Raw genomic sequence first — 57,671 nt, 5'->3', positions numbered from 1 at the left:
TAAGTAAACATTGGAATAGGGGTATAGTGAACATTAGTAGGAACTCCTATTTCAGCAAGCATTTCTATTACTTTATTACGCTTTTCTTCTGTAAAATCTTTTATTCTAAGTAAATACAAATGATAAGAGGTTTCACACGCAGCGTCTTTTTTAAATGGAACAATAGCCCAAGGCTTAGCACTTAAAGCTTTATCATATAAATCAACTAAAGCTGCCCTATGCTTTAACATTTCTTCATAACGTGTAAGTTGAACAAGACCTATAGCAGCCTGAATATCGGTCATATTGCATTTCATGCCGTCAGTTAAAATGTCATATTGCCAAGCACCAAGCTTAGTTTTTGCAAGAGCATCCTTTGTTTGACCATTTAAAGCAGTGTATTTAAATACCTTGTAAAGGTCATCAAAGCCGTGGAAATGATTATTATTAAATGTTACAGCACCACCTTCAGCAGTGGTCAAATTTTTTACTGCATGGAAAGAAAAAATGTGAAAATCAGCCTGACTTCCAACTTTTCTTCCCTTATATTTTGCACCAAAGGCATGAGCGGAATCAGATATTAAAATAATATCCTCTCTATTAATTTTTTTTAGCAAAGCTCTTATTGCGTCATAGTCTACAGGAAGACCAGCTATATCAACTGATAATATGGCTTTTGTTTTTGGAGTTATAGCTGCTTCTATTTTATTTATATCAATTAAAAAACTGTCCTTTGCAACATCGACATATGTAGGTTTTATTCCTCTATGACATATTACGTTTGAAGTTGAAGCATAAGTGTAAGGCGTTGTAATAACCTCATCACCTTCTTTTATATCCATTACTTTTAGTACAAGTTCCATTCCAGCAGTATCACTTGCAACTGCAACTGCTTTTTCTGTTTCACAGTACTCTGCAATCTTTTTTTCGAATTCTGCGACTCTTGGCCCAGATGTAATCCAACCTGATTCAAGTACTTTTACAACCTCTGCTATTTCTTTATCTGTTATATCCGGTGGTGAAAATGGAATGTTATTACTCTTCATATTGATTATCTTCCTTTCAAATTAAGATTTTTTTATTGTTTTAAAGAATCCTGTATCTTTTGTGATATGAATTCCATTGGTACTAGCTATTTCGTTTTTTAAAAAGTTTAAGAAATTAATTATTTTTCTTTTATCTGTAAGTAAGCTTTTAATTTCAGGCAAGGAAAAAATATATTCTGCGAGAGGTTCTGCCTTAGTTACAACTAAACTATCTTTATAACGTTTAATTTGTGCTTCTTTAAACCAATTTTTTATAAGTTCATTACCATTTTCTAGTTGAAAGCTTTGAGTAGCATCCCAGCTTTTGCAGTATAAAAGTGAAGGATCAAATTTTGCAGCAATTTCTCTCATTTCATGCAAATGTCTTTTGCCAACTGTGGAAGCATAAAATTGACCGCCAGTTTTTAGAACTCTAAATATTTCAGAAAGAGCTTTTTCTTTATCAGGAACGTGATACAGCATGTGATTTGCAATTACTATATCAAAGGTAGCGTTGTCAAAAGGAATGTTTTGAACATCTACCACCTTAAATTTAATCTTTCCCTTAAAAGCTTTAAGGTTATTTTTAGCATCTTTAATCATTCCGCTTGAAAAGTCTGTTAAAGTCAATTCTAAATCACCTGGAACTTTTTCTATGTTTTTTAGCCATAAAGAACCATCTCCACAGCCGACCTCAAGTATTTTTGATTTCGGTTTTATTGTAAGCTCATCAAAAAACCAGCTCATCCATCCATACTTGTTTGTACTGTAAAGCTCATGTATTTTTATTCTTGCTCTAAGATTTGAGGCATTTTCATATTGAAGAAGCCATTTTTTATCTTCATTAACTACATTAATTATGTTTATAAATTTATCCCAGTTAAAGTCATTTTCATTGTCCAGCATATCTAAGGTTTCATCTATAGAACTTATAACAGTATTTATGTGGTGAACCTTTCTTTTCATTATCTCTTTTTGAATTTCAAGAGATCGTCTTAAGTTTTCATCGTAGACATCGGAAGTCATTATATTTTTTATTTCATCAAGAGATAATCCTATAAATTTTAATGTCAATATCTTTTGAAGTTTAGGAAAATCATGTTTTGAATATAATCTGTGACCAGAAGAATTATGCGATGATGGCTTAAGTAAGTTTATTTTATCATAGTATCTAAGTGTTCTCAAAGTAATACCTGATTTTTTTGCAAATTCACCTGTAGTATAAAATACTTCTTTCAAGTTTTTCACCTCTATAAAGTATAATACCACATAACGTAACGTAATGTGCAAGGAAAAAATAAAATTAATTATTTTACCAATAATGGTTAAAAAGTGGTATATTATAAATATATGTTATATATTTGGTTAAACAAAATTTTATGTAAGATGTGTATAGGAGAAAATTATATGAAGGATAAGAAAAAAAGTTTTTTTAACAGGTTTACTGCTTTAACTTTTATTGTGTTTATTGTAGCTATTGCTATATGTGTAAAATTAGTAATACTTCAAGTTGTCCGAGCTGATGAATACAAATCTCAGGCTAATACAAAATCTCATAAATTTATAAAAGAAACTGCTGCAAGAGGAGAAATAACAGATTCAAAAGGTAGAAAGTTGGCAACAAACAATCAAAGCTATAATATAACCTACATGGAAACGGATACGAATGAAAAAAGCTTTTATACTACAATTGCAAAGGTATTTTATCTTTTAAATAGGTGTGGGGAAAATAAAAATGACGATTTCCCAATTAAAGTAACACCAGATTATTATTTTGATTTTAATACAACAGATGAAGATGAAGTAAAGGCAGATAAAATAAGTTTTTTAAGTAAAAGGGGAATTAAAGCAAACATAATAAAAAATTTATATGGTGATATAAAATGGAATAAACTTACTAAGGCTCAGCAAGCTAATGTAAATAAATATACTTTGAAAGTGTCAGCTAAATATGTTTTTGACAAACTTAAAAAAACGTATAAAATTCCTAACTCTTATAGTTTCACTATAGATGGAAAAACTGTAAATAAAAAATGTACTTTGGAAGATACAAGAAAATTTATGGTTGAAAAAGATGCCGTTCAAATGCAAAGTTATTCTGGATATAAACCTGTTGATATTGCAAGCAATATAAAAAAGGAAACAGCTATAACCTTCCTCCAGAAATTAAATGAACTTCCGGGAATAAATGTTGAGGAAAAACCTATAAGATATTACCCTTATGAAAAGCTTGCTTCAAATGCTATTGGGTACATTGGTAAAATATCTACATCGAGCGATGATGAAAGTGATTCGTACACAGAAAGGGGATATGATGTAAGTTCTGATCTTATAGGAATATCCGGGCTTGAATCAGCAGAAGAAGATAGATTAAAGGGAACTGCTGGAGGAAGGGTTGTAGAGGTGGATAAAAGTGGAAGAGTAATAAATGAGTTTGCAAGTAAAGATTCTTACGCAGGCCAAAATATAAAGACTACTTTAAATGCTGATGTTCAATATACTGCTGAGCAAGCACTTGAAAAATCAATGCAGAATTTGAGGGAAAGTCCGGGGAATGGTACAAATGGATCTTACACAGGAAATGCAACGAGGGGAGCAGCAGTAGCCATAGATGTTAATACTGGTGGTGTTATAGCACTCGCACAGTCACCAAACTTTAACCCAAATGATTTTGCTGATCCAAATGGAATTTCCGATGCTGTTAAGAAAAAAAATTTTCCAACCGTAGAAGATCAAATAAAGAATTTAAAGATTCCAAGCGATCTTATAGATACATTATTTCCAGTAGATAAGACTACAGGAAAAAGAACAGATCCTTATGATTATCTTCCAAAACCAATGTATGATTATCCTACTATGGGACTCACTCCTCCAGGGTCAACTTTTAAAATGCTTACTGCAATAGCTGGACTTGAAACTAAAACAATAGATCCTTCTTTTACAATTGAAGATAATGGACACTACGATGATGGAAATAATGATAAAAGAGACTTTACTAAATCTGATGGAGCTCTTGGAACACTTGATTTAGTTCATGCTATAGCAAAATCAAGTAATCCATATTTTATGACAGTATCAGAATTGCTTAGGAAAGCTTCTGGATATGATATACTAGCCAAGTATGCATGGGAATTTGGGCTTGGAGTACAGCCAAATTCTGAAGTCAATCCATCAACTGGAATTGAGATTAAAGAGAATTTTGGTCAGACTTTTAATACCTATAGTACAAGAAGTAACCTTGGTCAACAAGCAGCATGGGAAATAATGAATGATCTTAAGAATAAAGCCTATGATAAAAAAGCTCAATCAATAGATTTACATACTAATAGTTCTGATAATAGTTCTATTGGGAGTTTAAAATCAGAGATAAAGCAAAAAATAAGAGACTATGTTATAAATGCTAAATTTGATAAGAAAGAGTTTTCTGACGTTTTAAGTAAATTTGCACAAAGCAGTGGTATTACAATTTCAGATAGCAGTATGACGGCTATAGTGAGTGGAGCTAAATCTGTTGTAGAACATGCTATTAGTTCTGGAGCTACTCCATATAATATTCATAATGCAGCTATTGGGCAGGGATATGATAATTATACCATGGTACAGCTTGCAAATTACATTGCAACAATAGCTAATGGGGGTAAAAGGCTTAAAGTGCATTTGGTTGATGAAATAACAGATCCTATTACTAAAAGTGTAGTATTTAAATGTGATCCTCAAGTTATAAAAGATACTCATATTAGTAAGTACACTCTTGATAAGGTAAAAGAGGGGATGGCACTTGTTAATAGTGAAGGTACTGCTGCAGGCAAATTTGATGGATTACCATTTACTACAGCAGGCAAAACAGGTACTGCAGATGCTTTTGAACTTAATTTTCAAGAGAAGATAAGAAGATCATCCTACGCTGTTTATGTAGGTTTTGCACCCGTAGAAAATCCTAAAATAGCAGTTGCTACTGTAATATATGATGGAGGTTTTGGTAATCAAATAACCAATGTGGCTAGAGCAATATATGAATCGTATTTTAAAAATGTGGAGAAAATGACGGGTGTACCAGAGGACGTTATTGGAAGCACAACTGCAAAGCCAGAAGTAGACAGTATGCAAAGTAACAATGCTTCGTCGCGTTAAAAAAATTCTATAAATCTAAGTGGTGAATTTAAGCGAGTACCTGCTCAGGGTATAGAAGGATAACGATCATACACGAGGTTTGGGATATAATCCCATTATCCTTCTTTAACTTGTATTACGCATATATATATTAGCCCATGCCCCGTGCATGTTTACTCGCTGAAAGAATGCTCAGACAATTGAAATATCTAAGTATTTTACAATTTTAGCCTTTCAGGTATCATCTAAATAAGTTTTACCTTGTATTCTTTAAGCCAAATATTTAGCTGTATCAAATAGGCAATGAGTTGAGGACCTTTCATAAGCTGACCAAACCATGGAGTTTTGTATGAAGTTCCTCCAGTTTCAACAAGTTCTTTAACATTTTTTAAATCTATTATATCTAAAATAGGTGAGGTTTTATCATTTATGATTTCTTTAAGCCAGTTTTGAACTATAGAAGTATATCCAGGATCAAAGGTCTTTGGATATGGACTCTTTTTTCTTTCAATTACATCTTGAGGGAGTATACCTTCAGCCGCTTTTCTCAATATGCCCTTTTCCCTATTACCATAAAATCTCATCTCGGGTGGAATATTATAAGCATATTCAACTAGTCTATAGTCTGCAAAAGGAACTCTAACTTCAAGACTATTAGCCATACTCATTCTATCTTTTCTTGTAAGTAGCGTTATCATAAACCATTTTATATTTAAATATACAAGTTCCCTCATTTTTCGTGCATAAGGGGTATCGGTGTCAAGATAAGGCACATTTTTTAAATTTTCTTTATACTTTTTATCTACGAATTCTTGAAGATTTATTGATTTAAATTCAGGAGAAAGTAGACTGCTTCTTTCTTTTACAAACCTTGACCAAGGAAAAGTTTTAGCTTCCAACATTTCTTTTCTTACAAACCAAGGGTATCCTCCAAATATTTCATCGGCACATTCACCGGATAGCGCAACTATATTGTCTTTTCTGACACCTTTGCAGAATAAATATAGAGAAGAATCTATATCCGCCATTCCTGGAATATCATTTGCTTCAACTGCTTCCTTTAAAGCGTGAGCTAAATCAGCATTGTTGTTTATTATCTTGTGATGATTACTTCCAATAAACTGATGAACTTTTTCAGCCCATACACTATCAGGGGTTATTACAAAATTATCATTTTTAAAATACAAATCATTATCTTTATAATCTATGGAATAGGTGTTTAAAGTTTTGCCTTGCTTTTTAAATTCTTTTGCTGCCACGGCAGATATTATACTGGAATCAAGACCACCTGATAAAAAAGTGCAAACTGGCACATCAGCGTAAAGTTGTCTTTTTATCGCATCAACTAATATACTTCTAATGTGATCAGCCGTTTCCTCAACATTTTCCGTATGATCATAGCAAGTAAGTTCCCAGTATTCATGAAGCTCTAAGGAATGGGGGGTAAATTCAAGATAGTTAGCAGGTGGAACGTCATATATATCCTTTAAAACTCCACTGCCAAGGTTTCTTGCAGGTCCTAAAGCAAAAATTTCAGTAAGTCCTTCCTCTGTAAGTACTGGTTCAACCAAAGGATTTGCAAGAAGGGTTTTTATTTCTGAACCAAATATAAGATTGTGATCTTTTAAGGTATAAAATAAAGGTTTTACACCAAGTGGGTCTCTGGCAAGAAAAAGTTTTTCATCATTTTCCGAGTAAACTCCAAATGCAAAAATTCCATTTATGTGTTTTAAACAATCTTTTCCCCAATGTATATAAGCAGTTAATAAAACCTCAGTATCTGAATAAGAGTCAAAAGTATAGCCTGCTTTTATTAGAAGTTTTCTTACGTCCTCTGTGTTATAAAGTTCACCATTATAGACTATAATGTACTTTTTACCATTGTGCAATTTTATCATAGGTTGGTTTCCGCCTTTAGGGTCTACTACTATAAGACGTCTATGTCCAAGAAGTGCGTTTTTAGATATATAATAACCATGAGAATCTGGTCCTCTTTTTTTTAAAGTGTCAGTCATAAGTTCTATTACTTTATTATATCCAGTTAGATTTTTTTGAAAGTTGACAAATCCTGCAATACCACACATAACTTATATCACCATTCTTTTATAATATAGTTTATAAATTATATTATGTTTTTTTTCTCAAAATTGATACAAAAACATAATTTTATATTGTTTTTTAATGACAAAGGTGATATATTATATATGAACACATGAATAAATGTTCATATGTTCATTAGAATGATTATTTCACCAATAAGGAGTTGTTAGCATATGAGTGAAGAAGAAAATGCACTTAAATGTGAAAATAATGTTATTCACGTTGATGTTATAAAAAAAGTAAAAGAGATTATGCCAGAAGACGAAGAGCTTAGTGATTTATCAGATTTATTTAAAATTTTTGGAGATAGTACAAGAATAAAAATAATATGTGCATTATTTAATTCTGAAATGTGTGTGTGCGACATAACTTGTCTTTTAAACATGAAGCAGTCTGCTATATCACATCAATTAAAGATATTAAGGCAAGCTAAGCTGGTTAAGTATAGGAGAGAGGGAAAGGTCGTATATTATTCACTAGATGATGAGCATATAAAAGGTATATTTAACATGGGAATTATGCATATAAGAGAAAAATAACAAAGCTAGGAGTGGTAAAGATGGAAAGTGGTAGTGCGCTAAAAAAGCAATTTTATCTCGAAGGGCTTTGCTGTGCTAATTGTGCAGCTAAAATAGAAAACAAAGTAAATGAACTTGAAGAAATAGAGACTGTAAATTTAGATTTTGTTACAAAAAAGCTTACAATACAGATGTATAAGAAAAGTGACGCTGAGGTAACAGAAAATAAAATAATAGGAATAGTAAAAAGTATCGAAGACGAAGTAAAGGTTATTAATTTGAATGATATGTCAAAGGATGACCATGAGGAAGAAGAGACAAGTAAGGCTGACATCATAAGGTTTGCAGTAGGAGTTGTAATCTTTATAGCAGCGTATATTTTTAAATTTCCTAAAACCATAGATTTAATCCTTTATGTTATAAGCTATATTATTGTTGGAGGAGACGTTTTAATAAGGTCTATAAAAAATATAGGAAAAGGACAAATATTTGATGAGAATTTTTTAATGGTAGTTGCTACTATAGGAGCTTTTGCCATAAAAGAGTATCCAGAAGCAGTTTCTGTTATGATTTTTTATCAAATAGGAGAGTTTCTTCAAGATGCGGCAGTTGAAAAATCTAGAAAATCTATATCGGCACTTATGGACATAAAACCAGATTTTGCAAATCTTATAGAAGGTGAGAATGTTAATAGGGTCAATCCAGAGGAAGTTGCTGTTGGAAACACAATACTTGTAAAGCCTGGTGAGAAAGTTCCATTGGATGGAACTGTTATAGAAGGAGAGTCAATGCTTGATACATCGGCTGTAACTGGTGAATCTGTTCCTAGGAAGGCGAAAATCAACAGTGAAGTTTTTTCTGGTTCTATAAACAAAGAAGGACTTTTAAAAATAGAAGTTACTAAGGAATTTAAAGAGTCTACAGTATCAAAAATACTTGATTTAGTTGAGAATGCATCTTCTAAAAAGGCTGTTACTGAAAAATTTATAACAAAATTTGCAAGATATTATACACCAGCAGTAGTTTGTATTGCCTTATTTCTAGCAATTGTACCACCACTAGTTCTAAAAAATGCAGTATTTTCAAATTGGATTTATAGAGCACTTGTATTTCTTGTAGCATCATGTCCATGTGCAATCATATTATCTGTACCGTTAAGCTTTTTTGGAGGAATTGGAAGTGCTTCAAAGCAAGGTATTTTAGTTAAAGGCGGAAATTATATTGAAGCTTTAAAAAATATAAATACTGTAGTGTTTGATAAGACAGGAACGCTTACTGAAGGAAAATTTAATGTCAACAAAATTCAAGCTTATAATGGATTTTCTGATGAAGAAGTTTTAAAATATGCAGCGTATGCTGAAGTCTTTTCAAATCACCCTATAGCAATTTCAATACGTGGTGCATATAAGGATGATATTAAAAAAGATATTATTTCAAATTATAAAGAAGTATCTGGATTTGGAGTACAAGCTGAAATTTTTGGAAAAACTGCTTGTATTGGAAATGCTAATTTCATGGAACAGAATAAAGTAGAAGTTTCTAAAATTGATTTAAATGAAGTTTTTGGAACTATTGTGCATGCATCTGTTGATGGTGTATATGCAGGATATATTGTTATTTCAGATAATATAAAGAAAGACGCTGTACAGGCTGTTAAGGAATTAAAAGCTATTGGAGTTAAAACTGTAATGCTTACAGGAGATAATAAAAAACCGGCTTCTATAGTAGCAAATAAGATAGGTATAGACGAAGTTTTTGCTGAACTTTTACCTCAGGATAAAGTTCAAAAGATAGAAGATATGTACAGTAAAAAAACTGATTCTAGAATTGCTTTTGTAGGAGATGGTATAAACGATGCGCCAGTTCTTGCAAGGGCAGATGTTGGAATATCAATGGGGAGCGTTGGTTCAGATGCAGCAGTAGAGGCTTCAGATGTTGTAATAATGAATGATGAACTTCATAAAATATATACTGCTATAAAGATAGCTAAAAAGACAAACAAAGTTGTATGGCAAAATATTATATTTGCAATAGGAATAAAACTTGTAGTTCTTACTTTGGGAGCACTTGGATATGCCAATATATGGGAAGCTGTATTTGCTGATACAGGAGTAGCACTCATAGCAGTAGTTAATTCACTTAGAGTACTGAGAATAGACTGATTATATCTGTTGAGCAAGGTAATTTTTTTGAAAGCACGATTTAAATAGAAGCTAATAAATTTTAGTTGAAAATCTAAAAAAGACTTAGAACTTTCAATCTGTTTGAGCAAAGCGAGTTATTAAAAGTTCTTAGTCTTTTTTAGATTTTTAACTTTAGATTTATAGCCTTTATTTAATGTGCCGAAAAAATATTACTTTGCTCCATTCCAGTCACTTTCGTATTTATCAGAGTCTTTTGTTATAGTAGCAGCTCTATTTTCTCCGTTTTCCCAAATTATGTTTTCATTTGTTCCATCATTTCCTACAGATACAAATTTAAATTCAATATAAGTATCTATAGGTAGTGCAATAGTTCCTTTCCAGCTTGGATATAAATTTTCATCAGTAGTCAGATTAAAGGCATTTTTGATATCCCAATTTCCAAGTTCCTTAATATTTCCACATACATATAATTCTTCACCGAAGTATGATGTTTTGTTGTTTACTTTAAAAGTAAAATCAACTGTGGACTCTTCAACTTTCTTGTCTTCGGATTTTTTATTTGTTTCACATTGTTCTTTTGTTTCGCAGTTAATATCCTTAGGAGTTTCGGTTGAAGGTTTAGTCAATGTTATTGTGCTTGTTTCCTTAGCTTCTAAAATATTTTTAGTTCCAGTAGAAGAAGATTTAACAATAGAAGTTTCAGTAGCTTTTTTTATGCTAGTATTTATATGGTCAGTAGAACTAGTTTTTGTTGAAGTCGACTTTTTTACATTACTTTTTTTCATATCCTCAATCTCCTTACAATATAATTTATATAAAAATTTTATGAATATCCTTTTGAAACATAGTATTATTTTAATAAAGTACTGAATTATATAGATTTATATAAGTTTTAGCCGAATTATCCCAACTGTTATTTTCACTCATTGCTCTTTTAACAAGTTTTGTCCAATTATCCTTTTCGTTATAATAAAAATATTCAGCATTTCTAATTACATGAAGCATATCATAAGCATTGTAATTAGTAAATGAAAAGCCATTACCTTCTCCATTGCAAGGATTAAATGGTTGAACAGTATCTTTTAGACCACCAGTTTCACGAACAATAGGGAGGCTGCCATATCTTAAAGCTATAAGCTGTCCTATTCCACAGGGCTCAAATAATGATGGCATAAGGAACATATCAGAAGCTGCATATATTTTTTGAGCAAGACTGCTGTCAAAATATATATTTGCAGATAGTTTATTTGGATATTTCCATGCGAAGTATTTAAACATATCCTCATATTTTCTTTCACCTGTACCGAGTACTACAAGCTGTATTCCATCTTGAAGTAATTCTTCAAGGACGCAAGCAATTAAATCAAATCCTTTTTGGTCTACAAGCCTAGACACAATTCCTATTAAAGGAGTTCCTTCGCTAGGTGTGAGATTAAGCATTTTTTGGAGTTCAGTTTTGTTTTTTGTTTTATTATAAAGGCTGTTTGAATCAAAATTAAAAAACAAATTTCTATCTGTGCTAGGGTTCATTAAATCATAGTCTATTCCATTTACTATTCCCCATAAATCGTTAGATCTTGATTGCATTATACCATGAAGATGTTCACCGTAATATGGAGTTTTTATTTCCTGAGCATAAGTATTGCTTACAGTTGAAATTTTATCGGCAAATAGCAAACCACCTTTCATATATGAAACGCCATCATAAAACTTTAAGCAATTTTCATTAAAATATCCTTCATTTAAGCATAAAAGCTCATTTAGAACGCTTTTATCAAAAACTCCTTGATACTTTAAATTGTGTATAGTATAAATTGTTTTTATGTGATTGTAGTTTGAATAATCTCTGTAGTGCTCCTTTAATAAAACTGGTATCATTGATGTTTGCCAATCGTTGCAGTGGATTACGTCAGGATTGAAATCTCCCATATAAGTTATAGCTTGTAAAATTGCTCTGGAGAAATAAGCAAATCTTTCACCATCATCATAATACCCATAGCATCCAGCTCTTTTAAAGTAGTAATCATTATCTATGAAATAAAATGGTATACCATCATATTCATAGTACTCTAGTCCACCATATTGACTTCTCCATCCAACAGGAACGTTAAAACTTGCAATATGATGAGTGTTATATTTGAAATTTTCTGGAATGTCTGAATATTTAGGAATTATAACCCTTGCATCTATACCTAACTTTCTAAGAGCCTTTGGAAGAGCATAGGCGACATCACCAAGTCCTCCAGTTTTCAAAAAAGGAAAACTTTCTGAAGCAGCAAATAGTACTTTCAAGTAATCATCTCCATTATAATATTTTTACATCATGTTTATAATTATTGGTAAAGAGAACGTTTTTCAATAACAACAGGGTATTCCTTATCACCTTTTAATTCTTTACCTTCTTCAATTAGAACATTTTTATCTATTATTACATTTGTAAGTTTAGCGTTTTCCTTTATCTCGCAATTCTGCATTATAATGCAGTTTCTAACTTTTGCACCTTTATGAATTATTACTCTTCTTGATATTATGCTATTTGTTACAAATCCTTGAATCAAGGAACCATTAGCTATAAGTGAATTACATACATATGAGCCGTTAAAGTATTTTGTAGGAGCTTCATCCATTACCTTAGTGTATATAAGACCATTACTAAAAAAAAGTTCTTTGTTTATATCAAGGCTCAGCATGTCCATATTAGCTTCATAGTAAGATTGAATTGAATCGATGCACTTTAAGTAACCTTTAAATTCATACCCATTGATATTTAGATTGTTGCAATTTCTATAAATCCACTCAGAAATTGTAGACCAGAAACCTGTTTTTATGCAAGAATTTAATATGTTTATTAACAAACTTTTATCCATTATAAACATTTCCATGGATATGTTTTGATTATTTTCTGTACCTATATTTTTACCTATACCTAAAACTTCAGAATTTTCATTCAAATTAAGAATGTTACGATTTAGAAAGTGCGTTTTACCGTCAGTGATTTTTTTGTATATTATAGTAATATCGCTGCCAGATTCTTCATGGAATTTTGCTGCTTTCTCATAGTTAATATTACATATCATAAAGGATGAAGAGATTATAATTTTTGATTGCTTACTTCTGTATATATACTCCATATTATTTTTTAGCATTTCAATATCACTGAGATATGAGTTTACTCCACCAAAACTAAATACAAAAAGACCATTTAATTTTCTATCAAGGTCCCAAGGCTTGCCAGAACCAAGGTGGTCAATAAGCGATCTTGAGTTCCCTTCAGTTAGTATTCCTACATTTCTTATTCCCGAGTTTACAAGATTTGAAAGAACAAAATCTATGATTCTGTATCTTCCAGCTACTGGAATTGAAGCCAAAGGTCTTTTTTTCGTAAGTACTTTTATAGATGCATCATCTTCACTTAAAGTTAAAATTGACATATAATCATTTAACATTTTTCCACCTCATTTATCAGATTAAGTCTTCTTTTATTTTCTTATCTTCGCCTATAACGGTAATTTTTTCCCCATCACCAATTTTGCAATTATCTGATACTTTAGAATTGCATCCGATAATAGCTTTTTTAATTATTACGTTATCGCCTATATTTACATTTGGCATAATAACTGAATCTTTAATAATAGAATTATTACCTACATGTACATTTGGAAATAGTACTGAATTATGAACAGCACCCAAGACTACACAGCCTTCAACTATTAAAGAACCTTTTACATCTGAATCGCAGCCAATATATTGAGGTGGACGTGTAGGATTAACAGAATATATTTTCCAGGCTGGATCATATATGTTTAGTTCATTATTATCATTTAATAAATCCATGTTTGCTTGCCACAAACTATCTATTGTTCCAACATCCTTCCAATAACCATCAAAATGATAAGCATATAATGACCTTTTATCATTTAACATGTTTGGAATTATATTTTTCCCAAAGTCGTTACTAGACTTTTCATCATCTTCATCTTGTTGCAAGTATTTTTCAAGAAGCTTCCAATTAAAAATATATATTCCCATTGAAGCTAGGTTACTTTTCGGTTTTTTTGGTTTTTCTTCAAATTCGTATATTTCATTATCTTCATTTGTATTCATAATGCCAAATCTGCTAGCTTCTTCTATAGGTACTTCAATTACTGCTATGGTTGCATCTGCTTTTTTTTCTTTATGGTAGTCCAGCATTTTAGAATAATCCATTTTGTAAATATGATCCCCTGATAATATTACTACATATTCAGGTGAAAAAGAGTTTACAAAGTGCCTGTTTTGATAAATTGCATTTGCTGTTCCTTTATACCAATTTCCACCAGTTTCTTTCATATAAGGAGGAAGAAGACTAACTCCCCCGTCGTTTCTATCAAGATCCCAAGGGCTTCCTATACCTATGTGAGCGTTTAGTTCTAAAGGTCTGTATTGAGTTAAAACGCCAACTGTATCAATTCCAGAATTTGAACAATTACTTAATGTAAAATCAATAATTTTATATTTTCCTCCAAATGGAACAGCTGGTTTAGCAGTTTTTCTGGTAAGTATGCCCAGACGACTACCTTGTCCACCAGCTAAAATCATTGCTATAACTTCCTTTTTTAACAAGAATATCCCCTCCCTACTTTTGTATAAAAAAATAAAATAAGAACTGAACTACATTTCTATTTTACAATATTTTCTTGAAAAAGAGAATGGCTAAATAGAAATATTAATGCAAAAGTTTTAAAATAAATCAATATTATGTGTGACGTGAATATTTATGGTAAATAAGTAAATAATACTATATATTGTTATTCAATTAAAGTATTTTTTTGTGATACTTGACAATTAGTAAATTAAGTTATATTATTAAAACATACTAAATATATAGAAAAACTAAAAAATGGGTGTGTTTATTATGAAAATATCAACAAAAGGAAGATACGGATTAAAGGCTATGGTAGATTTGGCTGTTAATTCAATAAATGATAGTGTTACACTTAAAAGTATATCACAAAGACAGAATATTTCAGAAGGTTATTTGGAACAAATTTTTTCCTCTCTTAGGAAAGAAGGACTTGTAAAGGGAAGAAAGGGTTCTCAGGGTGGTTATGTGCTTGCAAAAAGTATGAATGAAATAACTGTAGGTAATGTTTTAAGAGCACTTGAAGGAGATCTTGTTGTTGTTGAAAGAGATGATAATCAAGTTGTTAATGAAGATAAGCTTGATAGCTGTATAAGAAATAACATATGGGATCGTTTGAATAATGCTATAAGTGAAATAGTAGATTCTATCACACTTGAGGATTTGGTGATTAATTATAATAATCTAATAAATTCAAATTATATGTATTATATCTAGACTGAATAGTTTGATTTTTGCAATTAATAAATATTGCGAAGTAATTGGAGTTAAGGGTTTTAACTCGCTTTGCTCGTTAAAAGACTAACTTTTTCACTTGTGTGAAAAGTGAAGGGTTTGATGATGCTTTGCACGTCAAAGGTGAACTTTTCGGCTAAAGCCAAAAGTTAAGGTGATTTTTCTTCCGCTTCGCTGCTGAAAAATTATTAATTTAAATTAAAGATTTTCTGTAGAGAAACGGGTTATAGAAATCCCATAACACCTTGTTCAAGAAGGATAATTGGCAAAGCCCAAGCTTCGTATATGTTTATCATAATTAACTTTTTACTGAAGGTAAAAAAGTTAGTTATTACTTTGCAATATTTATATACTATAAATCCTAGTAAAAATGTATGTTTAATATTAGTTTATAAATAAAAAAAATAGTGGGGTGGCTTAAATGAGTAAAATTTATAATAACATTATTGAAACTATAGGAAAAACACCTTTAGTTCAATTGAAAAACTATAAAGAAAAAGAAGGATTTAATGGAAATATACTTGGAAAAGTTGAATATTTTAATCCATCTGGAAGCATAAAAGATAGAATTGCATATTCTATGATTAAAGATGCTGAAGATAGAGGTAAAATAAATAAAGATACGGTTATAATTGAACCTACAAGTGGAAACACAGGAGTTGGATTAGCTTTAATCTCTGCTGCTAAGGGATATAGACTTATACTTACAATGCCTGAGACTATGAGTATTGAAAGAAGAAAGCTTCTTAAAGCATACGGTGCTGAGCTAGTATTAACACCAGGAGTAGAAGGAATGAAGGGTGCTATTAAAAAGGCAGAGGAGTTAGCTAAGGAAAATTCAAATTCTTTTATACCTCAACAATTTGATAATCCTTCAAATCCAGCTATTCACAAGGTTACTACTGGAGAAGAAATATGGGAAGATACAGATGGAAAAGTTGATGCTGTAGTTGCAGGAGTAGGAACAGGTGGAACTATTACAGGAATTGCAAGAACTTTAAAAGAGAAAAATCCAAATATTAAAATTATTGCTGTGGAACCATTTGATTCACCTGTACTTTCAGGAGGAAAATCAGGTCCTCATAAAATACAAGGAATAGGCGCCGGATTTGTTCCAAAAGTTTTTGATAGAAGTCTTGTGGATGAAATAATTACAATAAAAAATGAAGAAGCATTTGCAGCAACTAAAGAATTAGTTGTTACAGAGGGAATACTTGCAGGTATATCAGCTGGTGCTGCTTTGTATGCAGGAAAAATTGTTGCAAGTAGACCTGAATTTTCAGATAAAAATATAGTTGTTATTCTTCCAGACAGCGGTCAAAGATATTTATCAATGCCTGTATTTGATTAATGTTTTGTAGTATAATTATATAAATGGTGTATTTTAAAGCGCAGTGCAAAAGTCACTGCGCTTTAATTAAATTAGTGAAAAGGGTGATAATGTGAAAAGGCATGTCTATATGGATTATTCAGCAACTACTATGGTTCTTGATGAGGTTGTTGAAGAGATGAAACCATATTTTAGCGAATTCTATGGTAATCCGTCTTCCGCTTATTCTTTTTCAATGAAAAGCAAAATTGCGTTAGATGAGGCTAAAAATACTATTGCAACAATTTTAAATTGTAAAAATGAAGAAGTATTTTTTACTAGTGGTGGTACAGAAAGCGATAATTGGGCACTGATTGGCACAGCTATGGCAAACAAAAATAAGGGGAAACATATAATAACAACTTCTATAGAACATCATGCTATACTTAGTGCTTGTAAGTTTTTAGAAAGCCAAGGGTTCGAAATTACATACCTTCCTGTAAATTCAGAAGGGCTAGTGTCTATAGATGATTTAAAAGGAAGTATAAAAGATGAAACTATATTAGTATCTATTATGGCAGCAAACAATGAGATAGGTACAATTGAACCTATTAATGAAATAGGAAAAATCCTTAAGGAAAAAAATATTATATTTCATACGGATGCAGTTCAAGCAGCAGGGCATATTAAGCTTGATGTAAACCAAATGAATGTAGATTTAATGTCAGTTTCAGGACATAAAATTTATGCACCAAAAGGAATAGGAATACTTTATATTAAAAGAGGAACCCAAATAAGTAATTTGATTTACGGTGGACAGCAGCAAAGAGGAAGAAGAAGTGGAACTGAAAATATACCATATATAGTTGGAATTGCTAAGGCGTTTGAAATAGTATATAGTGATCTTGAAAAAGAAGTTGAAAGGCAAAAAAGATTGAGAGATATTTTTATAAATGAAGCTCTTAAAATTCCAAATGTAAAATTAAATGGACCTAGGGATGAAAAAAGACTTTCAAATAATATAAATTTATGTTTTAATGGAAAAGATGGAGAGGGTATTTTAATAAACTTGGATATGGCAGGTATTTGTGCTTCACTTGGGAGTGCATGTTCTGCTGGGGCAATAGAACCTTCACATGTACTTACAGCCATTGGGCTTTCAAGAGATGATGCAAAAAGTTCAATAAGATTTACAATAGGAAAATTTACAACAGAAGAGGATATTAATTATACCCTAAATAAATTATGCGAAATTTTAAAGTAAATCAGCTATTTCTTTTTCACAAAATTCGTAGAAACATCGATATTTTATGAAAATAAATAGCGATTTACTAATTAAAATTATATAAAAAAGATAAGGTAATGGTGATAATGTATGAATAAAAAAGTTGTTATAGGAATGAGCGGAGGGGTTGATAGTTCTGTAGCGGCTTATTTGCTAAAAAAACAAGGATATGATGTTATAGGAATAACTATGAAGTTAACTCCAGACGATGCTTTTTATAATGAAAAAGAAGGAGGCTGCTGCTCAATTTCAGCTGTTGAAGACGCTAGAAGAGTAGCCTATAAACTTGAAATACCATTTTATGTAATGAATTTTACAGAAGTATTTAAAGATAAAGTAATTGATTATTTTGTAGATGATTATTTAAAGGGCAGAACTCCTAATCCTTGTATTGCATGTAATAAATATATAAAGTTTGATGCTCTTCTTAAAAAAGCTCAAAGTTTAGGTGCCGATTATGTTGCTACAGGTCATTACTGCAAAATTTCAAAAGAAAATGGAAGGTATGTAATAAGAAAATCTGTTGATGATAAAAAAGATCAAACTTATGTTATGTATAATATGACTCAATATCAACTTGAGCATACACTAATGCCATGTGGAGATTATGAAAAGGAGCATATAAGGGAGATTGCAAAGGAAATAGGACTTAATGTGTTTAATAAAAGGGACAGTGAAGAAATATGTTTTGTTCCAGATGATGACCATGGTGGTTTTATCAAAAGACAGTGTCCAAATGATATAAGAGAAGGAAATTTTGTAGATGAAAAAGGAAACTTTATAGGCAAACACAAAGGAATAGCTTATTATACTATAGGACAAAGAAAAGGACTTGGAATATCAGCGGGTAAGAGAATATTTGTAACAGATATAAAAGCAGACAAAAATGAAGTTGTTCTTGGTGATGAAAAGGATATTTTTAAGAATGAACTTATAACAAAGAATAATAATTTTATACCTTTTGATAAATTAGAAGAACCTATGGAAGTAGACGCTAAAATAAGGTATAATGCAAAAACATCAAAAGCCATAATAAGTCCTATAGAGAATGGAAGAGTAAAGATTAAATTTGAAATTCCTCAAAGAGCTATAACTAAAGGACAGTCTGCTGTATTTTATAAAGGAGATCTTTTAGTTGGTGGTGGAATTATAGATGAAATTGTTTAAGACCATAAGTGATTTAAGCAGGGTGTGTGATTTACTTGGAAAAGTGGCTTCTTAGAAATGTAAAAGCAAATATAAATAAATTATCAAAAGAATTTGGAATTAGTGAAGTATTAACAAGAATATTATTAAATAGAGGAATATATAATAAAAGCGATGAAAGGCGTTTTATAAATCCATCTTTAAACATGCTCTATAATGCTAAGTTGATGAAAGATATTGAAAAGGGAGCTTTTATAATAAAGGATGCAGTAGAAGATAGCCAAAGCATATTAATAGTAGGAGATTACGATGTTGATGGGATTATGAGCACATATATGCTTTATGAAGCTATATCTAAATTTACTAATAAAGTGAGCTACTATATTCCTGATAGAATTACAGAAGGATATGGAATTAATGAAAATATAATTTTATATGCTAAAGATAATAATTTTGATGTAATCATAACTTGTGATAATGGAATTGCAGCAATAAAGCAAATGGAAATGGCTAAAAAGTTTGGAATGAAGGTTGTTATAACCGATCATCATGATGTTCCGTTTGTAGAAGAAAATGGAAAAAAGAGTTTTGTGGTGCCCAATGCTGACGCAGTTGTAAATCCTAAACAGGAGGATTGTAAATACCCATTTAATAAGTTATGTGGCGCAGGAGTTATTTTTAAGTTTATACAGGTTCTATATGAAATCATGAATATTGACATATGCCAAAGCTATAGTTTTTTGGAATATGCAGCTATTGCTACAGTATGTGATGTTGTAGATATTATAGACGAAAATAGGATAATTGTAAAAAAGGGACTTGAGCTTATAAATAATACTAAAAACATAGGATTGAAGGCTCTTATTAATGAAGTTGGATTAGGCGATAAGGAAATAAATGTTTATTCACTTGGATTCGTCATAGGACCTACAATTAATGCTGTGGGAAGGCTTAAACACGCAAAAATAGCTTTAAAATTACTTTTATGTAAAGATGAAAAAGAGGCAGTCGAATTTGCAAAAGAGCTTCATGAATTTAATGTGGAAAGACAGGAAATAACAAACTTAGGAGTACAAAAAGCTGAAGAGGTCATAGAAAAGCTTCATTTTTCAATGAATAAAGTTCTTGTGATTCATTTAAACGATATACATGAAAGTGTTGCTGGAATAATTGCAGGAAGAATTAAAGAGAAATATAATGTTCCTACTATAATATTTACAGATGCAAATGAAGGTATTAAAGGCTCCGGTAGGTCAATTGAAGAATACAACATGTTTGAAGGGTTAGTTGAGTGTAGAGACTTAATTGAAAAATTTGGCGGACATCCAATGGCAGCAGGTCTTTCACTTAAAAGTTTAGATATGGTTGATAAGTTAAGAACTAAACTTAATGCAAATTGTACTTTAAGTGATGAAGATATAGTCCCTAAGGTTCATATAGATATGCAGCTTCATATTGATTATGTATCACTAGAACTTTCAGAGGAAATAAAGTCATTAGAACCATTTGGAAAAGGAAATCCCAAGCCTATTTTTGCAGATAAAGCTGTTAGTATAATAAATGCTAATGTAATAGGCAAGAATAAAAATGTGATTAAGTTAAAAATAAAGTCAAATTCAGGAAGAATACTTAATGCTATATATTTTAATGGTGTCTATGAATTTGAAAAAGTTATTATAGATGGATATGGAGAAAATGAACTTAAAAAGCTTTATTCGTCTTATTCCGGCAGCGTAAAGCTTGATATAACTTTCAATATAGAAACTAATGAGTTTATGAATAATAAAACTGTTCAATTAGTTATTAAAAATTTTAGAAATCATAGTGAGCGTACAGCTCGTAAATAAATTACTTGCTGTACGCTATTTATTATAATTTTGATTCATAATCTGCAACCATTTTTTTGACCATCTCTCCTCCAACAGAACCACACTGTCTAGAAGTAAGGTCGCCATTATATCCTTCACTTAGTGGAACATCTAATTCTTTAGCAACTTCCATTTTAAGGTAATCCAAGCCTTCTCTAGCCTCTGGAACTAAATGCTTGTTTGACATGCTTTTCGCCTCCTTTTTAATTTTGTACTAATATTTTAACCCATATTCAAAACAATATGATGGTGGGATTAAGACAAAAAAGGAAGCTTACATTAGTTAATGGACAATTAACTATTTAAAGTATAAAATAACTGCCTTATGTAATATTGTGGAATTTTAAATTTGATTTTAAGGCAATGTATCTATAATTGTGATAAAATGTTTTATGTAATTTATAAGGGAGGATTTTTTTATGAGTAAATTTAAAATTATAATGACAGGTGGAGGTTCGGCTGGCCATGTTACTCCAAATTTAGCTTTAGTTCCAGAACTAAAAAAGCTTGATTATGAAGTCCAGTATATAGGGACTAAAGATGGTATAGAGAGGGGAATTATTAAAAAAGAAAATATAAAATACCATACTATATCTAGCGGAAAACTAAGAAGATATTTTGATTTAAAAAACTTTACGGATCCTTTTAAGGTAATTAAAGGAGTTTTTCAGTCTATAACAATAATGAAAAAAGAAAAACCTAATATAGTATTTTCCAAGGGAGGATTTGTGTCCGTGCCAGTTGTTATGGCAGCTCATTTTTGCCATGTGCCAGTAGTTGCTCATGAATCTGATATCACTCCAGGGCTTGCAAATAAGATAGCTGCACCTTATTGCGACAAGGTATGTGTTACATTTCCAGAATCAATTAAAAATATAAAAGGAGATAAAGCCATTTTAACTGGTACTCCTATAAGACAAGAACTATTTAATGGGAATAAAGCTAATGGACTTCACATATGTGGATTTAAAGGTGACAAAGCCGTTATTTTAGTAATAGGAGGAAGCCTAGGATCAAAGGTAATCAATGATCAAGTTCGTGGAATTTTAAAGGAACTATTAAAAGTATATGATGTAATTCATATTTGTGGCAAGAATAATATTGATAACAATTTACTAAAATTAAATGGGTATAAGCAGTTTGATTACGTATCTGATGAATTACCACATCTTATGCAAGCAGCAGATATTGTTATATCAAGGGCAGGTGCCAATGTGATTTTTGAACTTTTAGCGCTTAAAAAACCTAATATATTGATACCATTATCTAAAAAATCAAGCAGGGGTGATCAAATATTAAATGCAGCTTCATTTAAAAAAGCTGGATATAGTATTGTAATACAAGAAGAAAATTTAAATGCAGAAACTCTTAAAAATAAAATAAGTGAATTGTATATAAATAGAAAAAATTATATAGATAAAATGAATTCAAGTACTGCAAGAGATGCAGTTGATAACATAATTGGACTAATAAATAAGTATAAAAGATAATATTATGTGTTGTATAACAGAAAACGTTATATGATGGAACTATATGAAATTTTTAAAATATACATTTTTAATGTTTTACAAGTAATTTAAAAAATTAAGGGAGCTGTCGCACTAATAATTATTTAATATGTAATTTAAAAATATTGCGAAGTAATAGTTAACTTTTTTCGCCTGAAAAGAAGGCGAAAAAGCTAAGGGTGAAGGGTTTTAACTTGCGCTGCTCGTTAAAAGGTGAACTTTTTTACCTTTAGTAAAAAGCTAATGATGATTTTCCTCCGCTTATCTACGGAAAATCTTTGATTTAAATTAATAATTTTTCCGCAGCAAAGCGGAAGAAAAATCACCTTAACTTTTGGCTTTAGCCAAAAAGTTCACCTTTAACGTGCAAAGCATCGTCAAACCCTTCACTTTTCACACAAGTGAAAAAGTTAGTCTTTTAACGAGCTAAGTGAGTTAAAACCCTTCACTTATTTTAGTTCGCAATATTTTTAGATTACGTTTGAATAATTTTTTAGTGCGACAGCTCCATGTACCTTAGTTAAATTGTATCCCAATATTTTGCTCAATCTAAAATTTCAAAGTGTTTTTATTTTTCATAATCATTGGCTATTTCAAAGTAACCTTGAGGATATTTGCAAACAGGACATATAGTTGGAGCAGTTGTTCCTAAATATATAAATCCGCAATTTTTACATTTCCAATAAGTCTGTTCCTTCCTATTATATATAGTTTTTTCTGAAAGTCTATTTTTGAAATCTAAAAACCTTTTTTCGTGGCTTTTCTCTATTGCAACTATATTATTAAAAGCAGCTTCTATTTCGGGATATCCTTCTTCATTAGCAATTTTTGCAAAGGAAGGATAAGCTGTGCCCCATTCCTCTTTTTCTCCTTCAGCAGCATATTGTAAATTTTGTTCTGTGTTTCCATATCCTATTGGATATTCCGTATCTACTTTTATTTGAGATTTTCCAAGACCTTGAACTAAAAAATCAAAGAAAACCTTGGCATGAGCTCTTTCGTTTTCTGCGGTTTCTATAAATATAGAATAAATTTGATTATAACCTTCTTTTTCAGCAGCCCTAGCATATATTGTATACCTATTTCTTGCCTGAGATTCTCCAGCAAAAGCTTTTGCAAGATTTTCAGCAGTTTTTGAATTTACTAAACTTTTCATTTTAAAGCCTCCAATTTTTTTATTTATAGATAGACAACTTAAAAGGTTAAAATGACTAATGCCAAATTAATCCTGTTGAACTGGAAGTTGTAAAGCAGAGTAGGGAGTACAGAGTAGAGAGTACCGTGAATGTAGATTTACCTTTCGTTTCACTTAGGTAAACCTTAAAACCTAATAGTGTCAGCTGCGCTGAACACTATGTTTTATGCCATGCGTAAGCATTAAGTTTTAGATTTTTCGAAGCATAGAGGAGAAAAATCATTCTTCACTGTACTCTGTACTCCCTACTCTCTACTCTGAGTTAAGTTCCAGTTTGTTAGGATAAACTTGAATTTTGCAATTTTGAAGTTCCAAGTTGTGTACCTATAAAAAAAGTTGTACTATAACAATTTTATAGGTATAGTATTTCCAAAATTCCTAAAAATAAATATATAAAAATTTTAGGGAGGAAGAAAAGTATTATGAAAAAATATTTTAAACAAGTATTAATTTTATCAGTGGTGTTTATGCTCTCGATGCAAATGAGTGCATATGCAAAAATACAGGAAAAGACCTATACTTATGTTATCAAAGCAGGGGATACATTGTGGAAAATAGCAGTGAAAAATCAAACTGGGGTATCTGAAATAGTTGCATTAAATCCTAAAATAGCAGATCCTAATATGATAATTACTGGTCAAACAATAAAGCTGCCAGATATAAGAACCACTCAATCCCAGGAAAGTGAAGTGGCAAGACTTGTTAATGTGGAAAGAAGTAAAGTTGGGCTTGCACCTTTGAAATTAAATTGGGAACTTTCAAGAGTAGCCAGGGTTAAGTCACAGGATATGTCAGATAAAAATTATTTTTCACATAACTCACCTACCTTTGGATCTACATTTTCACTAATAGGAAAATATGGAATAGTTTATTCTGCAGCGGGAGAAAACATAGCCTATGGATATACTACACCATCTTCAGTTATGAATGGTTGGATGAATTCACCTGGTCATAGAGCTAATATTTTAGGAAAACAGTATAATCAAATAGGTGTTGGTATGGTCAAAAGTTCAAGCGGACAGATATATTGGACTCAAGTATTTATAAAGCAATAAAAGGCTTTAAATCAAAAGCGCAGCAGCTGCAATATATAGTGGAAAAACTTGAAATGGTTTTCAAAGTAGTATATAATTAAAATGCTTTAATAATTTTGTTGAAACTTTTTGGATAAAGTAGTATTATAATTAACTGGGTTAATAAATTATTCATTTGTTTACATTCATTCTAAAAAAGCAAAAGTGAGAAAGATTGTAAATAAAGAAGATAAGCAAAGATTTTTTAGATTTATGTGGGAATAATTATTTAAAAATAGTTTTGCTTAAAAATTTTTTTATAGTATAGTTAAAAATGTAACAAACTCTGGTAAGTTTTTATAGGCAAATTATTTTGCCTATAATTCCTAATATAAAAATATTTTGTATTTAAAGGAAGGGGTAAACAAGTATGAAAAAAATGAAAACTATGGATGGTAATACTGCCGCAGCTCATATATCATATGCATTTACTGATGTTGCAGCAATTTATCCTATTACTCCATCATCACCAATGGCAGAACATGTAGATGAATGGGCAACTCAAGGAAGATTAAATCTCTTTGGACAAAAAGTTAAAATAATGGAAATGCAATCAGAAGCAGGAGCTGCTGGTGCAGTTCATGGTTCACTTCAAGCAGGAGCTTTAACAACTACATACACAGCTTCACAGGGTATGCTTTTAATGATACCAAACATGTATAAAATCGCAGGAGAACTTTTACCTGGAGTATTTCATGTTAGTGCTAGAGCATTAGCTACTCATTCTTTAAATATATATGGAGATCATCAGGATGTTATGGCTGCTAGACAAACTGGTTGTGCTCTTCTTGCTGAAGGAAGTGTACAAGAAGTTATGGATTTATCAGCAGTAGCCCACTTAACAGCTATAAAGGGAAGAGTTCCTTTTATAAACTTCTTTGATGGATTCAGAACTTCACATGAAATTCAAAAAATTGAAGTAATGGACTATGAAGATTTAAGAGGATTACTAGACATGGATGCTGTTAATGAATTTAGAAGAAATGCATTAAATCCAGATCATCCAGTTCAAAGAGGAAGCAATGAAGGTTCAGATGTTTACTTCCAAGGAAAAGAAGCTCAAAATAAATTCTACGATGCAATTCCTGAAATGGTTGAACATTACATGGGAGAAATAAGCAAAATCACTGGTAGAGAATATCACTTATTCAACTACTATGGAGCAGAAGATGCTGATAGAGTAATCATAGCTATGGGTTCTGTTTGTGATACTGTAGAAGAAACTATTGATTATTTAAGAGCTAAAGGAGAAAAAGTAGGAGTATTAAAAATACATCTTTATAGACCTTTCTCTGTTGAACATTTCTTGAAATATATACCAAAAACAGTTAAAAAAATTGCTGTTCTTGATAGAACAAAAGAACCTGGTTCTCAAGCTGAGCCATTATATCTTGATGTTGTTAAAGCATTCTACAATGCAGAAACAAGACCAGTTATAGTTGGAGGAAGATACGGACTTGGTTCAAAAGATACATTACCAGTTCACATTTATTCAGTGTTTGAAAACTTAAAAGCAGCTGCACCAAAAGATGGATTTACTATAGGTATAGTTGATGATGTTACAAATACATCTCTTCCAGTTCCAGAAATTGAAATAGATACAACACCAGAAGGAACTAAAACATGTAAGTTCTGGGGTCTTGGTTCAGATGGTACTGTTGGTGCAAACAAGAGTGCTATAAAAATCATAGGAGACCATACAGAAATGTATGCTCAAGGATACTTTGCTTATGATTCAAAGAAATCAGGCGGTATAACAGTATCACATTTAAGATTTGGTAAAAAGCAAATAAAATCACCATATTTAGTTGATAAAGCAGACTTTATTGCTTGTCATAACCAAAGTTATGTTCATAAGTATGATGTTCTTGCAGGACTTAAAAAAGGCGGAAATTTCTTACTTAATACAATCTGGAGTCCAGAAGAATTAGAAGAAAAACTTCCAGCTTCAATGAAAAGATATATTGCTAAGAATAATATTCATTTCTATACATTAAATGCTATAAAGATTGCTCAAGCAATAGGTCTTGGCGGAAGAGTAAACATGATTTGTCAAGCTGCTTTCTTTAAAATTGCAAACATCATCCCAGTAGAAGATGCTGTTAAATACTTAAAAGACGCAGTTGTAACAAATTACGGTAAAAAAGGTCAAAAAGTTGTTGATATGAACAACGCTGCAATAGATCAAGGTGTTGGAGCTATTGTTAAAATAGATGTTCCAGCAGCATGGGCTGATGCAAAAGATGAAGTTAAGGATGAAGCACCAAAGCCTAAGTTCATAACTGACATACTTGAACCAATGAATAGACAAGAAGGAGACAAACTTCCAGTAAGCGCATTTACAGGAAAAGAAGATGGAACATATCCTGTTGGAACAGCAGCTTATGAAAAGAGAGGAATTGCAATAAACATTCCTGAATGGGATGCAGATAAATGTATCGAATGTAATCAGTGTTCATTTGTTTGTCCTCATGCAGTAATAAGACCAGTTCTTGCAACTGAAGCAGAAGTTAAAAAGGCTCCAGAAGGAATGAAATTTAAGAAAGCAATGGGAGTTAAATCAACTGAAGAATTAAGTTTCTCAATAGTTATAAGCCCACTTGATTGTACAGGATGCGGAAATTGTGCTCAGGCTTGCCCAGCTAAAGAAAAAGCTTTAGTTATGAAGCCAGCTGAAACTCAATATGATGCTGCAAAATACTTTGATTATGGAGTAAGTCTTCCAGAAAAGAAGGAAATTGCAAACAAATATACAGTTAAAGGAAGCCAATTTGAAAAGCCACTTCTTGAGTTCAATGGAGCTTGTGCAGGATGTGGAGAAGCATCTTACGCTAAACTTATAACTCAATTATATGGAGATAGAATGATGGTAGCTAATGCTACAGGTTGTACATCAATTTGGGGATGTAGTGCTCCTTCAATGCCATATACAACTAATGAAAATGGACAAGGACCAGCATGGGCTAACTCATTATTTGAAGATAATGCTGAATACGGACTTGGAATGCTTCTTGGAGTTAAACAATTAAGAGAAAGAATGGCAGATCTTGCTGCTGAAGCAATCAATTCTGGAGTTAGTGCAGAACTTAAAGCAGCACTTCAAGATTGGATTGAAAACAAAGAAAACGGAGAAGCTTCAAGAGCAGTTGTAGATAAATTATTACCTTTACTTGAAAAAGAAAAAGATTCAAACGCAGCTCTTGCAGAATTATATACAAATAAAGATTACCTAGTTAAGAGATCTCAATGGATATTTGGTGGAGACGGCTGGGCTTACGATATAGGATACGGCGGTGTTGACCATGTTCTTGCAAGCGGAGAAGATGTAAACATATTTGTATTCGATACAGAAGTATATTCTAATACAGGTGGACAATCATCAAAAGCAACTCCAGCTTCTGCTATAGCTCAATTTGCAGCTTCAGGTAAGAAGACAAAGAAGAAGGATCTTGGAATGATGGCTATGAGCTATGGTTATGTATATGTTGCTCAAGTAGCTATGGGTTCAGATAAGAATCAGTTATTAAAAGCTTTAAAAGAAGCAGAAAACTATCATGGTCCATCACTTATAATAGGATATTCACCATGTATTAATCATGGATTAAAAGCAGGAATGGGCTGCAGTCAGTTAGAACAGAAAAAAGCTGTAGATTGTGGATATTGGGCACTTTACAGATATAACCCATTATTAAAAGAAGAAGGAAAGAATCCATTCGTTCTTGATTCAAAAGAACCAACAGGAAACTTTAAGGAATTCTTACTTGGAGAAGTTAGATATGCTTCATTAAAGAAAGTATTCCCTGATAAAGCTGATGAATTATATGCTAAGACAGAAAAAGATGCAAAAGAGAGACTTGAAGGATATAAGAAATTAGCTAATCAATAATAAAAAAGGGCGTTTAGCCCTTTTTTATATTATGTAGTGAAATTAATTTTAAAATATTTGTAGAATATATTAATGTATTGTAGAAATAAATTAAAATATTTTAAAAAACCCCCTTTTAAAATTAATAAAATAAGGTTAGAATTATAACATAAAGATATGCAGCTTTAAATTTAAAGTTATATATCTTTAGTGAGAAAAGGAGGCAATATATATGGATGAAAAAGAAAACCTAAATACATGTGACTGCGGTTGCTGCGGAGAGGAACATGAGCATGAAGAACATCATCATGATTGTGACTGCGGATGCGATTGTGGTGAACATGAGCCAATGATGGTTGAACTTGAGGATGAAAACGGAAATTCAATTTCTTGTGAAATTGTAGACGGTTTTGTGTATGAAGATAAAGAATTTGTATTAGTTCAAAATCCTCAAAATGATTCAGTGTACTTATTTAAAGTTGAAGGGGAAGAAGGAGAACTTGTAATCCCTGATGACAACGAATTTGAAGCTGCTTCTAAATATTATGAAAGCATTGTTTCAAAGTAAAGTAGTACTGTAGCTTAACTATTAATGGTTTTAATCCTTTTCTATATAAGAATTTTTATTAGATAAAAATGTAATAGATTCTTTTATATAGAGTTATTTTAAGGTCGATGCATTTTGCATCGACTTTTTTAAAAAATATATAATAAATATGGAGATAATCTTATGGAAAAACTTGCTATATTTGATGTTGATTATACTCTTACAAAGAGAGAAACTTTATTAGAGTTTTATTTGTTTATGATAAAAAAGAAACCTAAGCTTGTTATATATTTACCTAAGAATGTCATTTCGGCTTTTCTATTTTCAATAGGAATTTTTACAGCAAAAACTGCAAAGGAAAACTTTATATCGTTTATTGATGGCGTAGATGAAAATAAGATGAAAGAGTATGTTAAGGAATTCTATCATAAAAGGCTTTCGCATATACTGTATGTTGATGCTATAAATACAATGAAGAAGCTAAAAAGTGAAGGATATAAAATATTTCTTATATCTGCATCCGCAGAATTTTATTTAAATGAATTTTATAATTTAAAAGAAGTTGATAAAGTTATAGGAACTAGGTTTACCCGTGAGGATGGAAAGTACAGAAAAAAAATTATAGGTGAAAATTGTAAAGGAGAAGAAAAGGTAAAAAGATTAATGGAAGTTTTAAAAGAAGAAAAAATTAATGTTGATTTTAAAGCATCATACATGTATTCTGACTCTCTATCAGATTTGCCTTTGTTTAAATTAGTAGGTCATCCTTATCTTGTTAATCCTAAAAAGAAAGATGATAATATTGAAATTGTTAAATGGAAATAAAGTAAGCTTGGGGGAATTTAAATGGAAATAATTGAAAATGATTACTATATATTTAATGAGGATATAAAAGGCTCAAATGAGTTTGATGGAAATTTTATTTCAAAGGGTAAATCTTTATATGAAGTTATAAGAATATATAAGGGTATACCGTTATTTTTTGAAAAACACATTTATAGGATGATTAATTCTGCAAATATATCTAATTTAAAGCTGCCATTTAATAATGAAAAATTAAAGGACTCAATATTGAGGCTTACTGAAATAAATAAAGTTCAGTTTGGAAATATTAAGGTGGTATTTAACTTTTATAATAATGAATGTAATTTTTACTGTTACTTTATTAAACATCATTATCCTAGTGAAAAAGATTATAAAGAGGGAGTAGCTACTATACTATTTAAAGGTGAGAGAAAAAATCCTAATGCTAAAATTATGGATGTTAGCTTTAGAGAAGGTACAGATAAAGCCATAAAAAATAAAAGGGTATTTGAAGCTATATTAGTTGATAGAAATGGAAACATAACAGAGGGCAGCAAATCCAATATATTTATGGTTAAAGGAGACTGCATTTATACATCACCTGTAGAAGATGTTTTGCCAGGGATAACAAGAGATATAATTATAAAAGTAGTTTTAGAATGTGGATATAAAATTAAAGAAGAACGTGTTAATTATGAAAACATAAAATATATGGATGGACTATTTATTTCTGGTACATCACCAAAAGTACTTCCTATTAATAAAGTTGATACTATATGTTTTGATTCTTCTAATAATTCAGTTATAAAAGAAATTCACAAATCCTATGATAATTACATTGAACAATATGTAAGTCAGTTTTCATAAATTATTACTTACAGTTTTAATTCTCACTACTATCTACTCTAAATTAAATTTTGATTTGTGAGGATACACTTTGAACTTACAATTTTTGGACTCTAGGCTGTTTATCTATATTAGTATACTGACTTAAATGAGAAGTAAAGTAATATGCTGATAAAAAGTAAAAAAATATAAAGTATTTGTAAAATTTTACGATAAAAAATAAGTGTATTATGTAAAAAAAGGTAAGTTCCTGATAATTATGTGATATAATTTATATAGAAATAATTTCATGGGAGTGTATTTTTTATGAGAAGAGAAATATTTCATGGATCAACAGTTGAGGAATGTATAAATAAGGCATGTAGTGAATTAAACATAAGAAAAAGCGATATTAAATATGAAATACTGGAAGAAAAAAATAGCTTTTTTAAGAAAAAAGCACGGATTGCAGTAGAGTTTGAAGATAAAAGTAATGAAAAAAGCGTAGATGGTACTGTTTGTGTAATTGATGGCAAAATTATTGTAACTGATCCAAAGGAAAAAGGAAGTTTTGCTAAAATAATAATTCCACAAAATATATTTGTAACAATTGATGGTGTTCAAGCCTTTGGAAAAAAGGAAATAAACAGTTCTATGAACATAAAGGTTAAATTTGATGAAGTTGAGAAACCAACAAGGAAATTAAATATATCTATTACTCCTGATAATCTTGAAGTTTACGTTGATATAAATTATATAAATAAAAATGAATTTAAATTGAAAGATAGCCCAGAAAGCAATGAAATCCTGCTTGAAGCTGAGATACTTAAGCAGGAAAAGCCGCCTTTTTACACTGAAAATGAGCTTAAAAATGAACTTAATAAAAATAAAATTGTATACGGTATTTTAGAAGAGAATATAAAGAGGTGTGTTTCTGGGAGAGATATAGATAGAATGCTTGTTGCAAAGGGAATAGAAGTTGAAAATGATGAAAATGATAGCATAGAATTTAAAGTGAATATGAATGGAAATCTAAAATTTAAAGAAAATGAAAATGGTAATATTGACTTTAAAAGCATTGGATTTGTAGATGCTATAGATAAAGGAACAGTAATAGCTATTAAACATGATGGAAGAGAAGGAAAAAATGGCAAAGATGTATATGGTAAAGAAATAAAAAAGAAGTCTGGTAAGAGGATTAGCATTGCCTGTGATGAAAATTGCAAAATAGAAGCTAATAAAGTGATAGCACTTAAAAGTGGAAAAGCCTCCTTTAAAGGAAATAGATTTTTTATAGTAGATATTCATGAAGTGAATTCTAATGTTGATTTAAAAACTGGAAATATTAAATTTGTTGGAGCAGTGAATATTAGAGGCAGTGTACTTGAAGGAATGAGTGTAGAATCTGGAAATGATATCATTGTTAATGGCAATGTGGAAGGCGCTATTATTAAAGCGAAGGGGAATGTAACAATCGGTAAGAATGCTATATTGTCCCAGGTTTATAGTGGGGGAGAAGACGTTGAGGTTTTATCTAAAATTGAAATTTTAGATGATTTGAAAAATAATATAAATGAATTGGTAGAAGCAGTTTATCAAATAAAAAAATATAATACTAAAAATAAGTTTTCCTCTGATGGAGAAATTATTAAAATACTTATTGAGAGTAAGTTTAAAAATATAACTAAACTGTGCAAAAGTTATATTTCACTTGTAAATGATGCTAATAATAAATTTGAAAAATTATTTATTGAAAAATTAATAGGAATTGCTCCTCTTCGTATTAGAAATGTTAACGAGCTCAGAATTATATCGGAGAGTGCTGAAGAAGAAGTTAAAAATTTGAAGTCTATATTGTCTATACCATCGGATATAGATATTCCATATATTCAAGAATGTAAAATCGAAAGTTCTGGAAATATTTATATTACAGGTAAAGGAGAATATATATCTAATATTACATCAAACGATAGTATTGAATTTATAAATAAAAATGCAGTGACAAGAGGAGGGCAGCTTAGAGCTAAAAACCAAATTAAATGTGGGGTTGTTGGTAGTATTGGTGGAGTAATAACAAGAATAAGTGTTGATATAAACGGCCATATATATGCTGAGATAGCTTACCCTAATACTATATTTGCAGTGGGAAATAAAGAGGTTACTATTGATAATCCTAGTAAAAATATACACGTTTATGTAGATCAGAAAGACGATCTTATAGTGGATAAATTATTATTGTAGGAGGATAATACAATATGGACAATAAAGAACTTAAAATCTTAATATTCAGTGTAAATGGTGAATATTATGCAACAGATATTATGGAAGTTGAAAGAATATTAGGATATGAACCTACAACTAAGCTTCCTGATGTACCAGAATTTGTTGATGGGGTAATTAATTATGAAGGAAAAGTGCTTCCTGTTATATCACTTTCTAAAAGGTTTAATATAGAAAATAGTAAAATAACTTCAAATTCAAAACTAATAGTAGTAAAATATGAAAATGGAAAAATAGGAGTTATTGTAGATTTAGTTTCAGAAGTTAAAGATGTAAGTAGTGACAATGTAGAAGAACCACCTGAAGTTGTGTCTGGAATTTCAAAAAGATATTTGGAAGGACTTATTAAAATGGATAATAAGATTATTATTTTTCTTAATATGGCACAAATATTATCTGAAGAGGAAAAGAAACTGCTGTAAAGTAGTTTGGTTAGCGATATGGAAAGTATTGTAGAAGTGAGGGTTGGAATAGCAGACCTCAATATTTCATTTTCACCTGGAAAGATTATAACAGTGGGATTGGGATCTTGTATTGGCATAGCTATATATGATGCAAAAAATAAGTTGGGTGGATTAGCACATATTATGCTTCCAGATAGTACTCAATTTAGTAAAGTTACTAATCCGTATAAATTTGCTGATCTAAGTATACCAATACTGGTAAAAAAGATGGTGGGAAATGGCGGAGAATTAGGCAATATGAAAGCTAAAATAGCAGGTGGAGCATCTATGTTTAATTTTTCAGATAAAAAAATGAATATGGATATAGGAAATAGAAATGGTATAGCAGTAAAAAAGGCACTTGAGAAAATGAAAATACCAATATTAGGGGAAGATGTAGGTGGAAATAAGGGACGAACTATGATTTTTGATACATCTAATGGTGCTGTACAAATAAGAACTGTAGGATTGGGTATTAAAGAAATTTAATGGAGGATGCTATGGAAAAGATAAAAGTAATAGTTGCAGACGATTCAGCACTTATGAGAAAGTTTATATCAGACATGCTAAATAGTGATGCTAATATTGAAGTCATTAAAACTGCTTATAATGGAAAAGATTTAATTAACAAAATACAAATAGAAAAACCGGATGTGATAACTCTTGATATAGAAATGCCAATTATGGGGGGAATTGAAACTTTAAAAGAAATGAAAAGAATGAATAGTTCAATACCTACAATTGTTATAAGTAGTTTGTCACATAGGAATACAACACTTACTATGGAATGTTTGCACTATGGGGCATTTGATTTTATTGCTAAACCATCAGGGGGCATGACATCTGAAATTATGGATATACAAAAACAACTAATAGAAAAAGTTAAGGTAGCAGCTTCTAGAAAATTAAATTCACATGAGCACAAGCCTATAGAAAGTAGGTCCGAAAGAAAAATAATAGATAATAATATTAAGATACAAGCTGTAGTTATAGGTGCATCAACGGGTGGACCCAAGGCATTGTATAAGGTTATAACAAAATTTCCACAAAATATGGGTGTGCCAATATTTGTAGTACAGCACATGCCAGTTGGCTTTACAAAGGCATTTGCTGAAAGACTTAATGACAATAGCAGTATACATGTAAAGGAAGCCGAAGATAATGAAGTTTATGAAAATGATGTTGTTTATATTGCTCCAGGAGGATGCCATATGGAAATAGGAAACAGTGGCAAAATAACTCTTAATAAGGAACCTCCAATATGGGGAGTGAGACCAGCTGTTGACAAACTTTTTATATCAGCTTCAAAGGTATTTGGTTCACATCTTGTAAGTGCAGTTTTAACCGGTATGGGAAGAGATGGTGCTAATGGAACTAAAATCATTAAAGATAATGGAGGAATAACTTTATCAGAATCAGAATCCACATGCGTTATTTATGGTATGCCAAAGGCTGCATATGAAACTGGTAAAGTTGATATAGTTGCTCCAATAGATAATATTGCAAATGAAATTATAAGAATAACAACCGGTTTTAGGAGGTAGCTTCAATGGATTTAGTTGATTTTAAAAAGTGGGCTTTAAAAGAATTTGGAATTGATTTGTTTGCGTATAAAGAAAATCAACTTCATAGAAGGATACTTAGTCTTATATCAAGAGTTGGTGCAAAGTCCATAGATGAGTATGTAGGAATTTTAAAGAATAATGAAATGCAGAGGCAAAAGTTTTTGGATTTTATAACAATAAACGTTACAGAGTTTTTTAGAAATCCAGAAATTTTTAAAGAATTTGAAAAAGAAATAAGAAATATGACTCTTAAAAACAATCATATTAAAATATGGAGTGCAGCCTGCTCAATAGGTGCTGAGCCATATTCTATTGCTATTATAGCAAATAAACTGGGATATAGTAGTAAATGCAGTATAATTGCTACTGATATTGATACAACCATTTTAAACAAAGCTAAAAAAGGTGAATACATAGAATCTGAAATAAAAAATGTAGAAAAGCAAGATTTGCATAAATATTTTCGAAATGTGGGCGATAAATATATCGTCGATGAAAATATTAAAAATATGATAACATATAAAAGGCATGATTTAATATTAGATTCATATGAAGGTGATTTTGATATAATAGTGTGCAGAAATGTTGTTATATATTTTAATCAAGATATAAAGGAAAAGATTTATAAAAAATTTAGCACCTCATTAAAAAAAGGTGGTCTGCTTTTTGTTGGTGCAACAGAAAGCATTTACAATTACAAGGAGTATGGATTTGAAAAAGCTTCTACTTTTATATATAGGAAGCTGTAAGGAGGGGAAATTATGGATACATCTCAATATTTGTCTATGTTTTTGGAGGAATCTAAAGACAACTTGCAGACACTAAACGAAGCTCTTCTACAATTAGAACAGGAGCCAGATAATGTGGACAAGCTAAATGAAATATTTAGAGTTGCTCATACAATAAAGGGAATGGCGGCAACTATGGGATACAACACCATGGCTGCGTTAACTCATAAGATGGAAGATGTTTTATCAGAGTTTAGAGATGGCGAGCTAAAAGTAACCAAGCAGGTTGTAACTGTATTATTTAAATGTCTTGATACTCTTGAACAAATGGTTGATAATATCGAAAATGGCGAAGAACAAGAAGTTCCAGTGGATGATATTATAACTAAGCTTGAGTCAATATCGCAAAAGGGTGCAGCAGTAGGCAGTGAAAAAGCAAATCAAAATAAGGTAAATGATTCTAACACTGATCAAAATAGTAATGCTTCACAAAAAATAAGTCTTAACGAATATGATGCAAATGTTATAAGACAAGCTATTGAAAAAGGATATAATGCTTTTTCAATTGATATTAATTTAAGCAAATCTACATTGTTAAAATCCGCAAGAGCTTTTTTAATATTTAAAAATCTTGAGGAATGGGGAGAAATTACAAAATCTATTCCAGGTACAGAAGATCTTGAAGCAGAAAACTTTGAGTTTGAGATAAATCTTGTTTATTTGACTCATAAAAATGATAATGAAGTAAGAGAAATATTACAGGAAATATCGGAAATTGACAGTATAGATATAAAGCAGTTAACGCTTGAAGATGTTAAGGTAAGCTATATAGAAGGAAAACCAAAAGAAGAAGCTAAGAAGAAAGAAGAACCAAAGAAAAATGCTGTTAAGAAAAAAGCTGAAAAAGCAAAAAGTAAATCTGGAGATGCTCCACATAAGAAAATGCATCAATCTGTGAGAGTTGATCTTGAAAGATTGGATAAGTTCTTAAATATGGTTTCAGAGCTTGTTATAAATAGAACAAGACTTGAACAAATAAGCCAGAATTATAAACTTACAGAACTTAATGAAACGCTAGAACAAGTAGCAAGAACTACAAATGATCTTCAAGATTTAGTAATGAAAATAAGAATGCTTCCTCTTGATACTGTGTTTAATAGATTTCCAAGGCTTGTAAGGGATCTTTCTGTTGAATTAAACAAGGAAATGGAACTTATAATTGAAGGACAGGATACTGAACTTGATAGAACTGTAATTGATGAAATTGGAGAACCTCTAATACATTTAATAAGAAATTCAGCAGATCATGGAATAGAAGACTCAAAAGAAGAGAGGATAGCAAGGGGAAAAGATCCAGTTGGAAAAATAAAGCTTGTAGCATATCAAGAGGGAACTAAAGCTGTTATAAAGGTTCAAGATGATGGTAACGGCATAGATGCTGAAAAAGTAAGGGAAAAAGCAGAAGAAAGAGGAATAAATACCGAAAATATGAGTGAGAATGAAATTGTCAATCTCATATTTGATCAAGGCTTTAGTACAAATGATGTAGTAACTGACATTTCAGGAAGAGGAGTTGGAATGGATGTTGTAAAAACTAAAATTTCAGCACTTGGTGGAACTGTTGATATGAGTACTCAACAGGGAAAAGGCACTACATTTACTATAAAACTTCCGTTAACTCTTCAAATAATAACAGCACTTTTAGTGAAGGTTGGTTCAGAGAATCTTGCAATATCTTTAAATGCAATAGATAGTGTTATAGATTATGATGAAAGTCAAATAAAGAAAACTAATAATAAAGAAGTTATTATATATAGAGGAAATGTACTTCCAATAATAAGAGTAAATGAAAAATTGAATCTTCCAAAATCAGATAACAAAAAAGTTTATATTGTAATTGTTAAAGTGGGAGAGAAAATGGCAGGACTTCTTGTAGATTCGCTTATGGGTCAGCAGGATATCGTTATTAAGCCTCTTGGTAAAACTTTGAAAATGCTTAAAGAATATATTGGAGCGACTATTCTTGGGGATGGACTTGTAACATTAATACTTGATGTTGCCGCACTAGTTTAGGAGGTGCTTTTAATGGACTATTCTAATTTGTCGCCAGTGCAGTTAGATGCACTTAAAGAAGTAAGCAACATTGGAGCTGGTAATGCAGCAACAGCGCTATCCCAACTTTTAAGCAAAAAAATTGATATGACAGTTCCAGCAGTAAATATCATACGTATGAGTGAATTGTTTGATGAAATAGGCGATGAAAAATTAGCAGTTGGAGTTATAGTTAGAGTTTTGGGAGATGCTCCAGGCAATATACTATTCGTTTTTGATAAAGATACTGCATTAGGAATAGTCGAATCACTTACAGGTGAAAAATATGATAAATTAAATGATATGTCAAGTTCTGTACTTTGTGAAATAGGTAATATAATATCTGGTTCATATATGAATGCAATATTTAAGCTTACAAATCTTGTCATTACTCCTTCCGTACCGGCAGTTACTTATGATATGCTTGGAGCAATGCTTTCAACTACATTTATAGAATCAGGTCAATATGATGACAATGTACTTGATTTAGAAACCGTATTTTTACAGGATAAAGAAAAAAACATTAGTGGGCATTTTTATTATATACCAATGCCCGGTTCATTAGAAAAAATACTTAATAGTTTAGGAATAAATTAATATGGAGGTTTGAAAAATGGCAAAAGTATTAATTGTTGATGACGCCGCATTTATGAGAATGATGATAAAGGATATACTTCAAAAAAATGGATTTGAGGTGGTTGGTGAAGCTAGTAATGGATTAAAAGCAGTTGAAATTTATAAAACTGAAAAACCTGATGTAGTAACTATGGATATAACTATGCCAGATATGGATGGAATAGAAGCCGTAAAGGCAATAAAGGCATTTGACCCAGCAGCAAGAATAATAATGTGTTCAGCGATGGGACAGCAAACTATGGTTATGGATGCTATAAAGGCTGGAGCAAGAGACTTCATAGTAAAGCCATTTCAAGCAGATAGAGTCCTTGAAGCTATAAAAAAGGCTTTGGGTTAATATACAGCTCATTTATTAAATTAGTTGGAGGTGATTACGGTGCAAATAGTTATTTTTAAACTGAATGATGAGCAATTTGCTGTTGAAACATCAAAAGTTCAAACTATAGGGGAGAGCATGATGGTTACTAAAGTCCCCAAAGCTCCAGAATATGTAAAAGGACTTATAAATATAAGAGGAAGTGTACTTTCGCTTTTAGACATAAATCTTCTTCTTGATGTAGAAAAATCTGATGATGAGCAAGAGAGTACTATAATACTTAAATTAGAAGAAGAACTTGTTGGAATATCAGTTAATCAAGTTGATGAAGTTCTTGATATAGACGAAGGCATTATTGAAAGTTTAGACAGTGGTAGTAATAAAGAGTATGTTAAGGGTATAATAAATTTTAAAGACAGAATAGTTACACTTATAGATATTGATAAATTAATTAGAAATTAGTAATGAGAAGAAATGAGGGAAAATTATGGCAGACGTTTTGTCACAAAGTGAGATAGATGCTCTGTTATCTGCCCTGTCCTCTGGAGAACTTCAACCAGATGAAATTTCAAAAGACGAAGAGAAGCAGAAAGTAAAGCTATATGATTTTACAAGTCCTCAAAAGTTTACCAAGGAACACATGAGAACCCTTGAACTTATACATGATAATTATGCTAGAATAATATCAAATTATCTTACTGCGCAAGTAAGAAGCAATGTAAAAATAAATATAGAGTCTGTTGAGCAAATAACTTATGAAGAATTTATTCATTCTGTTCCAAATCCTACTTTTTTGACGATATTTAAAATGCCACCGCTCAGTGGATCTGTTTTATTTGAAATGCCTCCCCAATTTGTATATCAAATACTGGATGTACTTCTTGGAGGTGCGGGTAGTGGAAAATACCAAATTCGAGAGATAACAGATATAGATAAAAATATTATTATGAAAATAAATCAAGGGTTAATTGATAATCTAAAATTAGCGTGGAGTGATGTAGTAAATGTTGAGCCAGAGATAGAAACACTTGAAACAAATCCGGCACTTAATCAAACATTGGCTCCGCATGAACCTGTTGCTCTTATAACTTTTTCAGCTGATATGGGTAATAGTCACAACTTTATAAATATGTGCATACCGTATTTAAGTATAGAGAAGGTTCTTGATAAACTTATTGTTCAATATTGGTATCAAGAGAATAATGAGGAAATTGTAAAAGAATCAAGGGAAAAGCTAAGAAGTAGATTGGATATAGTTGATGTTCCTTTAATAGCTAAACTAGGTTTTACAAATATAACTGTGGAAGATTTTTTGAAATTATCTGTTGGAGATGTAATAACATTGGATAATAAGTGCAACAGTCCAATTTCCATATTTATATATGATAAAATTCATTATATAGGAGCGCCTGGAATTATAGGCAAAAATATGGGAGTTAAGATATTAGATATTATAGATAAGGATGTGGAAAATTATGAGTGATGGATTTCTTTCACAGGAAGAGATAGACTCTCTTTTGAATGGAGACGGGAGTAATTCTGACTCAGGACAGCCGCCAGAGACAAATGAGGGTAATGATACGAATAATAGTGATGAAATTTTAACCGATATAGAAAAAGACTTACTTGGTGAAATAGGAAATATTTCTATGGGATCTGCTTCAACAGCATTATCCACCATAATAAGTCAGCAAGTTAATATAACTACACCTGTTGTAAGCATTACAACATTAAGAACATTAAAAAATAATTTTGAGGTTCCTAATGTAGCATTGGATGTAAAATACATAAGTGGAATAGCCGGAGAAAACCTTCTTGTTATGAAGGTTACAGATGCCGCTGTTATTGCTAATCTTATGATGGGTGGAGACGGAAAGGTAACAAATCAGACTTTATCCGAAATAGAACTTAGCGCTGTGTCTGAGGCAATGAATCAAATGATAGGTTCAGCAGCAACTTCTATGGCTACTATGCTTTTAAGAGAGGTAAATATATCTCCTCCTACATCTAAAATATGGGATAATGATACTGATCCTTTAACAGATACCATAAAAGATGATGAAAATGTGGTAGAAGTAGCATTTAAAATGACAATAGGAGATCTTGTTGATAGTCAAATTATGCAAATACTTCCGATGGAAACAGCAAGAAAAATGATAGGCATAATGATGGGAGGCGGAGAAACTCCAAAAGAAGAAGGCACTAAAGTAGAACAGCCTAAATCTAATGAAGTTCAAAACAATGTGCAGCCGCAAAATTCAAATCCAGAGTATAATAATCCTGGGCAAACGCAGTATCAACAGGCTGCACCACAGTATCAGCAACCGATGCAGCAAAATCAAGAGGCTATGCCGCAGTATCAATATCAACAAATGCCGCCGCAGTATCAGCAGGCTATACCACAATATCAGCAAATGCCACCGCAGTATCAGCAGCAGCCACCAGTTGAAGTTAACAAGGCATCATTTCAATCCTTTGGGCCATCGGCATCCAAGGATATGCCTAAAAATATAGATCTTATACTTGACGTGCCACTTGACATTTCAGTTGTTTTGGGTAGGGCAAAGAAAAGTATAAAAGAAATACTTAATTTGGGAACAGGTTCTTTGATAGAGCTTGATAAACTTGCTGAAGAGCCAGTTGAAATACTTGTAAATGGTAAAAGGGTTGCTTATGGTGAAGTTGTTGTTGTTGACGAAAACTTTGGCGTAAGGATTACAAGTATTATTAGTAATGAAGAAAAGATAAAGAGTTTAGGAAAAAAATAACCGTTAATCATTCATAAAATAACCGGCAGATATATTCGCCGGTTATTTTGGTTATCAAATATAAACTTTATTTTTCAATTTACGATAATAGAAACAGGGGAGGTAGTATAAGGTTTGTACTACTGAAGGTAAGTTCAAATGTTTGTATTAACATGTGAAGTCTATAGTTTGATAGGAAGTGTGTATTTATGAAAGTAAATAATGTAGGCGCAGATAATAAAGTAAATATGATTTATAATACTTATAATGCTAGCATTAGAAAGACTAATAATGCTCCTGCAGAAGACAGGATAGAGATTTCAGAAGCTGGTAAAATGCTTAGCAGCTTATGTTCAAATTTCGAAATCGGTAATGATTCTACAAAAGTTAAATTAATAAAAAGTCAAGTTCAAAATGGTACCTATAATAGAAATTCTAAATTGGTTGCACAAAAGATTGTAGATTACTTTAAGGGAAGAGAGGTTTAAAAATGAAAGAAGCACTAAATGAATTGATACTTAAGGAGATTGAAGCCTTAAATACTTTGTTAATGCTTTTAGAAAAACAACATGAACTTTATCTCGAAAAAAATATATTTGGGCTTGAAGATATTGTTAAGAAGATAGAAACTGCTAATATTGAAGTCGCAAAGGTTGAAGTTCAGCGGCGAAAACTTGAAGGAGATAAACCTATAAGAGTTTTTGTAGAAGAAATTAATGATGACGCTTTAAACAAAAATTTTAATGACATGGTTGAATTTGTCGAGAAGGTTAAAAGTCAAAACACTGTAAATCAATTTTTAATTAAGCAGGGATTATTATTTGCTAATAAGATGCTTAATCTATTTGGTCAAAACAAAAATGTTAAAACGTATAATGGATATGGAAAAATAAGTAAATAGAAAGGAGCAAGAGTATGGCAGGATTATTTTCAACTCTTGATATATCAAGACTAGGTTTAATAGCACAACAGGCTGCTTTAGATGTAACCTCGCATAATATTTCAAATGCAAATACAGATGGGTACACAAGACAAAGGGCAGAAATGCAGGCTTTATTTGATACTGAGGTGCATGCAGGACAGCCGGCAGGAAGAGGAGTAGAAGTTTCAGACATAACGAGAATTAAAGATGGTTTTCTTGATTACCAAGTTAGAAATCAAACAAGTGCAGAAGGAACAAATAAAGCTATAAACAATTATTTAGGAGAATTGCAGAACGTAATGAATGAGCCTACTGATACAGGAATGGCAAGTTTACTTTCTAATTTTTTTACTAATTGGCACAACCTTGCTGTAAACCCCCAAACTGAAACAACTAGAGGGCTTGTTGTTAGTCAAACTGAAGCACTTACAGATCAGCTTAATTCTACTTATAAAAAATTACAGGATTTAAAGGCAAATTGTAATAGCGAAATCGACAGCGAAGTTTCAAATATTAATTCTACCTTGGATAAAATTGATGATTTAAACAAGCAAATAATTAATGTTAAAGCTTCAGGTGTTGAACCAAATGATCTCATGGATGAAAGAGATTCTCTTCTCAATTCTTTAAGTGAATATTTTAACATCAATGTAGACGACAAAAAATTATATGGGGTTGATGTAACTGCTAGCAATGGAAGTCAGCTTTCGGGCACGTCTTTAGTACAGGTTAAGGACAGCGATAAAGAAGTTAGATTTTCATATGTTAATAATATTCAAGAAGTTAAAAATGCTGATGGTACAGTTAAGACTGATAGTAGCGGCAATCCGGTTTATGATTTAACATATTATAGAAACGGAGATAAAACAAGCGAAAAAAATAGAGTAGATGTTTATGTAAGTGGATTAACCCAAGATCAATTAAATCAAATTCAAACTAATAGAGTGCTTTGGGCAGATAAGGATGGAAATGCAATAGGATTATCTGTGGACTCAAATGGCAACACCATCGCAAGCGGACAAGATTCTAATCATCCTATAAATTTAACTAGTGATTCTAGTGCACTGAACTTGTTCAAATCTACAAATGGAACACTTAAGGGAACCTCATCTGTTCAAAATGATATCGATAATTATACTGATTATTTGAATAAAGTAGCTAAAGCAGTTGCGTTAACTGTTAATACTGTAGAAAGCGGCAGTACAAGTGCAAGTTCTGCAAGTGATACACTACCGTTTTTTGTTAATAGTGATGTAGCTAAGTATACTGTTGATTCAAATGGTAAATCAGAATTATCTGGTGCAAATTTGGATGCTGCATTAGCAGCTGAAAAGGATATAACTGCTGGAAATATTTCTATAAATAAAGAAATAGCCGATGATCCTATGAAAATAAAAACAAGACTCAGCGATGTTGGAAATCAAGATGAAAGCGATAATACAACAGATGGTAATACAGACGGAAAAAGGGCTCAGGCAGTAGCTGACCTTGCAAATAAATTAATTAATATTCAAGGAATTTTGCCAGATACAACAAGAGATAATTTGTTTAGCGCTTCTGGGCTTAATCAGCCTCTTGGAGTTGACAGTAATGGTGTTAATACAGTACAGAATTATGCAGGTGGTAATACTGTTTCTGATTACTTTACAAATATAGTAACTAATTTAGGAACAAAGGTAAATGAGGCAAGCACAACGCTTAAAAATTCAAAACTGCAGCTTCAAAGCCTTCAGCAGTCAAGAGATTCAGTGTCAGGTGTTTCGCTTGATGAAGAAATGACTAATTTAATACAATTTAATCATGCTTATCAGGCAAATGCAAAGGTCATTGCTACTGTAGATGAGCTGCTGGACGTTGTAGTTAACAATCTCAAAAAATAATGTAAATTAACATGGAGGTGACAATATATGCGAGTAACAAATAGTATGCTTTCAAATAATTTTCTTTATGATTTAGGTAATAATCTTGAAAATATGGGAGTTTATCAAAACCAAATGGGAAGTGGAACTCTCATAAATAAAGCATCGGATAATCCTCTAGGTGCAGCAAGAATTATGCAAATAAACAATGAAGTTATAAAGAATAAGCAGTACAATACTAATATAAATAATACAAATCAATGGTTAAGTGTAACAGATACTAGTTTAGGACAAATAAATAGTGTACTTCAAAGAATAAATGAGCTTTTAGTTTCAACTGGTGATCCAGCATATGGGGCTGAACAACAACAGGCTATTAAGGATGAAATAAATTCTAATATAAATCAAGTATCTCAAATACTAAATACAACTTATGATGGAAAATATATATTTGGAGGAAATCGTGGTACAGATAAGCCTACCCTTGTTACTACAGATGCAAAGGGAAATCAACAATTGAGCTATGCCAATAAGGATGGAGTAACAAAAATGCCAGCTGGAGCTGCACCTACTTCTGATGAAACAAATCAGCTTGGAATGATAAAAGCAAAACTTTCTGTTGAAATTTCTGATGGTGTTTCAATTAACTATAATTTTACGGCGTCAGATGTAATGGAATTTAAGAATGATGCTGGCGTATCTAAAGATTTAAGAACTATTTTAAGTAATATAACAACGCATTTGGATTCAGGGGATGTTTCAAGCCTAATAGGCAGTGATCTTAGTGATATAAAGGATGCCATAAGCAATGCATCTGGTATTCGTACTGAAGTTGGTGCACTTGAAAACAGAATGAAAAGTGCTAGCAGTGAAAATGAAAGTGAAAATACAAGTTTGACACAGGTTTTGGCAAGCACTAATGATGTCGATTATGCACAAATAACAATGCAGTATGCTCAAGCTCAAACAACCTATTTAGCTTCACTTCAAACAAGCGCTAAAATATTACAGCACACATTGATAGATTATCTATAATAGAGGTGTAGAAGATGAAATTGTATACTAAATATCACGGTGTTAGGGAGTACGAAGAAAATGATGTAATAACGTTTAATAAGGGTTTACCCGGCTTTGAAAATTTAAAAAAATTTATAATATTTCCCATGGAAGAAAATAATGTTTTTAGTATGCTTCATTCCATTGAAAATATGGAAATAGGATTGATTTTAGTTTCACCTTTCTATGCAATGAAAGATTATGAATTTAAACTGGAAGATAATGAAATTGAAGGCTTAAAGATAAAAGACAAATCAGATATAGTTGTTTTAACTACAGTATGCGTTAATAGTGATATAAAAAAAATAACTACAAATTTAAAAGCACCTATTTTAATAAATATTAAAGAAAAAATAGGGGAACAATTAATATTAGATAATGAAAAGTACTCTATAAAATACCCTCTTTTAAGGGAGGAATAAAAATGCTGGTTATTACAAGAAAAAAAGATGAATCTATTCTTATAGGTGATAATGTAGAAATTGTTGTTGTTAAAATTGATGATGGTTCAGTTAAATTAGCTATTAATGCTCCAAGAGATATAAAGATTTTAAGAAAGGAGTTGTATAAAGAAGTTATCGAAGAAAATAAAAAATCAATTTCAATTGATAGTACTATATTGAAGGATATAAAAAATAAGTAGAGGTGTTAAAAATATGGATGTTGAAGCTATAAGTCATGGAGGACAAAATCTATATAATGTCGATAACAACTTAGTAAGTAATAATGTAAATATACAAATTGGTTCACAAAGCAGTGTTTCACAGGATAAAAGTTTTGCAGATAAACCTATAAGTGAAAATGATGTAAAAAAAGCGGTAAAAGTGGTAAATGATCTTTTAAAGGATAAAGATGTTCATATGGAATACGAGCAGGATGAAAATTTTAAATATATAACAATTATGAAGGTAGTTGACAATAATACAAAAGAAGTCATAAATGAGATACCATCGAAAAAGATTTTGGATATGGTAGCTCAATTTTGTGAAATGGCTGGGCTCATTGTAAACAAAAAAGCTTAATTTGCTGTGAGGAGGTACTATAATGTTGGAAGACATATTAAATAAGGTTGATATGGAAATAAGGGAAAGAATTAATCAATCTACTGAAGAACACAGAGTACATCCAAAAGGTGAAGTGCAGTCTGTAAAGAAGTACAATGGAAATAAGCAGCATAAAAAAAACAATAGAAATAATGAAAATGAAGACGATAAAGAATTTGTAATACCAAAGAATAGATCAAAGAATAATAAGATAGTGATAACAGCAGTTAAGAGTAACAAAGTTGTTGTAGATGCAGAACTAAATAAAGACAACTCTTCAAGTGGAGCTTTAGAAAAAGGAAATTATTTAGATATTAGGAGGTAGAGGTTCTATAATGTATGCTAAAAATGCTTATAACCAATACAAACAAAATAGCGTAAACTTTGCTTCAAAGGATCAATTACTATTAATGCTGCTGGATGGTGCTGTTAAGTTTGCTAAGATAGGCAGACAAGCCTTGGCTGATAAAAATTACCCAAAGTGTAATGAAAACCTAAAGAAGACTCAGAATATATTTTATGAGTTGATTGTAACTCTTGATTTAACGCAGGCGGGAGAGTGGGGAGCTAGCCTATTATCTGTTTACAAATTTATAGTAGACAGTCTAGTTAATGCAAACATAAAAAAGGATTTATCTTTATTGGATAAAACCATTCCTATTATAGAGGAAGTGAAAGATACCTGGAATGAAGCTTACAAAGCTTCTATAAAAGCGAGATAAAGGAGTGATAAATATATGAGTACAACAGTTTCTAGTACAACAACAAATCCATATGCAGTTGGGTATAGTTCAAATGATTTAGCTGGAACAGATACAACGTCTTCAAAGTATTCATCAACGAGTGGTACAAGTAAAAGCGGCAGTTCATCGTCATCAAGCTCTTATTCGCAAAGCTTAGTTTCTCAAATGTCTGGAATTGATGTTAACAGCATGGTTAATGAATCAATGGCGTCAGATGTTATTAAACTTAACAGCTTGCTTGCAAAACAACAGCAGTCACAATGGATGCAAGATAGGTATAGATCTATAATTACAAATCTTCAAAGCTTCAGCAGTAAATATTTTGATATACTGTCTAGTGATTATGTACTTTCACCAAATAGCTTTTCTGTGAATGCAGCAACGTCATCAAATACAAATGCACTTAGTGTATCTTCTCTAAATACTGCGAAAACAGGAAATTATACTGTTACTTCAGCAACATTAGCAACAGTTGCAAGCATAGGCAGTAGTGCATTGAAAAATACAAACGGTAAAACAGCTTCAGCTTCTGATGCAATATCAACAATGGGGGTTAAGGATGGCACTATTTCATTTTCTATTAATGGAAAAGCTATGAGTTATGACCTAAAGTCAAGTTCGTCAATCGGCAGTGTTATGCAGGATTTAACATCTTTGACTGGTCTTAATTTTAATTATAGTGAGCTTACCGGAAAATTTAGTATTTCAACACAAAGCACTGGGAAAGATCAAAATGTAAATATACAAAATGTAAGTGATGGTGCTGATTTTTTCTCTAGTTTTGGAATAACAACAAGTAGTGGAACTGTGGCTACAGCCAATACTGCTAGAATAGATGGCAGTGGTGTTATAAAAAGTACAGCCGCAGCAGCTTCAGATAAAATATCAGATACAAGTTTAAAGTTGACAAATGGGGATATATTGTCCTTTCAAGTAGATGGTGTAACTAAAACTTATACAGTGGATACCAGCAAATCTGTTACAACTCTTATGAGCGATTTGACATCTTTAACAGGGGATACTTTTAGCTACAATGCGTCAACAGGTAATATTACTGCTAAAGCAGCTACGGGCAAAAGCGTTAATATATCATATTCTGATGGCAGCAGTGCTCAAGCATTTTTTAACGATGCCTTTGGAATGACAGCAGGCACTACTAATATAAAATCTGCAGATGGATCAACTAGCGTGACTGGCAGCAGTATTGTTGAGAACCCTACTAAAGATTCAGTAGCATCAGCTTCAACTGCAATTTCGGCTACAAATTTAGGGCTAATAAATGGGAGTACGTTAACTTTTGATTTTAATGGAAAAAGCTTAAGCTATACAGTAGACACCAGTAAATCAATTGGATCTCTTATGAGTGATTTGTCATCCTTAACAGGTTCATTATTTAGCTATGATGCTTCAACGGGCAAAATTAGTGCTTTAGAAACTGGAAGCACAGCTATGAGCATAAGTTATGCTGATGGAAGTGAAGCTCAGAGCTTTTTTAATAATGCTTTTGGGTTGGCAGCAGGGACTACTAGTGTATCACAAACTTCAAGTGGCACCTCAACTGGAACTGCTGGAACTGATGGAACATTTAAAATAATGGAACCTGGAGATACTGAAGCAACAGAAATAACAAATTCTTCAAATAAGTTTACAATTGATGGTGTTGCATATAATTTTACTAGCAATATTGCGGATGGCAGTCCAGTTACTATAAATGTAAACCAAGATGTATCTTCTGTTGTAGATAAAATTCAAAGCTTTGTCAATGCTTATAATAATTTAATTGATGGAATTCAATCTGTTACAAATGAAAAAAAAGACTACAGTTATAGTCCGTTAACTTCTTCTCAAGAATCACAGATGACTGACAGTCAAATTACAGCGTGGAATCAAAAAGCTCAGCAGGGGCTTTTGGCAAACGACAGTGAACTTACAGGTATGCTGAGTGCTATGAGAACAGCTTTTTATACTCCTGTAAATGGAAATGGTCTTACAATGGCAAGCGTTGGATTATCTACATCTGATGATCCAACCCAAGGTGGAAAGCTAACCCTTGATGTAAAAAAACTTACGACAGCACTGCAAAACAATCCTCAGCAGGTAGTAAGTTTATTTACCCAAACTTCATCTAGTTATCCAAGTTACACTGGAGTTTTAGGTTTAGACACTACAACAGATAGTCAAGCTGTGAGTAAGGCAATGACTCAAAGAAACAGCGAAGAGGGCATATTTCAAAGACTTAGTGATATAGAGCAAAAATATGCAGGAACTTATGTTGATAAAAATGGAAACCAAGGCCTTCTTTTGACGAAAGCAGGAATGCCAAATACACTTTCTGAAACTAAAAATACTTTATACAATGAGCTAAAAAATGAAGCACAGGCTGTTACTGATTTCAAAACTAAAATGACGAATGATGCTAAAATGTATAATACGAAGTTTAGTACTTTACAATCTATACTTTCTCAGTTAAGTAGTCAGCAAAGTTATTTGTCTTCAATGCTAAGCAGTAGTTCTTCATGAATATAATTCCGTTAAATATTGAAAGGAAGTAATATACCATGGAAGATACTAAAACTCTGATAGCGAAGTTTAGGCAAAAAACTTTAGATATTCTGAATTGCTTTAACAGTGGGGATTTTGATAAGATAAATGGTTTATTAGAAGATAGAAAAAAAATAATTGAAATTTTTAAAGAAAATCCTCAAGCTTATACAAAAGATGATGTAGCTAAAGAACTAAAAAATACAGATATTATGGAATTAGATGTTAAAATAAAAGAACTTACTGTGAAAAACATGAAGGACATAAAAGAAAAACTTGAAGATATAAGTAAAGATAAATTTATTAGAAAAAAATACTATAATGGTTTTTCTGGAAATTCTCTATTTTTTAATGAAAAAATTTATTAAAAACTATAAAGTATTATATACGACCAACGATAAAGTAGTATAAGCAATTAATAAGGTTTAAAATTAAGTGGCCATGAGATTTTAAACCTTATAAAAAATAAAAAAATTAATTTTGGGAAAGGATTCCCAAGTAAAATTCAAGGAGGAATTTAAAATGATAATTAATCACAATTTACCAGGAATTAGTTCATTAAACTATTTAAACAAAAATTCTAAGAGTGCATCTGACTCAATGGAGAAATTAAGTTCAGGTTTAAGAATAAACAAAGCAGCAGATGATGCAGCAGGACTTACAATTTCACAAAAAATGCAGTCACAAATCAATGGTCTTGATAAAGCTCAAAGCAATGCTCAAGATGGTATATCTTTATTGCAGACTGCTGAAGGTGGATTAAGTGAAACTCAGTCAATACTTCAGAGAATGAATGAGCTTGCAACCCAAGCAGCTAATGATACTAATGTAACTATTGATAGATCTGCTATATCAGCTGAACTTGGAACACTTTCATCTGAAATAGACCATATTGCAAGTTCAACAAACTTCAACAATCAAAATTTATTGTCATCTACTGGAACATTAACATTTCAGGTTGGAGCAACATCTAATGGCTATGATTCAATGTCAATTGATCTTGCTAGTATTAAATCTGATTCAACTAGTTTAGCTGTAAATACATTAGATGTTACTTCAAATGGAACTGCAACTACTGCTATGGGTACAGTTCAAGCTGCAATTGATACAGTTTCAACTGCAAGATCATATGTTGGAGCTGTTCAAAACAGACTTACTCATACAATTAACAATCTTTCAATTGAAGATCAAAATTTAACATCAGCTAGTGCAGCTATAACTGATACAGATATGGCTAAAGAAATGATGAACTACTCTAAGGAGAATGTTCTTCAACAAGCAGCTCAGTCAATGCTTGCACAAGCTAATCAGAATCCACAGTCAGTTCTTAAATTATTACAATAATTCAAGGTTTATAAAAGGTTCTTTGCTTTTGCAAAGGACCTTTTATTATAAAGGAAAACACATTTAATATGGCGGATAAGGGAATTTTAGATGACTAGAAATAAGGGAGTGATAAGTGATATGGATATATTTTTTAAACTTGAAATGATTGCTAATAATATGAGTATTATATTAAATATAACAAATAAAGAATTGGAACATAACATTTATTCAACAAAAGCTATAAATAATATTAATTTATTAATAAGTAATTTAGTAGAGTTGAATAGTAATATTAAAGCTAGTTTATCACAATATCCAAATGATAATCTAACAGACAGTCTTAATGGATTGGCTTCCTGCTTTGAAAGCATAATTTCTGGTTATGAATTAAATGAGGATAATTCAATTAAAGATATATTTATAAATCGTTTAGTTCCAAGGTTTAAAAAATTTTATAAGGATTTGGACAGCTATATTTTTAAAATAACAGGAGTTAAAAACGCTGTAGTAACTGGTGTAAATGAATTATCCATAAACATTGAAAAATTAATAGATTTAAAAAAATGTAGAATAGTTGCCTTTATTAGCAATGATAATGAGATGCAAGAAAAATATATAAAGAATATTCCTATATTTACAAGAAATGAGCTTCCTTTTGTGAATTACGATTATTTAATAATATCAGACTACTTTAATTGTAACTTAGAAAAAAAAGTAGTTATTAATATTAATGATTATCTAAAACACTATTCTGATTATGAAGTTTTTAGAGCATATTATTATTATTTTAATTGCAAAAAGCCTATTGATGGATTTATAACAGGTTTATCTTATGCAGAGGTAGGAATAGATGTATCGCAGTTAAGTTATAATGTAATAAATGCAGCTGTTTCAAGTCAAGATTTATTTTATGATTACCAATGGGCTAAATTAATATTAAATAATAAGAAAATAGCCAATAATGTTAAATTTGCTGTAATAGGAATAAGTTACTATAGTTTTGAATATGACCTTTCAAAAAGTAACTTAAAGAATAGGGTGTATGGTTATTATCCATTTTTTAAGAAAACTAGAAATCATCCGCTTGCCAAAGATATGGTAGAGAACTATATTAAATTTGAACAAGTGGCATCGGAAATATTTAAAAAGGATTATAATATTGTATTTTATGATCTTTTAAAGGGTAATAAGGATACCTGGTGGAATGATATGATAAGTCAAGTCATGGATGAAAAGATAATTGAAAAAAACAAATGGATAGTAGAACATGATTGTGATAAAGATTATCCAGAGACTGTGAAGGAGAATGTTGGTATTATTCGAGAGTATATTTCGCTATTGAAATTGCACAATATTACTCCTATTATTGTAATTTGCCCTACTAGTAAATACTACTATTCAAATTTTTCTCATAGGATTAAAAAGGAATATGAAAATATTATGAATAAAATAAAAGAAGAATTTGACATTGAAGTTTTTGATTACTTTGCTTCCAATGTTTTTTCAGATAAAGATTTTTATAATGTGTCTCATTTAAATAAAAATGGAACTAAAAAATTTACTGAATTATTAAATAAGAAGTTAATTGATTTGTGTGATAAATAATAGATAGAAGTAATTAGAATTAGAAATTGCTATGGTAAAAAATGCTATAGCTATTTTTATTTATGTAAATATTTAAAGAATATAATTATAAAGCCGATATATAAAATATCAAGTAAATTGGAGGCTTAATATGAAAATTAGTCTTTGTATGATAGTTAAAAATGAAGAAAAATATATAAAAATGTGCCTTGAAAATGCAATGAAATTAGCGGATGAGGCTATAATAGTTGATACAGGTTCTACGGATAAAACTAAAAAAATAATTGGAGAATTTAATAATAGCAATATAAAACTTATAGATTATAAATGGGAAGATGATTTTTCAAAAGCCAGAAATATTTCAATTGAAGCTGCAAAGGGTGACTGGATACTTATGCTGGATGCAGATGAAAAATTGCTATGTAATGTAGATAAAGTCAGAAATATATTGGAAAAGGCAAAATCAGAATCATACAGGATACCGCTTTATAATATGTTAAATACTAGTAATGTAGTCTACTCATCAGTATATCTTAAACTTTTTAAAAATAATAGAGGGTATAAATACTTTGGAAGAATACATGAACAATTAAATGTGAAAGATGATCAAATAAATGGAAATGGGATAGATAGTAGTATAGCCCAAATTATTCACTATGGATATTTAGGAAATGTTATAAAGGATAGAGAAAAAGCTAAAAGAAATTTAAAAATACTTAGAAAGCAGCTGAAAGACAATCCTAATGATCCTTTTGTTAGATATAATATAGGAGCATCTTATGAAGTTGCTGGTAATTATAAAAAGGCTCTTGAATATTTTTTCAAGGCAAATGATATTTTAAAAAGGGGAGATCCTACAGGACTTACGTTATATGAAATAGATATGGCTAAGAGGATATGTGAATGCCTTATTAACCTTAAAAAATATGATGATTGTATTATGCTTGCAAGTAATTTGCTAACAGATAATAAATATAAAGGATATGTTGATTTACAATATATAAAGTCTTGGTGCTATTTTTTACAAAAGAAATACAAAAAAGCTGTAGAAAATTTTGAAAAATGTATAGAAATGGGAGAAACTAAAGAATTTGTATCGATGCTGGGTATGGGAACCTTTAAACCTAAATTTATGATGGCAAAATGTTATGTTGAATTGAAGGAGGAGATTAAGGCAATAAACTGTTTTATGGAAAGCATTTTTGATCCAAATAATTTTATTCATGAAGGTGTAGACGAGTTTAGAAAATATTTGATGGATAATAATAGAATTGAAATATTAGATCAACTTAATAAATTAGTTGGTAATTAGAATAAAAATATATTGTAAAGTTTGCACACTGATGATAGATGTAGTAGTAATAATGAAGAAGTTAATAAATATTTTTTAAAATTTAGGAGATAAATATGGTATCTTTATGTATGATAGTAAAGAATGAGGAGCAGAATTTAGAGAATTGCTTAAAGAATATTAAAGATAAAGTAGATGAAATAATAATAGTTGATACAGGTTCTACGGATGAAACTGTAGAAATTGCAAAAGAATATACTGATAAAGTATTTAATTTTAAATGGTGTGATGATTTTGCGGCTGCAAGAAATTATTCTATAGAAAAAGCAAAAAACGATTGGGTCTTAGTCTTAGATGCAGATGAAGCAGTAAATTTTTTTGATGGAAAATCTATAGGAAAATTTATAAATTCAAATGAAAAGCTAGTTGGAAGAATAAAAAGAATAAATAGTTTTAAAGATTCAAGTGGTAAAAAGAGGCTTTTTGAAAGAGTAAATAGACTTTTTAATAAAAAATATTTTAAATATGATGGAATTATACATGAACAAATAGTTTCTAAAAATGAAGAAAACTATAGTACTGTAAATGTAGATATAATAGCAAATCATATTGGCTATGAAAAACATATTATTAATAATACAAATAAAATTGTGAGAAACAAAGAGTTACTGCAAAAAGCTATTTTAAAAAAGCCTGAGGATAGCTATTTATTTTATCAGCTTGGAAAGACATTTTTTATGGAAAAAGATTATTTATCTGCTGAAATAAATTTTGAAAAAGCTTTAGAACTTAGCATAAATAAAAGCTATGAGTATGCTGAAGATTTAATTGAAAGCTATGGCTATGCGTTGATTAACCTAAAAAAATATAAGAAAGCTTTAGAATTATCAAAGTATGAAAATGTATATAAAAAGGTAGCTGATTTTAATTTTGTTATGGCACTTATTTATATGAATAATGCAAGATTTAGAGAAGCTGTGGCTAAGTTTGGGGAGTGTAAAAATTCTAATGAATGTAAAATTGAAGGTGTAAATTCTTATTTAGCAGATTATAATATTGGTGTAATATATGAATGTTTAGGAATAGTTAATGAGGCAGTAAAGTATTATAAAAGATGTGGTAATTATGTATTGGCATTAAATAGATTAAAAGTATTAAAATCACAGTAACAAGGCGCAAGCCTTGTTTTTATATTAAAGAAAATTGTATAAATTTCGATAATAAATATATTATAAATGAGGAATAAAATAGGTTAAATTCAACTTTAGGGGAAATCAATATGATTACTAGCATTGTAATATTAACATATAATAAACTTAAATATACAAAACAATGTATAGAAAGCATTAGAAGTAATACAAAAAAAGGTACTTATGAGTTAATAGTAGTTGATAATTGCTCTAATGATGGTACAAAAGAATGGCTCAAAAATCAGGATGACATAATAAATGTATTTAATGATAAAAACCTTGGATTTCCTAAGGGATGTAATCAAGGGATAAAAATATCAACTGGAGAAAGTGTTCTTTTATTTAACAATGCGATAGCAGGTATATTGATGATGATATATATTTAAATAAAAAATAAACAAAATTTTGATATATAAGTAAAGAAGTTTATAGGGGAGAAATGGATATGAAATGTAAGGTATCTGTAATTATTCCGGTTTATAATTCAGCAAAATATTTAGAAGAAATGACAGCTTCATTAGCTGTACAAACCTTGAAAGAAATAGAGTTTATTTTTGTCGATGATTGTTCGACTGATAATAGCTTAGAAATACTATATAAATTCGAAAAAGAGAATTCAGATAGAGTAATTATTATTAAGCTAGAAGAAAATCAGGGGCCTGGTGGAGCGAGAAATATTGGTCTTGAATATGCGTCAGGAGAATACTTAGCATTTGCTGATAGTGATGATTATGTTAAACCAGAAATGTATGAATGTATATATGAGAAAGCAATCGAAGATGATTACGACATTGTGGAATGTGGATATTTTAGTGAACGTAAAAATAAGGAAATGATGCTTTGGAATAAAAGCATGGAAGGAGAAGTATCTTTTGATAATAGAGTTAAAATGTTTATAACCTGTGGCTTTTTATGGTCAAAATTATATAAACGAAACCTTATTATTAATTCCCAAATAAAGTTTATCCCTAAAATGAAGCTTGAAGATGTTGATTTTTTAAATAGATTATATTGTAGAATAAAGAAAGTTGGTATAGTAGAAAAAACGCTGTATTATTATCGTGATAATCCAGAGTCATTTTCTAATAAAAAAAATAAGTCAAGTTATTTTGATATAAATAACACTTTTTGCAGAGAATATTTAAATAATATGAAAAAGGAAAGGCTTTATAGTATATTAAGACCTGTTATTGAATATGTAGTTATGGGAATATGGTTCGATACTTTTAAAGCATATGTGAATAAAAATTCTAAAATTAATACAAATTCTCTGCAGGCAATAGATAAAGAAATTAAACAATATATTTTAGATTATGGACAAAATATTTTTTTTGTTGAACAAGCAAAGTATGATGTGTTAAAAGAGGCATTTTTAGTAAGTTCCTATGATGTTAAAAAAGCAATTGTAATATTGAAAATTGTAAATTTGCTTTAAAAAATTATTCATCTTTTAAAGTTTTATAAAGGTGAAATCTAATTTGATTTTTCAAATGATTATCAAAGTTAATTTTAAAAGCAAAACCTAAAGTTAAGTGAGTTATATACGATAACTTAAATAATTGATAATTATTTTTTGGAGTTGATTATAATGATAGTAGGTCATAATATGGCATCTTTCAATATTTTTACAAGGTATAAATCCGCCCTTGCGGAGCAAACTAAGGCAATGGCACATATATCTTCTGGCTTAAGGATTAGTACCGCAGGTGATGATCCTTATGCATTGTCAAGAGATGAAAATTTTACTATGCAAATTAGAAGCCTTCAGAGGGCTAATTCAAATTCTCAAGATGCTGTAAGTCTTATTCAAACTACAGATAGTGCTTTGGATGGAATTAGTTCAATATTACAGAGAATTAGAGATTTAGCAGTTCAAAATAAAAATGGAACATACAATACTCAAAATAGAAGTGATTCACAATTAGAAGTAAGTAATCTTATAAAAGAAGCGGATCATTTAGCAAAAAGCACTAACCTAAATGATGTAAACTTATTAACTGATCCAAGTGGGAGTTTTAAATGTATGGTTGGTAGCAATGTAGGAGAAAATATTGATATACCAACCTTTGATCTTCAAGCAGCTAGCATTAAGGATGGAAGTGGAAATCCCTTAAGCAGTGTAGATATTACAACTACAGAAGGTTGTGATAAGGCTATTAATCTTGTAGATTCTGCTTTAGATACTGTTAATAGAGCTAGAGGAAAATATGGTGCGCTGCAGAACAGGTTAAATTCAACTATCTCAAATGCATCGGAGATAAGCAATGAAACTGAAGCCGGTGATAGCAGTATAATGGATGTGGATGTAGCTGGTGAGATGATGGAGTATTCTAAAACAAGCATTATAGTTCAAGCAGGAACAGCTATGATGGCTCAAACGAATAAATTTCCACAACAAGTCCTTGAAATACTTCAAAACGTAAAGTAATCATATACGAGGTTTGGGCTTCGCCCATTATCCTTCTAGAACTATAGAACAATTGCTCTGTAAATTAAGATATAAAACTTAGAAAAAAAGTATAATCATACACGAGGTTTGGGCTTCGCCCATTATCCTTCTAGAACTATAGAACAATTGCTCTGTAAATTAAGATATAAAGCTTAGAAAAAAAGTATAATCATATACGAGGTTTGGGCTTTGCCCATTATCCTT

General features: G+C 30.8%; 52 protein-coding genes (1 of these 52 running past the window's edge). 43 read left to right on the top strand and 9 right to left on the bottom strand.

The genetic code is table 11. The annotated features are described in order from the left end of the window. A protein-coding gene (locus LQK79_RS01205) for a DegT/DnrJ/EryC1/StrS family aminotransferase (RefSeq protein ID WP_231015172.1) crosses the window boundary here: on the bottom strand, positions 1 to 1,025 show its 5' portion. Its footprint begins 154 nt before the window's first position; only the first 1,025 of its 1,179 coding nucleotides appear in the window; its start codon is at positions 1,023 to 1,025; its stop codon lies beyond the left edge, outside the window. Positions 1,026 to 1,046: 21 nt separating this feature from the next. Further along, complete coding sequence (locus LQK79_RS01200) at positions 1,047 to 2,252, bottom strand: MerR family transcriptional regulator (RefSeq protein WP_231015170.1); 1,206 nt, start codon at positions 2,250 to 2,252, stop codon at positions 1,047 to 1,049. Positions 2,253 to 2,411: 159 nt separating this feature from the next. Between LQK79_RS01200 and LQK79_RS01195 the strand changes: the two genes are divergently transcribed. Beyond that, positions 2,412 to 5,135, top strand: a complete 2,724-nt coding sequence (locus LQK79_RS01195; protein WP_231015168.1) for a peptidoglycan D,D-transpeptidase FtsI family protein — start codon at positions 2,412 to 2,414, stop codon at positions 5,133 to 5,135. A gap of 224 nt (positions 5,136 to 5,359) precedes the next feature. Here the strand turns inward: LQK79_RS01195 and asnB are convergent, their stop codons facing one another. Continuing rightward, positions 5,360 to 7,198 carry an asparagine synthase (glutamine-hydrolyzing) gene (gene asnB, locus LQK79_RS01190; RefSeq protein ID WP_231015166.1) on the bottom strand — a complete coding sequence of 613 codons (1,839 nt, stop codon included), beginning with the start codon at positions 7,196 to 7,198 and terminating at the stop codon, positions 5,360 to 5,362. A 189-nt stretch (positions 7,199 to 7,387) separates the two neighbouring features. Between asnB and LQK79_RS01185 the strand changes: the two genes are divergently transcribed. Then, entirely contained in the window at positions 7,388 to 7,753 is a 366-nt protein-coding gene (locus LQK79_RS01185; protein WP_053241019.1) for an ArsR/SmtB family transcription factor, read from the top strand. A gap of 20 nt (positions 7,754 to 7,773) precedes the next feature. After that, positions 7,774 to 9,894 (top strand): heavy metal translocating P-type ATPase, encoded by a 2,121-nt coding sequence (locus tag LQK79_RS01180; protein ID WP_231015164.1) that lies wholly within the window; start codon positions 7,774 to 7,776, stop codon positions 9,892 to 9,894. Positions 9,895 to 10,085: 191 nt separating this feature from the next. Here the strand turns inward: LQK79_RS01180 and LQK79_RS01175 are convergent, their stop codons facing one another. The 4 genes from LQK79_RS01175 to LQK79_RS01160 all read right to left on the bottom strand — a co-directional run bounded on the left by LQK79_RS01175 (position 10,086) and on the right by LQK79_RS01160 (position 14,478). Continuing rightward, positions 10,086 to 10,661: a CBM20 domain-containing protein gene (locus LQK79_RS01175; protein WP_231015162.1), complete on the bottom strand. Its 576-nt coding sequence runs from the start codon at positions 10,659 to 10,661 to the stop codon at positions 10,086 to 10,088. 70 nt (positions 10,662 to 10,731) lie between these two features. Further along, positions 10,732 to 12,168, bottom strand: coding sequence for a glycogen synthase GlgA (gene glgA / locus LQK79_RS01170; RefSeq protein WP_231015161.1), 1,437 nt, complete (start codon positions 12,166 to 12,168; stop codon positions 10,732 to 10,734). A 41-nt stretch (positions 12,169 to 12,209) separates the two neighbouring features. Continuing rightward, complete coding sequence (gene glgD / locus LQK79_RS01165; protein WP_231015159.1) at positions 12,210 to 13,322, bottom strand: glucose-1-phosphate adenylyltransferase subunit GlgD; 1,113 nt, start codon at positions 13,320 to 13,322, stop codon at positions 12,210 to 12,212. 16 nt (positions 13,323 to 13,338) lie between these two features. Beyond that, positions 13,339 to 14,478, bottom strand: a complete 1,140-nt coding sequence (locus LQK79_RS01160) for a glucose-1-phosphate adenylyltransferase (RefSeq protein WP_231015157.1) — start codon at positions 14,476 to 14,478, stop codon at positions 13,339 to 13,341. 292 nt (positions 14,479 to 14,770) lie between these two features. Between LQK79_RS01160 and LQK79_RS01155 the strand changes: the two genes are divergently transcribed. The 5 genes from LQK79_RS01155 (at position 14,771) to recJ (ending at position 20,819) form a co-directional block, all read left to right on the top strand. Continuing rightward, a complete protein-coding gene (locus tag LQK79_RS01155) occupies positions 14,771 to 15,214 on the top strand; it encodes an RrF2 family transcriptional regulator (RefSeq protein WP_053241014.1) in 444 nt (147 codons plus the stop codon). 439 nt (positions 15,215 to 15,653) lie between these two features. Then, entirely contained in the window at positions 15,654 to 16,583 is a 930-nt protein-coding gene (gene cysK, locus LQK79_RS01150; protein ID WP_231015155.1) for a cysteine synthase A, read from the top strand. A gap of 109 nt (positions 16,584 to 16,692) precedes the next feature. Further along, a complete protein-coding gene (locus LQK79_RS01145) occupies positions 16,693 to 17,805 on the top strand; it encodes a cysteine desulfurase family protein (RefSeq protein ID WP_231015154.1) in 1,113 nt (370 codons plus the stop codon). 111 nt (positions 17,806 to 17,916) lie between these two features. After that, a complete protein-coding gene (gene mnmA, locus LQK79_RS01140) occupies positions 17,917 to 18,993 on the top strand; it encodes a tRNA 2-thiouridine(34) synthase MnmA (protein ID WP_231015153.1) in 1,077 nt (358 codons plus the stop codon). A 35-nt stretch (positions 18,994 to 19,028) separates the two neighbouring features. Continuing rightward, positions 19,029 to 20,819 carry a single-stranded-DNA-specific exonuclease RecJ gene (gene recJ / locus LQK79_RS01135; protein WP_231015151.1) on the top strand — a complete coding sequence of 597 codons (1,791 nt, stop codon included), beginning with the start codon at positions 19,029 to 19,031 and terminating at the stop codon, positions 20,817 to 20,819. 22 nt (positions 20,820 to 20,841) lie between these two features. On the opposite strand, the gene LQK79_RS01130 is transcribed toward recJ, so the two are convergent. Next, on the bottom strand, positions 20,842 to 21,027 hold the full coding sequence (locus LQK79_RS01130) for an alpha/beta-type small acid-soluble spore protein (protein WP_231015149.1): 186 nt from the start codon (positions 21,025 to 21,027) through the stop codon (positions 20,842 to 20,844). A 232-nt stretch (positions 21,028 to 21,259) separates the two neighbouring features. On the opposite strand from LQK79_RS01130, the gene LQK79_RS01125 reads away from it, so the two are divergent. Continuing rightward, positions 21,260 to 22,330 carry an undecaprenyldiphospho-muramoylpentapeptide beta-N-acetylglucosaminyltransferase gene (locus LQK79_RS01125; protein WP_231015148.1) on the top strand — a complete coding sequence of 357 codons (1,071 nt, stop codon included), beginning with the start codon at positions 21,260 to 21,262 and terminating at the stop codon, positions 22,328 to 22,330. A 586-nt stretch (positions 22,331 to 22,916) separates the two neighbouring features. Here LQK79_RS01125 and rbr read toward each other — a convergent pair. Further along, a complete protein-coding gene (rbr, locus tag LQK79_RS01120; RefSeq protein WP_231015147.1) occupies positions 22,917 to 23,504 on the bottom strand; it encodes a rubrerythrin in 588 nt (195 codons plus the stop codon). A 461-nt stretch (positions 23,505 to 23,965) separates the two neighbouring features. Here rbr and LQK79_RS01115 point away from each other — a divergent pair, with 461 nt between their 5' ends. The 34 genes from LQK79_RS01115 (at position 23,966) to LQK79_RS00950 (ending at position 57,446) form a co-directional block, all read left to right on the top strand. Next, entirely contained in the window at positions 23,966 to 24,598 is a 633-nt protein-coding gene (locus LQK79_RS01115) for a CAP domain-containing protein (RefSeq protein ID WP_053241007.1), read from the top strand. Positions 24,599 to 24,986: 388 nt separating this feature from the next. Continuing rightward, entirely contained in the window at positions 24,987 to 28,502 is a 3,516-nt protein-coding gene (nifJ, locus tag LQK79_RS01110; RefSeq protein WP_231015145.1) for a pyruvate:ferredoxin (flavodoxin) oxidoreductase, read from the top strand. Between the two features lie 211 nt (positions 28,503 to 28,713). Next, positions 28,714 to 29,049, top strand: a complete 336-nt coding sequence (locus LQK79_RS01105) for a DUF1292 domain-containing protein (RefSeq protein ID WP_053241006.1) — start codon at positions 28,714 to 28,716, stop codon at positions 29,047 to 29,049. A 162-nt stretch (positions 29,050 to 29,211) separates the two neighbouring features. Then, a complete protein-coding gene (locus LQK79_RS01100; RefSeq protein WP_053241005.1) occupies positions 29,212 to 29,853 on the top strand; it encodes an HAD-IB family hydrolase in 642 nt (213 codons plus the stop codon). A gap of 21 nt (positions 29,854 to 29,874) precedes the next feature. Further along, positions 29,875 to 30,699, top strand: coding sequence for an aminotransferase class IV (locus tag LQK79_RS01095; RefSeq protein ID WP_231015143.1), 825 nt, complete (start codon positions 29,875 to 29,877; stop codon positions 30,697 to 30,699). 285 nt (positions 30,700 to 30,984) lie between these two features. Next, positions 30,985 to 32,898 (top strand): flagellar assembly protein A, encoded by a 1,914-nt coding sequence (locus LQK79_RS01090; RefSeq protein ID WP_231015142.1) that lies wholly within the window; start codon positions 30,985 to 30,987, stop codon positions 32,896 to 32,898. Between the two features lie 14 nt (positions 32,899 to 32,912). After that, the gene (locus LQK79_RS01085; protein ID WP_053241003.1) at positions 32,913 to 33,359 is read left to right on the top strand and encodes a chemotaxis protein CheW; all 447 of its coding nucleotides are present in this window, start codon (positions 32,913 to 32,915) and stop codon (positions 33,357 to 33,359) included. An 18-nt stretch (positions 33,360 to 33,377) separates the two neighbouring features. After that, entirely contained in the window at positions 33,378 to 33,869 is a 492-nt protein-coding gene (locus tag LQK79_RS01080) for a chemotaxis protein CheD (RefSeq protein WP_231015141.1), read from the top strand. Between the two features lie 11 nt (positions 33,870 to 33,880). Continuing rightward, on the top strand, positions 33,881 to 34,924 hold the full coding sequence (locus LQK79_RS01075) for a protein-glutamate methylesterase/protein-glutamine glutaminase (protein WP_231015140.1): 1,044 nt from the start codon (positions 33,881 to 33,883) through the stop codon (positions 34,922 to 34,924). Positions 34,925 to 34,929: 5 nt separating this feature from the next. Continuing rightward, positions 34,930 to 35,694, top strand: coding sequence for a CheR family methyltransferase (locus LQK79_RS01070; protein WP_231015139.1), 765 nt, complete (start codon positions 34,930 to 34,932; stop codon positions 35,692 to 35,694). Positions 35,695 to 35,706: 12 nt separating this feature from the next. Beyond that, the gene (locus LQK79_RS01065; RefSeq protein ID WP_231015138.1) at positions 35,707 to 37,746 is read left to right on the top strand and encodes a chemotaxis protein CheA; all 2,040 of its coding nucleotides are present in this window, start codon (positions 35,707 to 35,709) and stop codon (positions 37,744 to 37,746) included. 12 nt (positions 37,747 to 37,758) lie between these two features. Continuing rightward, positions 37,759 to 38,361: a chemotaxis protein CheC gene (locus tag LQK79_RS01060; protein ID WP_231015135.1), complete on the top strand. Its 603-nt coding sequence runs from the start codon at positions 37,759 to 37,761 to the stop codon at positions 38,359 to 38,361. Between the two features lie 16 nt (positions 38,362 to 38,377). After that, positions 38,378 to 38,737 carry a response regulator gene (locus tag LQK79_RS01055; RefSeq protein WP_053241000.1) on the top strand — a complete coding sequence of 120 codons (360 nt, stop codon included), beginning with the start codon at positions 38,378 to 38,380 and terminating at the stop codon, positions 38,735 to 38,737. Positions 38,738 to 38,776: 39 nt separating this feature from the next. After that, entirely contained in the window at positions 38,777 to 39,178 is a 402-nt protein-coding gene (locus LQK79_RS01050; protein ID WP_053240999.1) for a chemotaxis protein CheW, read from the top strand. Between the two features lie 25 nt (positions 39,179 to 39,203). After that, on the top strand, positions 39,204 to 40,199 hold the full coding sequence (gene fliM / locus LQK79_RS01045) for a flagellar motor switch protein FliM (RefSeq protein ID WP_231015133.1): 996 nt from the start codon (positions 39,204 to 39,206) through the stop codon (positions 40,197 to 40,199). Further along, entirely contained in the window at positions 40,192 to 41,484 is a 1,293-nt protein-coding gene (gene fliY / locus LQK79_RS01040; protein WP_231015132.1) for a flagellar motor switch phosphatase FliY, read from the top strand. Before fliM ends, fliY begins: the two co-directional genes overlap by 8 nt. A 188-nt stretch (positions 41,485 to 41,672) precedes the next feature. Then, positions 41,673 to 41,951, top strand: coding sequence for a flagellar biosynthesis anti-sigma factor FlgM (locus tag LQK79_RS01035; RefSeq protein ID WP_053240996.1), 279 nt, complete (start codon positions 41,673 to 41,675; stop codon positions 41,949 to 41,951). 2 nt (positions 41,952 to 41,953) lie between these two features. Next, positions 41,954 to 42,364 (top strand): flagellar protein FlgN, encoded by a 411-nt coding sequence (locus tag LQK79_RS01030; RefSeq protein WP_231015131.1) that lies wholly within the window; start codon positions 41,954 to 41,956, stop codon positions 42,362 to 42,364. A gap of 14 nt (positions 42,365 to 42,378) precedes the next feature. After that, a complete protein-coding gene (gene flgK / locus LQK79_RS01025) occupies positions 42,379 to 44,265 on the top strand; it encodes a flagellar hook-associated protein FlgK (RefSeq protein WP_053240994.1) in 1,887 nt (628 codons plus the stop codon). A 27-nt stretch (positions 44,266 to 44,292) separates the two neighbouring features. Next, the gene (gene flgL / locus LQK79_RS01020) at positions 44,293 to 45,279 is read left to right on the top strand and encodes a flagellar hook-associated protein FlgL (RefSeq protein WP_053240993.1); all 987 of its coding nucleotides are present in this window, start codon (positions 44,293 to 44,295) and stop codon (positions 45,277 to 45,279) included. A gap of 14 nt (positions 45,280 to 45,293) precedes the next feature. After that, positions 45,294 to 45,722 (top strand): flagellar assembly protein FliW, encoded by a 429-nt coding sequence (gene fliW / locus LQK79_RS01015; RefSeq protein WP_231015128.1) that lies wholly within the window; start codon positions 45,294 to 45,296, stop codon positions 45,720 to 45,722. A gap of 2 nt (positions 45,723 to 45,724) precedes the next feature. Beyond that, complete coding sequence (gene csrA, locus LQK79_RS01010; RefSeq protein WP_053240991.1) at positions 45,725 to 45,943, top strand: carbon storage regulator CsrA; 219 nt, start codon at positions 45,725 to 45,727, stop codon at positions 45,941 to 45,943. 13 nt (positions 45,944 to 45,956) lie between these two features. Next, positions 45,957 to 46,322, top strand: a complete 366-nt coding sequence (locus LQK79_RS01005) for a flagellar protein FlaG (protein WP_053240990.1) — start codon at positions 45,957 to 45,959, stop codon at positions 46,320 to 46,322. 22 nt (positions 46,323 to 46,344) lie between these two features. Beyond that, on the top strand, positions 46,345 to 46,668 hold the full coding sequence (locus tag LQK79_RS01000; RefSeq protein ID WP_231015127.1) for a hypothetical protein: 324 nt from the start codon (positions 46,345 to 46,347) through the stop codon (positions 46,666 to 46,668). 10 nt (positions 46,669 to 46,678) lie between these two features. Then, complete coding sequence (gene fliS / locus LQK79_RS00995) at positions 46,679 to 47,065, top strand: flagellar export chaperone FliS (RefSeq protein ID WP_231015125.1); 387 nt, start codon at positions 46,679 to 46,681, stop codon at positions 47,063 to 47,065. Positions 47,066 to 47,080: 15 nt separating this feature from the next. After that, complete coding sequence (gene fliD, locus LQK79_RS00990; protein WP_231015123.1) at positions 47,081 to 49,606, top strand: flagellar filament capping protein FliD; 2,526 nt, start codon at positions 47,081 to 47,083, stop codon at positions 49,604 to 49,606. 38 nt (positions 49,607 to 49,644) lie between these two features. Continuing rightward, complete coding sequence (locus tag LQK79_RS00985; protein WP_231015121.1) at positions 49,645 to 49,995, top strand: flagellar protein FliT; 351 nt, start codon at positions 49,645 to 49,647, stop codon at positions 49,993 to 49,995. Positions 49,996 to 50,149: 154 nt separating this feature from the next. Then, positions 50,150 to 50,971 carry a flagellin N-terminal helical domain-containing protein gene (locus LQK79_RS00980; protein ID WP_231015119.1) on the top strand — a complete coding sequence of 274 codons (822 nt, stop codon included), beginning with the start codon at positions 50,150 to 50,152 and terminating at the stop codon, positions 50,969 to 50,971. Between the two features lie 90 nt (positions 50,972 to 51,061). Next, positions 51,062 to 52,558 carry a hypothetical protein gene (locus tag LQK79_RS00975; protein WP_231015118.1) on the top strand — a complete coding sequence of 499 codons (1,497 nt, stop codon included), beginning with the start codon at positions 51,062 to 51,064 and terminating at the stop codon, positions 52,556 to 52,558. A gap of 130 nt (positions 52,559 to 52,688) precedes the next feature. After that, positions 52,689 to 53,849 (top strand): glycosyltransferase family 2 protein, encoded by a 1,161-nt coding sequence (locus LQK79_RS00970; RefSeq protein WP_231015117.1) that lies wholly within the window; start codon positions 52,689 to 52,691, stop codon positions 53,847 to 53,849. Positions 53,850 to 53,959: 110 nt separating this feature from the next. Beyond that, positions 53,960 to 54,997, top strand: coding sequence for a glycosyltransferase (locus LQK79_RS00965; RefSeq protein ID WP_231015116.1), 1,038 nt, complete (start codon positions 53,960 to 53,962; stop codon positions 54,995 to 54,997). A 110-nt stretch (positions 54,998 to 55,107) separates the two neighbouring features. Further along, a complete protein-coding gene (locus LQK79_RS00960; protein WP_231015113.1) occupies positions 55,108 to 55,404 on the top strand; it encodes a glycosyltransferase in 297 nt (98 codons plus the stop codon). A gap of 59 nt (positions 55,405 to 55,463) precedes the next feature. Next, positions 55,464 to 56,453, top strand: a complete 990-nt coding sequence (locus LQK79_RS00955) for a glycosyltransferase family 2 protein (RefSeq protein ID WP_231015110.1) — start codon at positions 55,464 to 55,466, stop codon at positions 56,451 to 56,453. A 153-nt stretch (positions 56,454 to 56,606) separates the two neighbouring features. Next, a complete protein-coding gene (locus LQK79_RS00950; protein WP_231015109.1) occupies positions 56,607 to 57,446 on the top strand; it encodes a flagellin N-terminal helical domain-containing protein in 840 nt (279 codons plus the stop codon). The last annotated feature ends 225 nt before the right edge of the window (positions 57,447 to 57,671 follow it).

It is taken from the genome of Clostridium guangxiense, assembly GCF_021043395.1.
In the GTDB taxonomy this organism is placed as follows: domain Bacteria; phylum Bacillota; class Clostridia; order Clostridiales; family Clostridiaceae; genus Clostridium_S; species Clostridium_S guangxiense.
Note: the sequence above shows the minus strand (reverse complement) of the source record. Positions and strands in the feature narration are given on the sequence as shown.

What these genes read in the sequence shown, in the direction of transcription:
- LQK79_RS01195 (WP_231015168.1), top strand. Translation starts at nt 2,412, where the DNA reads ATGAAGGATAAGAAAAAAAGTTTTTTTAACAGGTTTACTGCTTTAACT.
- asnB (WP_231015166.1), bottom strand. Translation starts at nt 7,198, where the DNA reads ATGTGTGGTATTGCAGGATTTGTCAACTTTCAAAAAAATCTAACTGGA.
- LQK79_RS01185 (WP_053241019.1), top strand. Translation starts at nt 7,388, where the DNA reads ATGAGTGAAGAAGAAAATGCACTTAAATGTGAAAATAATGTTATTCAC.
- LQK79_RS01180 (WP_231015164.1), top strand. Translation starts at nt 7,774, where the DNA reads ATGGAAAGTGGTAGTGCGCTAAAAAAGCAATTTTATCTCGAAGGGCTT.
- LQK79_RS01175 (WP_231015162.1), bottom strand. Translation starts at nt 10,661, where the DNA reads ATGAAAAAAAGTAATGTAAAAAAGTCGACTTCAACAAAAACTAGTTCT.
- glgD (WP_231015159.1), bottom strand. Translation starts at nt 13,322, where the DNA reads ATGTTAAATGATTATATGTCAATTTTAACTTTAAGTGAAGATGATGCA.
- LQK79_RS01155 (WP_053241014.1), top strand. Translation starts at nt 14,771, where the DNA reads ATGAAAATATCAACAAAAGGAAGATACGGATTAAAGGCTATGGTAGAT.
- cysK (WP_231015155.1), top strand. Translation starts at nt 15,654, where the DNA reads ATGAGTAAAATTTATAATAACATTATTGAAACTATAGGAAAAACACCT.
- LQK79_RS01145 (WP_231015154.1), top strand. Translation starts at nt 16,693, where the DNA reads ATGGATTATTCAGCAACTACTATGGTTCTTGATGAGGTTGTTGAAGAG.
- mnmA (WP_231015153.1), top strand. Translation starts at nt 17,917, where the DNA reads ATGAATAAAAAAGTTGTTATAGGAATGAGCGGAGGGGTTGATAGTTCT.
- LQK79_RS01130 (WP_231015149.1), bottom strand. Translation starts at nt 21,027, where the DNA reads ATGTCAAACAAGCATTTAGTTCCAGAGGCTAGAGAAGGCTTGGATTAC.
- LQK79_RS01125 (WP_231015148.1), top strand. Translation starts at nt 21,260, where the DNA reads ATGAGTAAATTTAAAATTATAATGACAGGTGGAGGTTCGGCTGGCCAT.
- rbr (WP_231015147.1), bottom strand. Translation starts at nt 23,504, where the DNA reads ATGAAAAGTTTAGTAAATTCAAAAACTGCTGAAAATCTTGCAAAAGCT.
- LQK79_RS01115 (WP_053241007.1), top strand. Translation starts at nt 23,966, where the DNA reads ATGAAAAAATATTTTAAACAAGTATTAATTTTATCAGTGGTGTTTATG.
- nifJ (WP_231015145.1), top strand. Translation starts at nt 24,987, where the DNA reads ATGAAAAAAATGAAAACTATGGATGGTAATACTGCCGCAGCTCATATA.
- LQK79_RS01105 (WP_053241006.1), top strand. Translation starts at nt 28,714, where the DNA reads ATGGATGAAAAAGAAAACCTAAATACATGTGACTGCGGTTGCTGCGGA.
- LQK79_RS01100 (WP_053241005.1), top strand. Translation starts at nt 29,212, where the DNA reads ATGGAAAAACTTGCTATATTTGATGTTGATTATACTCTTACAAAGAGA.
- LQK79_RS01095 (WP_231015143.1), top strand. Translation starts at nt 29,875, where the DNA reads ATGGAAATAATTGAAAATGATTACTATATATTTAATGAGGATATAAAA.
- LQK79_RS01090 (WP_231015142.1), top strand. Translation starts at nt 30,985, where the DNA reads ATGAGAAGAGAAATATTTCATGGATCAACAGTTGAGGAATGTATAAAT.
- LQK79_RS01085 (WP_053241003.1), top strand. Translation starts at nt 32,913, where the DNA reads ATGGACAATAAAGAACTTAAAATCTTAATATTCAGTGTAAATGGTGAA.
- LQK79_RS01080 (WP_231015141.1), top strand. Translation starts at nt 33,378, where the DNA reads ATGGAAAGTATTGTAGAAGTGAGGGTTGGAATAGCAGACCTCAATATT.
- LQK79_RS01075 (WP_231015140.1), top strand. Translation starts at nt 33,881, where the DNA reads ATGGAAAAGATAAAAGTAATAGTTGCAGACGATTCAGCACTTATGAGA.
- LQK79_RS01070 (WP_231015139.1), top strand. Translation starts at nt 34,930, where the DNA reads ATGGATTTAGTTGATTTTAAAAAGTGGGCTTTAAAAGAATTTGGAATT.
- LQK79_RS01065 (WP_231015138.1), top strand. Translation starts at nt 35,707, where the DNA reads ATGGATACATCTCAATATTTGTCTATGTTTTTGGAGGAATCTAAAGAC.
- LQK79_RS01060 (WP_231015135.1), top strand. Translation starts at nt 37,759, where the DNA reads ATGGACTATTCTAATTTGTCGCCAGTGCAGTTAGATGCACTTAAAGAA.
- LQK79_RS01055 (WP_053241000.1), top strand. Translation starts at nt 38,378, where the DNA reads ATGGCAAAAGTATTAATTGTTGATGACGCCGCATTTATGAGAATGATG.
- fliM (WP_231015133.1), top strand. Translation starts at nt 39,204, where the DNA reads ATGGCAGACGTTTTGTCACAAAGTGAGATAGATGCTCTGTTATCTGCC.
- fliY (WP_231015132.1), top strand. Translation starts at nt 40,192, where the DNA reads ATGAGTGATGGATTTCTTTCACAGGAAGAGATAGACTCTCTTTTGAAT.
- LQK79_RS01035 (WP_053240996.1), top strand. Translation starts at nt 41,673, where the DNA reads ATGAAAGTAAATAATGTAGGCGCAGATAATAAAGTAAATATGATTTAT.
- LQK79_RS01030 (WP_231015131.1), top strand. Translation starts at nt 41,954, where the DNA reads ATGAAAGAAGCACTAAATGAATTGATACTTAAGGAGATTGAAGCCTTA.
- flgK (WP_053240994.1), top strand. Translation starts at nt 42,379, where the DNA reads ATGGCAGGATTATTTTCAACTCTTGATATATCAAGACTAGGTTTAATA.
- flgL (WP_053240993.1), top strand. Translation starts at nt 44,293, where the DNA reads ATGCGAGTAACAAATAGTATGCTTTCAAATAATTTTCTTTATGATTTA.
- fliW (WP_231015128.1), top strand. Translation starts at nt 45,294, where the DNA reads ATGAAATTGTATACTAAATATCACGGTGTTAGGGAGTACGAAGAAAAT.
- csrA (WP_053240991.1), top strand. Translation starts at nt 45,725, where the DNA reads ATGCTGGTTATTACAAGAAAAAAAGATGAATCTATTCTTATAGGTGAT.
- LQK79_RS01005 (WP_053240990.1), top strand. Translation starts at nt 45,957, where the DNA reads ATGGATGTTGAAGCTATAAGTCATGGAGGACAAAATCTATATAATGTC.
- LQK79_RS01000 (WP_231015127.1), top strand. Translation starts at nt 46,345, where the DNA reads ATGTTGGAAGACATATTAAATAAGGTTGATATGGAAATAAGGGAAAGA.
- fliS (WP_231015125.1), top strand. Translation starts at nt 46,679, where the DNA reads ATGTATGCTAAAAATGCTTATAACCAATACAAACAAAATAGCGTAAAC.
- fliD (WP_231015123.1), top strand. Translation starts at nt 47,081, where the DNA reads ATGAGTACAACAGTTTCTAGTACAACAACAAATCCATATGCAGTTGGG.
- LQK79_RS00985 (WP_231015121.1), top strand. Translation starts at nt 49,645, where the DNA reads ATGGAAGATACTAAAACTCTGATAGCGAAGTTTAGGCAAAAAACTTTA.
- LQK79_RS00980 (WP_231015119.1), top strand. Translation starts at nt 50,150, where the DNA reads ATGATAATTAATCACAATTTACCAGGAATTAGTTCATTAAACTATTTA.
- LQK79_RS00975 (WP_231015118.1), top strand. Translation starts at nt 51,062, where the DNA reads ATGACTAGAAATAAGGGAGTGATAAGTGATATGGATATATTTTTTAAA.
- LQK79_RS00970 (WP_231015117.1), top strand. Translation starts at nt 52,689, where the DNA reads ATGAAAATTAGTCTTTGTATGATAGTTAAAAATGAAGAAAAATATATA.
- LQK79_RS00965 (WP_231015116.1), top strand. Translation starts at nt 53,960, where the DNA reads ATGATAGTAAAGAATGAGGAGCAGAATTTAGAGAATTGCTTAAAGAAT.
- LQK79_RS00960 (WP_231015113.1), top strand. Translation starts at nt 55,108, where the DNA reads ATGATTACTAGCATTGTAATATTAACATATAATAAACTTAAATATACA.
- LQK79_RS00955 (WP_231015110.1), top strand. Translation starts at nt 55,464, where the DNA reads ATGAAATGTAAGGTATCTGTAATTATTCCGGTTTATAATTCAGCAAAA.
- LQK79_RS00950 (WP_231015109.1), top strand. Translation starts at nt 56,607, where the DNA reads ATGATAGTAGGTCATAATATGGCATCTTTCAATATTTTTACAAGGTAT.